Origin of the sequence: Paenibacillus glucanolyticus NBRC 15330, assembly GCF_004000885.1 — a bacterium.
In the GTDB taxonomy this organism is placed as follows: domain Bacteria; phylum Bacillota; class Bacilli; order Paenibacillales; family Paenibacillaceae; genus Paenibacillus_AQ; species Paenibacillus_AQ glucanolyticus.
Map to the genome: position 1 here is coordinate 173,015 of NZ_BIMC01000007.1, position 57,671 is coordinate 230,685.

Consider the following 57,671-nt stretch of genomic DNA (forward strand, 5'->3'; position numbering starts at 1 on the left):
GCGGGCACATCCGCGCTATTGCGCAGGTAAAGGTCCAATTCCTCCATGAACCGGTCAATCTTCGCCTCCATGAGCGTAAAGCAAATTTTACTCTTGCTTGGATAGCGGCGGTACAAGGTGCCTTGACCGATTCCGGCGGTTTTAGCCACCTGATGCATCGACACGTCCTCGACGCCGTATTGGTCAAACAAGGCCTGAGCCGTATCCAAAATTCTCTGACCTAATTCGTCATTCTCTTTTGCCATTCATATATCCCTTTCTCTTTGAACAAACGGGAATCTTATGCGGCAGACTGTTCTTCTTCTACGGGTGAAGTTGTTCGTTTGACGAAGAAGCCCAGCACCAAGGCCACTATTGCAAGAACAAATCCGATTATAAAGGCGCTTTGAAGGCCTGCAATCATACTTTCCACCGGATTCATATCCCCGGTCGTCTCGACATAATTTTTAGCTCCTGATGACATGATACTGATAAAGAGCGCCATGCCAATAGCTCCGGCAACCTGCTGCAGTGTGCTCATAATCGCTGTTCCATGCGGGTACAGCAAGCGCGGCAGCTGGTTTAGTGCTGTTGTCTGGGCCGGCATCATGACCATAGATATGCCAACCATCATCATAACATGAAGGAAGATAACATAACCACCGGTCCAGGAAGAATCCACTCTCGAGAACAGGAAAATCGAGAGGGACAACAGCACCAGTCCAGGAATAATGAGAACTCTCGGACCGAATTTGTCAAACAGCTTGCCTGATATCGGGGCCATCAGACCGTTGACGATACCCCCCGGCATCATGACAAGTCCTGCCGCCAGTGCGGTCAAACCAAGTGCATTCTGCAGGAACAACGGCAGCATGATCATGGTGGAGAACATACTCATCATCAGCACCAGCATCAGCACCGTGACGAGCGAGAACATCGGAAACTTAAACGTGCGCATATCCAGCATCGGCTGGTCCATCTTCAGCTGACGCCATACAAATAGCAGCAAGCTGACCGCACCGGCGGCAATGAACCATGTGACCTTCGGATCAGACCAGCCGCCTTCACCGGCACTGCTGAAGCCGTACACAATTCCCCCGAATCCGACGGATGACAGAATAATGGAGATAAAATCCACCTTTGGCTTGGTGAGCTCTGTAACGTTTTTTAGATATATAAATGCAAAAACAATCGAAAATGCCGCCAGCGGAATGATGAGGAAAAACAACCAGCGCCAGCTAAGAGCATCCACAATCAAACCGGACAGCGAAGGTCCGATCGCCGGAGCCGTCATCATGACCAAACCGATCATTCCCATCGCTCCGCCGCGATTCTCAGGCGGATAAATGCTGAGGATCGTATTCATCAGAATCGGGATCAGCAGACCCGTTCCTATTGCCTGCAAAATCCGTCCGGACAGCAGCACGCCAAAGGTCGGCGATATACCGCTGATCACGGTACCGATTAAGAACAGCGTCATAGCACCGATAAACATCTGCCTGGTGGTAAACCACATTTGAAGCAGCGCGGTTACCGGCACCAGAATACCGACAACCAGCATATACGAAGTGGACAGCCACTGAACCGTGGACTCCCCAATACTAAACTGCTCCATCAAGCTTGGGAAAGCGATGTTGAGCAGCGTCTCATTCAAGATGGAAACGAACGCGCCAATAATCAGTGCGGCTACAATCGGCCCTCTCTTTAACTTGCTTAAATCAATCTTGGCCGTACTTGGCCCCACTCCCATATCCAAGACCTTATCCTCCTTATAATGATGTCTGCGGACAATTGTCCGATTATGCTTTTTAAATTCTAACGGACAATTGTCCGTAGGTCAACTGAAAATTTTCATTGAATTTTCAGGAATTGCAGCCATGCTGGAATTCCTGGGATTATGCGAATACACATCAGTAATTAGGACGCTCAAGAGTTAGGATTTTCAAGACCCTTATGGGTTATCGAAATAACTAGAAAAAGGATCTGCCCCATTATGAAATGCCGGGACAGATCCTTTTCATTCTATGTTCATGCCGATCTCCATCAACCCGCAAGCCGGACATCATTGGAAGGATAGCGGTACACAGATGTACTGAACCCGTGATGCGAGTGCCTGTTATCCGTCACTCCAACCGCCGTCAGCCTCTGGAGTTTCACGCGTTCTGGGCAATCTTCTCTTGGTATACCTTGGCCCAGCCCTCCAAATTGTTCGTCACGATCAACAATTCCGGATATTGGGCAAGCGTCTCCAGAGCTGCTTCATCATCCGGTGTCCAGACAATGAGCTGGATGTTCCGCTTGCGTGCTTCCTCCATGAACTTCGGGGTCACATAAACGTATTTTACGGATACATACCGGGCCCCGATCGCTTCCAGATACGGAAAAACGGAAGGGGTCGCCCCGTATATAACCAGGCCCAGCTCAATGTCCGGATCAAGCGCACGTGCCCGTTCAACGGAATAATGATCGAAGGAGGTCAGGAAGACCTGCTTCTCCATACCCGTTTCCTTAATCACGTTGATGACCTTCTCCTCCAGCCCCGGATAGGTATCGCCCATCTGCTTCAGCTCAATGTCCACGATCATCCGATCCTTGGCAAAACGCAGAGCCTCCTCCAGCGTTGGAATGACCTCTCCCTGGCCTGCGTCCAGCTTGCGTATTTCCTCTAGCGTGAAGGCGTTGATCGCTCCTGTACCGTTGGTTGTCCGGTTTACCGTCGGGTCGTGTATCACAACGGGCACGCCGTCCTTCGTCAGCTGGACATCCAGCTCCAGATGCGAGAAGCCAAGCTCCAGCGCTTTTTGAAAACCGAGCATCGTATTCTCCGGATATTTTAGCGGATATCCTCTATGGGCCAGTCCCCGTACTTCCATATTCCCTTCCCTCCATGTACAAATCGATTGATGGCTTCGATCACGCCTTCACCATAAGATGCCTGACTTACGTAATCGGATGCCATTTGAAGCTCTATAGGACTGTTCGCCACCGATACTCCAATCCCTGCCAGCTGCAGCATGGACAGATCATTCATCTGATTGCCAATCGCCATGATCCGCCCCGCTTCGATCCCAAGCGTGCTGGATAGACGCTGCAGCATAAATCCTTTGCTGACTTGTCCCGAGACAAGCTCCACGTAGTCAGCCTCGGACTGAAACGGAGAAACGGCATGGCGGTGGACGCTTTCCCACCGGTCCCACACCGTGTTGAATGCGAGCAGATTCCCGATTAATATCACTTTCTCCAGCTCCCCCGCCGTCCAGCGGGAAGATCGAGCAGATATCACGGAGCAGGATACGCGCTCCTTATGCTCATAGGCTTCGATCTCTTCGGTGCGTGCAAAGGTCTGGATTTCGTGCTCGCGGAATAACAACACGCTCAGTCCCATCAGGTGGAAGTCCAGCAGCATATCAGCGATGTCCTTTACGTACAAACAGTATCGTTCCAGGACGCGCCCGCCTTCTGCGAGCACGGCTCCATTGCTCAGAATGACGGGGATATCGATTCCCAGTTCCTGAATCACAGGCATCGCAGTCCGATACGGTCGTCCCGTTGCTACCGTGAACAGGCCGCCTTCCTTCACATATTGCCGGATAGTCCCTGCTACATGTTCACTTAACGAATGATCCGGTGACAATAACGTGCCGTCTAAATCGCTTACGATCAGGCGAATGTCTCTCAAGAATATGTCCTCCTCGGTAACGGTGCCAAGGGATGCAGGCTTTCTCCGTCAACTCCGCCTAATCTCTTAACGAATAAAATGAGGTTATTTAAATGTCGAATTCGCCATGGCGGCTACAATATGCTTCTGCATGACCGTAAACACCAGCACGATCGGGATAATGGCCATGACGCTGGACGCCATAATAACATTGAAGAACATCGCTTCATTGCCGGCAATGGAATCCCGCAGCATGGCAATACCTACCGTAAGCACGCGCATATCGTTGTCGTTGGTCATGATGAGCGGCCAGAAATACGAGTTCCAGGACGAGATGAAGATTAAGACGCCCATGGTGACAATCGTTGGCATTGCCATCCGAAACAACAGCTTATACAGAATCGAGAACCTTCCGGCTCCATCCACGCGCGCTGCTTCCAGAACGTCATTGTTGATGGATTTGAAGGCCTGCCTAAGCAGGAATATCGCGTAAGCAGAAGCTCCATGAGGCACGATGAGCGCCCAGAAGGTGTCCAGCCAATCCAGCTTGGACATCATGACGTACACCGGAACGAAAATGACCTGCTCCGGTACGATCAGTGCAGCCAAAACCAGTAAGAACAGAGCGTCCCGTCCCCAAAACTGCCCCTTCGCAAAAGCATATGCCGCCATCAGCGCCACATTCAGCTGCAAAATAATCGTTCCTACCGCCATCAGCAGCGTATTACTGAAGAACCGCGCATAAGGGATCACCCGGAAGGCCTCGGCAAAGTTCTGCCAGGCAAAGGTTTCCGGCCAGAATGTAGGAACGGCCATCCGCATCTCAGACTGCGTCTTGAGCGCACTGATCAGCAGCCAATACACCGGAAAGAACATGACAAGCGTTACCATGACGGCTCCGATGATGCGGAGCGTCATCATGGTCTTGCGGTTCTTGGCTGACCCGGCCATATAATTATCCTTCATAGTGCACCTTCTTCCTGCTGACCACCCATTGAACCAATGTTAACAGCAGTATGATAACGAACAGAATCATGACAAGCGCAGAGGCTCTTCCTGTCTTGAATTCATCGAAAGCCATCGTATAGATCCAGTACACAATGGCGTTTGTGGCCTTGAGCGGACCGCCGTCTGTCATTACGTCAATTGACTGGAACACCTGCATGGAGGAAATAAAACTGGTAATGACAAGAAACAGGGTCATCGGCGACAAGAGTGGCAGTGTAATATTGCGGAACTGCCGAAGCTTGCTGGCCCCATCAATCGAAGCCGCCTCATAATACTCCGCCGGAATCCCCCGCATGCCTGCAATAAAGAGGATCATCGCGAAGCCCACGCCCTTCCATACCGAAACGGCAACCAATGCCGGTAATGCCGTGGAGGGATTGGTCAGCCATTGGACAGGGTCCATGCCAAACCAGGATACAACGGAATTCAGAAGCCCGTATTGTCCGTTGTATATCCAGGTGAATACCATGGCTGCAACCACCATCGACACGTAATATGGCATGAAGATGACACCGCGCATGAAGCCGAACAGACGTGACGAGGACACATTGAGGAGCAGCGCCAGCAGCAGCCCGATCACAAGCGTGAATACAACGTCCATCAAGGTGTACAGGAACGTGACCTTCAGGGACTGATAGAAATCGGCGCTGCCCAGAAGACGCGTATAGTTATCAACGCCTACGAACTTTTTCACGGGACGAGTCATATTCCAATTCGTGAAGCTGATATAGACGGAATAGCCCAGCGGATAATACAGGAACACCCCCATGAACAGCAGCGCCGGGACCGCGAATGAAAAGTCCTTCCACTTCTCCATTAACGTATGAGACATCCGTTTAGAGACCGAAGCGGTCGCCCGATTGGACGCCGCCTTAGTCACTTGTTTATTGATCTCCATAGGCATCACTCATAGTCAGCCAGAATATCGTTGATCTTCTTGGCCGCATCCTGCATAAGTGGTGTCGGATCTTTTTTGTTCAGCACCATTTCCCCTACAACTTCTTTGTACACTTCACTGAATTCAGGATAAGCCGGGTGCTGCATACGCGGTGTCACTTCATCAAAGTGCTCATATACCGATCGGTATTGCGGCCATCTTTCGAAATATTGATCGCCTTCCTCCGACTCGATCGCGGATTTTCTTGTAGGCAGGTATCCAACGGATTCGGCCCATTTAATGTTCTGCTCGGCTGAAGTCATGAACTCGATGAATTTCCATGCTGCTTCTTTCTCCAGATCCTTGGCACCGTCCATCATGACGATACCTGCGCCGCCAATGTTGGAGGTACGGACCTTATCGCCAGGAATGAAGGATACGCCGACTTCGAAGTCTGCATTCTCGCGGTACATCTTCAACATAGCGGAAGTGTGCTGTACCATGGCGATTTCACCGTTCAGGAACATTTGCCGCATATTGTCGGAAGCTCCTTTACCGAAGCCCATATGCATGCTGCCGTCATTTTGCCATTTGTAGAAATTCTGAAGGTAGCGGAGGGAATCCTCGTTCTCGACAGCGGAAGCACTCAGGTCCTCCGTCAGGATTTGTCCGCCGCCGTTAATGTTCCAAGGGTCATAGTACCACGTATCCCAGCCTGGAACCGAAAAGGCATAGCGAGTCGTTTTGTCGCCTTCCTTTTTCGTTACTTTTGCATTGAAATCCTCAATCTCATCCCATTTCGCAGGAGGCTCTACGCCCAGCTCGTCCAGCATCGTTTTGTTGTAGACGAACACGCTGGTGCTGACAATCAGCGGGAATCCGAATTGCTTGCCGTTGTAGGCATAGGCGTTCAGCATCCCTTGAGCAAAATCGTCCATCTTCACTTCATCGCGCTTGATCCATGGACCCAGGTCGGCAAATACACCGCTGTCCGCAAAGTTCGCGAGGGACGATACCTCAACATTGGTCACGGCCGGTACATTATTCGCAGCTACGGCAGCCGACAGTTTCTTGTGAAGGTCAGGATAACCGCCTTGGAACACCGGTTCTACCGTAATATGAGGATACTTCTTCTGAAACTCTGCAATCATGTAATTCAAGCCTTCAAGCTGGGCATCCGCGTGGGCATGCCAGTATTGGATTTTGACAGGTGTTGTATCGTTCTTCATATCCATTGAAGCGGCTTCCACATCATCCAGCGAAACCTCGCCTCCAGCACTTTCACTTCCACCGCCGCCTCCGCATGCCGTAGTGATGACCATAAATATGGTCAGTAACGTCAACAACCATGATTTCTTTTTCATTGATGATCTCTAGCCCCTTTCGAATCAACTTCTTCTGAATAATGGCTTGTCTATCCACACTTCATCCATCCCAATGCCAGCCCTGGCGGCACATGGACCCTCAGGAATGAGGAAAGCTCCTCATCCAATCAACCCTTCTATCCCTTAAAAAGCGCACAAAAATAGAGACGTCAAAAGAGCGCAACCTAAGAGCCACCACCTCCTATAAAAGCTAAAGTAGCTGCTACTCGGGTTATCTCATCGTCTCCACCCCTAGCAAATATGTAATTGTAGTAAATCCATTAACCCTACAGGACGCTTTATTTCCAAAAGCGCGCATCACCCGTAGATACGAGATCTGCACCGTTAGCCAGTGCCTCATCGATTTCTTCTTCGCTTCGTAAAAATCCTCCCACAATTAGCGGACAGTGAATTTCCTTCTTCAGGTCGCGGATCACGCGGGGCATAAGTCCCGGCATCAGCTCCACCTCGTCCGGACGCGCTTGTCCGATCATCTTCACGGCGGTTCTTAAAGCTGTCGTATCAATGGCAAACACACGCTGTATCGAGCTGATGCCTGCTTGCCGCGCTGCTGCTACCGTATTGGTCTTCGTGGTAATGATCCCATCGATCCGATACGAATCCGCCAAATACTGCACAGCCGAATTGTCACGACCAATCCCGCTTACCATTTCCAAATGAACAAACACTTTTTTGCCTGAGGAGTGCAGCCGACTTACGATATCCCTTAGTTTCATAATGTCACCTGTCATCAGGTTCACCCGTTCCACCGCGCTGCTCACAGCCGCATCGATCTGTTCAAGCTTGGTAATCGAAGCGATCACGGGAAGACGGCTTCTCTTCTGATCTGTCATAAGTGCGTGTCCCCCTTTACCGAACACTCACTATGATAAAGCGATAGGATCATGTGAGTATTAACGATGTGTAAAATATGTGTTAACGACGCTCCCTGCACACATACCACACGTCATGAATGCGCTTTCCATTTAGCTGATAACAGATTTTACTATATGCCTGGTTTGGTAGGTTCCCTCCTAGACTTAGGATCATTTTCGGTTCAGCGAACATGGGGAGAACGCTTTCAGAATAGCTCGATCAGCTATTTAATATCTATCATAGTGGAATGATTTAGCTAGAGTCTATAGCGAATATTGTATTAATTTGTCGAATTTAAAAGAATGTGAGTTGAATGTAATAAATATCATGGCGCTTTGTAAAAAGAACGTCAACTCCGTTTGCAATCGTCCCTGGTTATGGGGCATATAGAAGGGCAGATCGTGCCACGGAGATCGCACAGGATGGAAACAGGCCGCCCGAGGGTATCGGACGACCTGCCAATCCATGCTTCCATGCGCCTGTTTCAGGCGCTTAACCGTTTGGTCTGCAAAATGCGCTGACTGCTCTACACCTTGGGGATTACGGATTTACCTGAATCGTAAACGTCGAGGTGTTATTCTTGATCGGCGTTACGGTATCGGTGATCTTCAGGTTATTAAAGATCACACTGCCCACGGCCGGACCTTGGTTCGGCTCCGGCATTTCGTTAGCCCAGATTCCTACGCCGGATTTCGCGTCAAATGCGTCGCCACTCTTTTTCGCACCGGAGATCGTAATGTTCGTAAAGATCGTATCCTTGACCGGATTCTGCGGCTGCCCGCCAACATAATTGGTCTGGAACATGATGCCGTGGTAAGTCGGGTCGATAATATCCACGTCCGTTACGCGAATGCCCTGGAACACCTTCGAGGCTGAGAACAGCCACATTGCCGGGAAGGTCTGCTGGCCCCAGAAATGCCCGCCTGCCCGGACAATCGAGATATTCTCGAATTGGGTCGGCGGCGATGCGCCGAAGCCGTTCATCGGGTATCCGAAATCCAGCGAGCTGATCGTGACGCCGGAATAACAGAGCGTATCCGCAATGTAGATATTACGGAATGTATTGCCGTATCCTCCATATACCGCAAGGCCCGCCGCACGCCAGGTCAGCAGCGAAGTCAGATTCTCGTAGACGTTATCCTTCTCGTCTGCCCCTCCCGCATCAATCGCGGAGAACAGAGCAAAGCTGTCATCCCCTGTTGCCCGTGCTTCAATGTTGCTCACGAGATTGTTCGTGCTGCCGTTAGTCATGTTGATCCCATCAGCAAACACGTTGCGGATCCGGGAGTTGGTAATTTTCATGTAATCCGTATTGGCGCCCCAATACATGCACACTTGGTGCTCCACCCAGATGTTATCGATCGTAATGTTCGCAACATTCGAGAAATCGAACACTTTGCCCGGTCCGTCGATCCGGGAGGTGTAATTCCCAAAGTATGCAAAGTTCGCGAAGGTGGAGCCGTTCGCCGTTGCATTGATGGAGAATCCGATATCGGTATTGTTCTGTGACGATGGACCGGTAAAGCGGGTAAACCATGGGCCAGCGCCGACGATTTTCACCGGTTTGCCGTAAACCTGGAACTTATTCGATGTCTGATAGGTTCCAGCCGGGAGATAGACGCCGACCAGATTGCCCGTTGTATCCATGCGGAATTTATCCAAAGCGTTCTGCACATCCTGATGCGTAAAACCTGCCGGAACGACATATTTAGCAGGGTCCGGATTCGCAATTAAGGTCACCTGCTCCAGATTGATAAAATCAATGGCGTACTGGCTTGTGTTGGCTGCATCCTTCTGCAGGCGGATTTTGCTTCCCTTCGGGATGGTGGTATCAAACATGATGTTGGCCTCGTCATATATGTGACGCGGTGCTCCTGCAGATGGGCTGTTGCTTGGATTGGCCTCATCGCCATAGAGCCATGCATATTTGGAAGTGAGATTGATTGTCTTGGTAAAGACACCATCCACATAGACGTTCAGCGTAGCATCGATCCCTCCACCGCCAGGCGCATCCGGAATCGAGAAGCGCGTAACCAGACTATTCGTGCTGGCTTTCGTCGTGAACTCTACGAAGCTGCCTGTTGAATGGAGTGTGACCGCCTTCCGGCCGGATGCTTCACCGGCAATATCCCCGATGTTGCGGTTCGGCCCGACCACAGCCGCTCCGCCGCCAACGACGGCATCCTCGGCCTCATACATGTCATAAGGCATATTCGCCCCCCGTCCGATAAAGAGCGAGCTTGTTGCGATGTTGTTAGCTTGCTTCACCGGCAGCTCATTGGCATCCACGGCCACCTCGGTCTTCACGTTGTACTTGCCGTTGGCCGCCGTCCAGCTGCCTACGTTCACCGGCTGAGCCGAAGCCCCGCTGGCGATGACGCCATTCACCGTGCCTGTAAAGGTCTGAATGACGTTGTTTGTATTCGCATCGCTCAGGGTCACCTTAATGCCGTGAGCACCTCCAGCGGACGCGGCCGTACCCTGGTTCTTCACCGTAACGGTGAAATTCACACTGTTTCCGGCAGCCGGATTGCCCGGTGACCAACTGGTCGCTGCCACCAGGTCGGAGCTTTGAACAGGGCTGATGACCATGGATGTCGGATGCGTGTAGCTGTTATTGGCTTCGTTCTGCTCCATGACGGCATTGTTCTCATCCACCTTGGCCGTGAGTTGATATGTTCCCGCCTCCTTGGCACCGAGATTCAAGGTCACGTTAGCCGAAGCACCGGCTGCGAGTCCCGCCACATTCGAAGTACCGAGCTTGGTATTGCCATGGTAGAAATTGACGGTTGTTGCCCCGGAAGAGAGGGTCCCGATGTTCTTCACTACGGCCGTTAATACAATGCTGTCGGTTTCCACCGGGTTCACCGGTGTCCAGGACATTCCCGTAATGGTCAAGTCCGGATTGGAAGCAGGCGTGCCGATAACTTGAAACTCGGCAATCTGTCCTCCCGATGAACCCGTATTGGCCGTGATCCTCAACTGCACGGCATTCACTTTGGCAGTAACCGGAATGGTCACCGTATTGCCCGTGGCCGGGTTAAAGGTATACTGCGCAGCGGATACCAGATTTGTGAAGGCGTTACTGTTCTGATCATGGCCCAGCACCTGAATTGTCTGCGTACGCGTTCCCCACTGGCTATCCGGATTCAGCTTCAGCACAACCGACGAAATGTCCGCGTTGGAGCCTAAATCGACGGTCAGCGTATGCGGATAACGGTTGGCACCGCCTTCCCAATACGTGCTCAAGCTGCCATCATTGGCATTGGAAGCGGCATAAATGTATTCGTTCGAGGAAGCCGTGATCGGCTTGTTCAGCGCCAGATTGGTTCCGGTGCCTCCGCCGCCGCTGCCCGTGCGGGTCACCATGTTGCTGGCGGCAGATACATTACCGGCAGCGTCTTTGGCCTTCACATAGTAACTGACCGTGGCGGCAGCAGGCTGATTATCCGTATACGTCAGCACATTGCCGGCTACGCTTGCCCGCACTGCCTGATTGGCGTATATATCGTACCCCGTTACGCCGACATTGTCCGCTGATGCCGACCAGGTCAGCTTAATCTGGCCTGAAGCTGGCTCAGTATAAGCGAGGTTGCCCGGGGCAGTCGGTGCCTCTGTATCCCCGGCCGGTGCCTGGCCGTACACTTCGAACTCGGAAATCTGACCGGCTGGCCATGCGGTATTGGCGGTGAAGAGCAGCCGTACATATCGCGCCGATTGCGCGGTCAGATTGATCGTAACCTTATTGCCGTCTGCCGGATTAAATGTATAGGCAGCGGAAGAAGACAGGTTGTTGAACGCTGAGCCGTTGCTGCTGCCTTGTACGGTCAACGTCTGAGATCTCGTCTCCCACCCGCTCGCAGGCAGCTTCAATATCACTTTGTTGACATTGTAGGAGCTGCCCAGATCCACCTGAAGCCACTGAGGAAAAACGTTGTTGCTGCTCTCCCAGTAGGTAGCCTGGTTAGAATCATTGGCATTCCCGGCAGCATAGGTCTGGTTATAGGAGCTGGCCGTCATATTCTTGCCAGCCGCCAGATTGCCTGGCTCCACTGCGATTACGGCATCCTCGGCTGCTGGCGCTTTGGCGTCTTCGCCGGATGCAGGTGCCTTACCTCCTTCGGACCCGCCGCCCGGAGTGCCTTCATCGCCTGAGCCATCTCCTGGCACCTCCTCATGACCGGAGCCGGGCCGGCCTCCGCCCGGTTGATCCATAGCGGGTTCCCCCGCCGCCGGATCGCCATCCCATTGCTGCCCATCTCCAATCTGAACGGCTGGATGCGAATCGGTATGGGATCCCTCAGCAAAGCCCGGGTCAGGCACCATGATCAGCTGTGTCCATATCAGCATCAATACGAGTAAACTCATGACAGCAGGTTTGATTCTATTCATCAACCTTCTGGATTTCATGATCCAACCTCCTGATATCAAATGTTTTCCTTGTGTACGTTGCATACGTTAGTCTCGTCTTCCCGGCCGCATGCCGGAAGAAATAAGTATGCGCTTACAACTATGTTCCGTTCGTGCCGATCACCTCCCTTGAACTCCTATGTACCCTGTGTTGGTCAACCGCCGCCGCTATCCTCCCCATCACGCCCCCAGCACGAATAACCCTGTTAGGATCACCCGAACATAGGCAAAATCTCGCGCACTGGCAGTTTATAAGGAAGAATGCAATAAACATAATGAGAGGGTATGCTGGTTCAGGTGCTGCTGCAAAAACAGAAACATCATGACGCCGTGCGTAAATCTGCGGGGAGCTTAACGATGGGTGGCAAACATATTCCATGCTGTGTCATTACTATAAAGGATTTCCAGATCGATTGACGATGCGCGATCGTATGTTTTTTAGGTGAATTTCTATGCGAGAAAGGAAAGGAGTTTTAATATGGTCAGGTCAGAAAAAAGGCCGGACAAGAACGCCCCCTTGCCCAGCCCGGATGGATCTCCTCCATCCCATGGCTATTCGAATAACGGGACCTTCGGGTCCTTTCCGTTACAGTGAACCAGCATCGCATGCAGCTGTCCCCGGTGGTGGTACACATGACCCAGTATTTCAAGCAGCCATTCGTACCTCGAATAGGTGACGCCCCAGTAGGACGTCATCTCCTGATGAAGCTCTTCTTCCGTCATCTCTCTGAACGCCTGTTCCAGATACGAATAGTTGCTTAACAATTCAGCCTGTATATCCTTCAGGTTATGAATCGATACACCTGCATAATAGGCGCTCATCTCCTCCTGCGCAGCTCCTTGTGATATGTGGAAATCGGCCCGGCAGATGACGGCGATATGCTTGAGCAATTCCCCGACAGAATGTTTGTCCTCGGTCGGCTTAACGAGCAAATCCGCTTCATCGAGCTTGTCGATTATCGCCACGATGGATACAACGGCAACTTCAATCTGATGTAATGCATATGTACAATAGGAATTCATAGTTTCTCTCCCATCCGGTATGTATACAACAATCCATTCAAACTCACTCCACTATTATAGAACATACGTTCCTCTAATTTCAACCAAAAACAACCTGACCCTTAAGTATTAAGAGTCAGGTTGTTCGTGCACACAGAATCTGATAAAAGATCAATCCACAAGATTGAATCCGGTTGTATTCTCAAGTACTTGGACTTTAAACGTGCTGCTGCCGGCTTCCCGTACGACGAATACGGACAGATGCCCGTTTCCGATGGCAATCCGCTCGGCCTTCAGCTCATTCATCCCTTCCGGAAGGAACGGAGACAACGCAATTTCCTTCCTCGCTGCATTCGGATACAATCCGAGCATCGCCTGCAGGAAGGCAATCGAGGTTCCCGCTGCCCATGCCTGCGGCGAACAGGTTGTCGGGTATGGAACCGGATAACCGAGCTTCGCATCATGTCCGCAGAACAGCTCCGGCAGACGCTGGTACTCAAAATGCGCCGAAGCCTGCAGCAGGCCGGAGATGACCTTACCCGCCTCATCCTTGAATCCCTGCTTGCCAAGTCCCAGCAGGATCATGGCATTATCATGCGGCCATACACTGCCGTTGTGATAACTCATCGGATAGTATCCCGTGGAGTCTGTGCTCATCGTGCGGATTCCATATCCGTTAAACATGTCACTTCTGAGCATCCGCTTGGATTGGGCTTTCGCCCGGCTCTCTTCCGGCAGCCCGCTCATAAGCAGATGCCCGGGATTCGAGGATACGCTGCGCACCTGACGGAGATCCTTATCCAGTGCGATGGCATAACACATCTCATCCTCCATCCAGAAGGCCGATTCGAATCGAGCCCGAAGCTCCGCGGCTTCCGTCTCCAGCCTGCGGGCCCGTTCCGGCTCGCCTAACTCTGCAAAAACGGGCACCAGCGATGCCTTGGCTTGATACACATAGCCCTGGACCTCCGACAGTGCGATCGGAGATTCCGCATACTCTCCATTCTCATGGATGATCGAGTTGGCGGAATCCTTCCAGCCCTGGTTCGGGAAGCCTTTCTCGGCTTCCTGCTTGTAAGCCATGAAGCCGGAGCCCGCTTCAAGCGAGGCGTCGATGTAATCCAATGCCCGCAGCATGTTTGGCTTCAATTCCTCCGCCAAGGAAAGATCGCCTGTCCAGCGGTAATACTCGCCGATCAGCGCCAGAAACAGCGGTGTGGAATCGATGGTACCGTAATACGGCGAGAAGGGCGATTGATTCGTCGTGACAAGCTCTCCATAGCGAATCTCATGCATGATTTTGCCCGGCTGCTCATCCCGCCAAGGGTCCGTCTTCTCGCCTTGATAAGCTGCCAGCGTTCTCAAGGTCCCCTTGGCATGCTGCGGGTTCACCGGAAGCATGAACAGGGCCGTGATCAAGCTGTCCCTGCCGAATGGAACCGCGAACCACGGCAGCCCCGCGACTGTTGTATCGCCGAAGCCCACATCGGTCGTCAGCATGCGCAGATCCTGCAGCCCTCTCTGGTACAAGCCGCTGAACAGCGCGGAATCCGACTGGACCCGTGAGCTGTTCCGGTACCATTCTTCATACGAGGCTTCGAGCTTCTTCAGCCCTTCTTCGTAGGTGAGCGGCTCCGTTACGGAATGCTGCTCCGTCATCGGCGTGACAAAGAAAGTAATGACCTTCCGCTCTTTGGCTTTCAGGGACAACGGGAACGAGACGTTCCCGGCCTCATCCGCTTGGCCGCCGTCCGCATCCCAAGCAATGCGTGTCTGTCTTTTCAGGTTATCAGCCCCGACGTAGGCCAGCGTCATATCCTGATCGCCGGTCAGAATCCCCTCCATCTTGCCAACTTCCCCGGTACGGTATTTACGGACCAGGAACATATCCTGAAAGTCCGCGTCGAAGGAAACCGCGAACTCGATATTCGAGTCCGTCACGAAATAATTGGTCAGTGTGCAGCGCTCGTACAAAATGCCATTGTAGATGAAGCGCTCCCGAAGCACTTCAATCGCCCCTTCATCCTTGGCATCCTTCATCAGACGGAATGAAGCAACATAACTCTTGTCCCCCGTGGAGGACAGAAGCGAAGGCTTCTCGCCATCGATGAACAGCTCCATGCGGCTCAAAAAACGCGTATCCTTCGTATATAAACCATGGCCTTGTTCATCCCCCAGGACGATATCTCCATTAAGCCCGGTCAGAAAGAATAAATCTCCTTCTTTAATTACACGGTAGTCCATGTTTAAATCCCCCTTTGATTCCGGTTATTCAACAACTACAAGCTCAGCCTGCAGTCCTTCTTCCGAATGTGGTCCGACCCAGACATGGAACTTCCCGGGCTCTACCGTAAACGCAAGTCTCTCATCCAATAGCCCAAGTTCTTCACGTCCCAGCGTAAAATGTACCGTCCGGCTCTCGCCCGGCTGCAGCTGTACCTTGCGGAATCCCTTCAACTCTCTGACCGGCCGGGTCGAGCTTGCAACCAAGTCGCGAATGTACAGCTGAACGGTTTCCTCGCCGGCTCTTTGTCCGGTATTCGTTATGCTCACCGATACATCTACGGACTCATCCCGGCCGATTTGATGCCGGTCCAGCATCATGTCCGTATACTCAAACGTTGTATAACTCAGGCCATATCCGAACGGATACAGCGGAGAATCGTCGCAATCGATATAATCCTCGTACAGATGAGGACGTCCGGTATTCTTCCGGTTGTAATACATCGGAATTTGGCCCGTGGCGCGCGGAACGGTAACCGGGAGGCGGCCGCTCGGGTTATGCGCTCCAGTCAGCACATCCACGAGTGCGTACCCTGTCGTTGTTCCAAGGTGCCATGCTTCCACCACAGCATCGGCAAACTCGTGCAGCCACGGAGCAGCAAGAGGGCGTCCATTCATCAGCACCACCACAACCGGCGTGTCGGTCTGACGCTTCAGTTCCTGAATCAGAGACTCCTGGCAGGATGGAAGCGTAATGGAGGTGACGTTGTAATGCTCGCCCGTCATGGCTTCGGATTCGCCCACAACGACAACCGCAACATCGCACTGCTTGGCAAGCTCGACAGCCCGCTTCACTCCGCCATCCAGCTCCTCCAGAATGCCGCTGCCCGGCTCATAGAACACCTCGGCCTTCGGCGCGATTTCCGATTGGAACGCATCCCATACCGTGATCACGTCTTCATCGCGGCCTTTCCAGGCCCAGCAGCCCATCGAATTGTGGCGGTCATCCGCCAGCGGCCCGATCAGAGCCAGCTTCTTGTGCGTGCTGGTGTCCAGCGGCAAAATCCCGCTGTCATTCTGCAGCAGCACAATCGATTTCCGGGCGCTGTCCCTGGCCTGCTCCAGATGAGCAGCAGGGATGGCTTGCCCTTTCGGCGCATCTCCGTTCGCTTCAGCTTCTTCGCTCACATACGGATGCTCGAACAATCCGAGCCGGAATTTCACCTGTAATATGCGGAGCACCGCATCATCCAGTTGCTTGAGCAGCTCGGGATTGTCCTGGATCAATGCTTCCAGATGATCAAGATAGACACCGGCGTGCATGTCCATATCCACCCCCGCGTCCAGCCCCTTCAACGCGGAATCCTTCCGATCCTCGGCATAGCCATGGTAGATCAGCTCTTCGATCGACTCCCAATCGCTGACCACCATACCGTCAAAGCCCCATTCCCCCTTCAATATATCCCGCAGGAGATAACGGCTTCCGGAAGCAGGAACGCCGTTCAGTTCACTGAAGGCACTCATCACGGATAGCGCTCCGGCCTGAATCCCGTGATAGAAAGGGGGCAACACGGTTTCGCGCAGCGTCCGCTCCGACATGTCGGTTGTATCATAGTCCCTGCCGCCTTCAATCCAGCCATACCCGGCAAAATGCTTCACGCATGCCGCTACCGTCGGATAGCCGTCCTCATTCGGGCTTTGAAATCCCCTGACCTTCGCGGCAGCGGCCAGAGAGGACAGATAAACATCCTCCCCCGTGCTCTCCGCGATGCGGCCCCACCGGGGGTCGCGCGTGATGTCAACCATCGGCGCGAAGGTCCAGCGAATCCCTTGCGCTGCGGCCTCTACGGCCGCAATGCGGGCGTTCTTCTCCATCCCTTCGGGATCCCAGCTGGCGGCCTCGCCCAGCGGAATCGGAAAGATGGTGCGGAAGCCATGAATGACGTCATCCCCAATCAGAAGCGGAATTCCGAGGCGGGTTTCCTCAACGGCCAGCCGCTGTAGCTCGTTGATCTTTTTCGGACCATGCACATTCAGCAAGGACCCGATCTTGCCTTCGGCAACCAGCTTCAGCTCCTGCTCCTCGCACCGGCCGTATTGCACCGTCTGACCGACCTTCTCGGTCAAGGTCATCTGCGTGAGAAGATCCTTCGCACGCTGTTCCACGTTATCCATGTCTAATCCCTCCCAAGGCTTTATATCAACCTTTCACGCCGGCGTTCGAAATCCCCTCAATATATTGGCGCTGGAACAGGAAGAAGAACAGGATGATCGGCAGCGTGGACAGCACAACCCCCGCCATAATCATCGGCGTATTCTCAAAGAACATATCCTTCACGCTGTTCAGACCAACAACCAGCACATACATTTCCGGTGTATTCGCAAGCGTACTCGGAACAAGATAACTGTTCCAGGTGCCGGCAAAAGCAAGAATCGACATCGTAATCAGCGATGAACGGGCCAGCGGGTACACGATCCGCCAGAAAGCACCCATCTTCGTCAGGCCATCCATCCGTGCAGCCTCCAAAAACTCATTTGGAACCGAGATGAAGAACTGTCGGAGCATGAAGATGTACAAGCCCTGATACAGGAAGGGCACCGTTAACCCCCAGAATGTGTTCAACCATCCAAGCTGCGCCACATTCACGTACACCGGGATCAGGATCATATGGTACGGCACCATCATGGTGGCAACGACGATCCAGTAAATCAGACCTTTTCCCTTGAAATTCAGCTTGGCCAGGGCAAAGCCGGCCATCGGGTTAATGATCAGGTTCCCGATGACAACGACGCCGGTCATGATCACGGTGTTCAGAAACCATCTCGGCACATTGTACGCATCGTTCGTGAAGAAGATTTTGAAGTTCTCGAACGTCCAGTTGGCCGGCGACGTCAGGGTATTAACATGGCGCATCGGGATGATGGACGTATAAAGGGTATAGAGAAAAGGAAGGGCGAATAAGAGCCCCAGTATGATCGTGCCGATATACAGAAACAGCCGACCGTTGTTCGTACGGGTCAACATTACTCTCACTCCTTCTCATCCAAGAATTTTTTTTGCAGGTACGTAATCAGCATGATGATCATGAAGAACAACACCACCGCCGCGCTTCCGTATCCAATGTTCATGTAACGGATCCCGTGCTGGTAGAAATACGTAACCACCGTACTGGTAGCACCTGCTGGCGAACCGAGCGCGCCATACCGGGAAATCGCCGCAATCTGGTCGTAGATCTGGAAGCCGGCGATCGTCGATACCGACACGATGAAGAACGTGATCGGCTTCAGGAACGGAACCGTGATGTAGCGGAATTTGTTCCATTTGGATGCTCCGTCAATCTCGCCAGCTTCGTACAGATCCTTCGGAATTTCCTGCAGGCCCGACAAGTACACAATCATGGTGAAGCCGGCTTGCTGGAAGATAAACAGAATACATACGAATAAGAGCGCATAGTTGGTATCTGCAAACCATGTTACATTCCCGAAGCCTAAAGCTCCGAAAAATTCCGTTAGGAAGGTGCCCTGCTTAAACAGCATCATGAACACGGTGGTGATCGCGATTTGCGAGGTGATATACGGAATGAAGAATACCGTCCGGAATATCCCCTTGCCTTTCAGTTTCTGATTGACCAGGATGGCCAAGAGCAAACCGAGGACAGTCTGAATCGGAATCGAGATGACCACGATTTCCAGGGAATGAAGCAGCGCCCGGAAGAATTCTTTATCTTGAAGAATGGTGACATAGTTTTCGAGGCCGATGAATTTCGCCTGGTCCAAGGCAGCGAAGTTCGCATCTTGAAAACTTCTTACGAAAGACTGGATAAATGGATATAGAAACCACCACGCCCACAATATCAAAAAGGGCAGTGAAAACAACCAGCCCAGTGTCTTGTCGGAGTCTGCCAACGAACGGAACCAGGATTGCCTGATCTTGTTTCCTTTCAAATCAGCGTGCTTGCTGCTGTAATCGGACATAAGTTATCCCCCACTCCCTTACTCAAATTCTAATAGGTGAACAAAGGCTCCCGCTCCCCTGAGAACAAGGAGCGGGAGCGGGTGTTGCCTTTTTCTTATTTAAACTGGCCTTGAATGTCATCGAGAATTTGCTGAGCTGTTTTACCGGAGCCGCCCAGAATCAAACCTTCCAATTCTTTAACGAGTTCATCCGTGAAACGCTTGGTATCCGTCGGATAACCATAGTCTGTGCTGTACTCCAGCGCAGGCTGCAGCGCCTTGAATTCAGGGTTTTTCTCGAAATACTGCTCGGACAACGAGGATACCGCCGGATTAAAGCCGAGCTCCATGAATGCGGTTTGCGTATCGTCATTGGTCATATAATAAGCAGCTTTCAGCGCAGCTTCTTTGTTCTTCGCGTCTTTCAGTACCATGTAAGCATCCGAGCTCATAGTGCTTCCGTTAGTTGTTCCTTTAGGAACCGGAATGGCTACCATTTTCAGATCCGGATTCGCATCCTTCAGGTAACCCTTGTACCAGTAGCCACCCGTACTCATTGCGCCCTGCTCATTGCTGAACACTTCGCCATCCCAGCCGAAGCCGAGTGATTTCGGTGTTACAGCAAGTCCTTCGTCATACATATCGATGATCATTTCCAGCGCCTTCACGTTCTCTGGCGAGTTGATGGTCTCACCGTTGCCCCAGCCGCCGCCGAAGCTCTTCACGTAGTTCGTGATATGGAAGGCATCCAGGTTCACGATAATGCCCTTCACATTGCCTTTGTTCAGCACTTTTGCCGCTTCGATCACTTCATCCCAAGTCGTCGGGTACTCGCCGAGACCGGCATCTTTCCACATCTGCTCGTTGATGAAGAACATCGCCGGCATATCGCTGTTCGGCACGCCGTATTGTTTGCCGTCCACGTTCCAAATTTTCTTCGACGCATCCGGGAAACGGCTCATGTCTACGCCAGCCGCTTGAACCAGTTCATCGATTGGCGAGAACAACCCTTTGTTGATGTATTCGTAAGCACCTTCATTGGACATCTTAATGAAATCAGGCGCAACGCCGGCAGCGATTTCGCCCGGCAGCGTGTTCCAGAATTGCTCACTGCTCGGATATTGTTTGATTTTGAGTTCAAGCTCCGGATATTGCTCGGAGATGGTGTCTGCTGCTTTCTGGTAAATCTCCAAATCCTGTGCCGTACCCCAGAATCCGAAATTCACCGTCACTTTTTCTCCTGCATCTCCAGATCCGTTATCTGTATTGTCAGCGCTTTTATTGCCGCCGCAAGCGGTCAACCCAACAACAAGAGCCAGGCACAACACCAGCATGGCAGAAAACTTCCTGTTCACTTTACCCATGATGCTACCCCCTACATTTCTTTTCGTTTTAACTTGCACCTTAATCATAAAGAGCGAGGGCAATAAAAAAAATTAATCAAATGATGATTAATTTTTTAAAATTGACTATTTTTTTATAAATAGATTGTGCGGTAAGATCATTTTTATTAAAAATCATACTTTCTTTTCGATTATCACACTTCTTCTTTCCTATACTGTTTAGGAGAAAAGCCTGTGTATTTCTGAAATACAATCGCAAAATGGGCCTGATTATTAAACCCTACCATCTCGGCAACGTCATAAATTTTGTAGCGGTAGTTCTTAAGCAGCACCTTCGCTTTCTCGATCCGAAGCTCGTTGATATAATCGAACAGTCCTTGACCGACCTCCTGTTTAAACAGCCGGCTGACGTAATTCGGACTGACATGAAACAGCTCCCCGAACAGCTTCAGCGAGAGGCTCTCCGCATAATGTTCCTCCGTGTACTCCATAATATTGCGCGTGAGCTGGCTGTATCCCTTAAACCCCAGATCGTGGCGATGCTTAAACCGTGCTTCGAACAGGGTCCGGTATGCAGCGGACAGCTGTTGAAAATCATGGATTCCCTGCAAGCCTGCAACTTCTTCCTGCACGGCTCCGCTTGGCTTGCCGCCGCTTTCCCCGATCATAAACTTCAAGCCTTCATACACTTTGCGGACATCCTTCTCTTCCATGCACTCTTCTTGCTCCAGAAACTTCTCCCACGTGGATAGCAGCTCGAGAAACCGGTCATTCGCTTCTTCCCTGAGCGCAGACTTCATCTGGCTCAAATAGACATCCGCCTGCTGATAAACGCTCTCGCTCTTCTGTCTCAGATGCTGATAATAAAATATCGAAGTCTCCGGGTGGTAAAATTGCTGGGACAAGGCTCTGCCTGCTTGCTCATAACCCATGGAAATGCCGTCAAAATCAGCAAACCAATCGCTAATGCCCAGCACGATGTCAATATTCACAAAGCGCTTTAGCGCCGAGCTGATCATCTGAACCATTTTATTGACGCGGGTCAACGATGCCAGCAGACTTTTCAATTCGCTGTTGCTTATAAATACGGCATATAGCTGCTCATTCAGCCGAAGAAACTCCACTTCCTTCTCCGTCGATAGAATCTCGCCTACTACGTTCTGAACCGTATTGGGCAGGATCGATTCCGTTTCTTTGGTGTACCTCTTGATGACCGCTTGATAATCCTTGATTTTGAAGAGAACGACATACATATTGCCCTCTTTCAACCCAGTCTCTGCTGACAGGTCATGGACGTTCCCTTGAAGCGCGTCATATAGAATCTGTTCCTTCCGGCTGCCGGGTACATTCGCTCCGGTTCGGGCCGGAGCCTGCTGACTTCCAAACTGCTCCCGAATGCTCTTCAGCATCGCCGTCAGCTCGCGCTCATTCATGTCCGGCTTATGGAAGTAATCGAAGGCCCCTAACTTCAGAGCTTCCTTCACATACGTTATGTCGTCGAAGCTGCTCAGCACGACGGCTTGAACCGGCAGCTGCCGCTCCTTCATTGCCCGCAGCACTTCGATTCCGTCCATCTTCGGCATCTTGATATCCAGCAGCACCACGTCCGGTACCGTTTCCGTTATCATGCGCAGCGCTTCTTCACCGTCGCCCGCTTCACCGACAATGTCCACACCCTGGGCCTCCCAGTCGATGGCCGATTTGATACCGATGCGCACAAGCGGTTCGTCATCTACGATTAGTATTCGCACTTGCTATCACCCTGCTTCTTCTGTGATGATCGGAACCCGAATCCAGGCCACCGTTCCGCCATGCTCTCCGCTCTTGATCCACAGGCCGTACTCCGGTCCAAAATGAAGAGATATCCGGTTCCTTATATTGTTTAGTCCGATCGAGTTGAAGGTATCACGAGGACCTTCCTGCTCCTGCTTGGCTTGTCCGCCCTCCGGAAAACCGCGACCGTTATCACTTACTTTCATAATCAATGTTTCTTCTTCCTCATATATGGATATCACCAGCATCCCTTTATAATCAATACCTTCGAAACCGTGGAAGACTGCATTCTCCACCAGGGGCTGAAGCAAAAATTTCAACGTCCTATGATTCATTACGGCTGGTTCAACCTCATACGTAACATCGAATTTATTAAAATAGCGGAAATCGAGAATTTTCGTGTAATTCTCCATAAACTCGACTTCCTCTGCAATGGTCACATAGTTGCCCTCCTTCTTCACCGTAAACTTGATGACCGAAGAGAAGGCCTGCAGCGCTTCCTCAATGCCGGTGGCCCCCTGGATCTTGGCCATCCACTTGATCACGTTCAGCGTGTTATATATAAAATGCGGACGGATCTGGGATTGCAGCGCATTCATCTCCAGCGTCCGCTTCTCTTCTTCCTCCACATAGATCCGCTCAATCAAATCGCGGATTTCCTGCAGCATCTGGTCCACGGTATGGCTGATCACGCCGATCTCCCCATGCTGCCTCGTATCAAAGCTTACGTCAAGCTGACCTTGGGAGACAAGCTTCATCTTGCTGTTCAGTACCGACAGCGGCTTCATGATCGTGGTCGCGATGCGCGCCGAGATCAGAATGGACAGCACGAGCAGCAGAATCAAGGCGCCCATCAGGATGGCTACCATCAGGTACACAATGGAGAAGAGGTCTTTTTTCGGAATTACCGTAACCGCCTTCCAGTCGGCCATAGAAGAGGACGAAGATATCATGTACGTATCCCGATTAATCTGCGTATTGACTTCACCGTCAGCGTTATATTGAAAATCACTCCCCAGCACCTCGGCTGCCGGCAGCCCGATCTCCTCCGGATAAATGCTGTGCACGATATGATCCGCTTCATCAATCAGATAGAAATTCGTGTTCTCCGAAAATGCCGAATCGCTCCAGAGCGTCTTCAGTTTGTCCACCGAAATGTTAAACAGAATAAAGCCCAGATCTTCCTTTGTATAGGGGTCCATGATCGCTCGGCCGGCAGATACGACCGGAGTAGCCTTGGTGGACAGCAGTTTCTCCTGGTGGATGCCTACCGGAACGAAGCGCCCGTGGGCACCTCTGATCTTCTGGACAAAAGGCTCGCGCGTGAACTGCTCCTTGAAATAAGCGAAATTCATGTACTCCTTGTTGCTTCTGCCGATGATAGACTGGCTGTTCTCGTGGTAGATGACAACCGAGTCAATCAAATCGGAATACAGCATGACTCCGCTCTGGATCAAGCCGTTCACTTTATCGAAATCCCGCCCCCGCTCAAGCAATGGGTAGGTCACCTTGCCATAATCCTTGCGCATGATGGGATACACCGTGGAATCCTGGATCGGAAACATCGACAGCCGCAGCAGCGGCTGCAAGGAGGTATCGATATTCTTGATGATTTGTTTGTTGTTCTCCACGGCAGCATCAATCATCGTACCCCGATTATTCTCTACGTAGACCCACGATACAATCCCGCCGATCAGAATGAGCGGCACAATGATAAATGCGGAGAAAGCAACGATCAGTTTCTTCTCCAGACTGAGATGAAGCATTTTCTGCTTGAGTTTGTTCATGACATTCTCTCTCTTCTCGTTTCTCTCACTTCTCGTTGTTCGTTGTCATCGTTCGTTATCGCGCCGTACCGCTGATTCGGAATTTTCTCGGGGTCATCCCCGTGAAATTCTTGAATAATTGCGTATAATAACTCTGGCTGCAGAACTTGAACGTAAACGCGATTTCGGAGATTGATTGGTTTGTATGGGTCAGCAAATGCTTGGATTCTTCAATCTTCCGCCGATTCATAAAGGTTGTAATGGATACACCCGTCTCCCGCTTAAAGCGATCGGATAGGTAGCTCGGGTGAACGTTTAAATATTTTGCAACCCGCTGTAAGGTCAGCTCCTCAAAAATATGCTCCCTGATGTAATATATCGCCAGATTCACAATATGCGAATAGGATACTTCTTCCTTCTCGGAGCGAATCATCGAAACAAACTGAACCAGCATTTCATATTCAAAATGAACCAGCCGCTCCACATCACTCATTTTCTCAATCTCAAGGATTAGCGTATCACTTAAATGAAAGGCTATCTCAGGGTCGACGCCGCCCTTGATGATCGCCCGGGTAAACAGGGTACAAGACGCAATTAAGGCATTCTTCTTGGATCGAAGCGGATATGTCGCAAGCACGGCGGCCTCCAGCTCGTTAATCTTGCGCAGCATATCCATGGCCCTGTTCTCGTCCCCGAAGCGTATGGCCTCCATTAACTCGTGCTCGTAATCAAACGGAGGATGTATAAAATTCTCGCGCAGATAATGCATGCGGGAAGACAAATAAAAGGGATGATTTCCTGTGCGGGAAGGTTCCTTCATTATTTCTGCACCACCTAAAAATATTGATAAAAACCTTGATATTTTAGTATAACATAACCCCGTTTGGCTCTAAAATTCAAGCATAACCATGCTAGGAAGGAAGTGTAGACCATGACCTGGACAATTTCAAATCCTGAGTTGTCACAGCAAGCCTTGCTGAATATGGAAAGTATTTTTGCACTCGGAAACGGTTACTTGGGTGTACGTGGCAACTTCGAAGAAGGCTACGGAGAGGACATGTCCACCATTCGCGGAACTTACCTGAATGCTTTCCACGACGTTATTGAAATCCCTTACGGCGAGAAACTGTTCGCCTTTCCCGATACACAGCAAAAACTCGTTAACCATATTGATGCCCAATCGGTCCTGATCTATTTAGGCGATGAGAAAGAACCCTTCCGTCTGGATCACGGCACGATTATTTCGTTTGAACGCCGCTTGTTTATGGACAAGGGATATTCCGAACGAATCGTGCATTGGAGATCGCCCGAAGACAAAGAGATTAAGCTGACCTTCCGCCGCCTGGTGTCCTTTACGCACCGTGAGCTGTTCGCCATCCATGTACGGATAGAGCCGGTCAATTACAACGGCCAGGTCCGCATCGTCTCTACGGTGAACGGCAAAGTGAAAAACTACACCAATCCCAATGATCCCCGGGTCGGCGCAGGACATGCGGAACGGATGACCGTCACCGAAACTGGCGTTAAGGGCAGCGATGCCTATGTCGTTGATGAAACGATGGCATCCAAGCTGCGTGCGGCTTGCGTTACCCGCCACCGCCTGGATGCCGATGCTGACGTTCAACTTGAAAATGGAGCCGGTGAAGTCACCTACACGGCTACCCTTTCATTGACCGGACCGATCGGCTTTACGAAATACAATCTGTATACCGACAGCCTTCGTCACGGGGAGGATATGATCGAGCGCGGGATTCAGCTGCAAGAGAGTTTGAAGGAGCTTTCCTTCGAGGATCTGCTTGCAGAGCAAATCGAATATTTAAATGACTATTGGAAGTCTGCGGATGTGGTGATTCAGAACGATGACCAGCTGCAGGAAGGCATCCGCTTCAACTTGTTCCAGCTGCTGCAGTCCGCAGGGCGGGACAAACACAGCAACATTTCCGCCAAAGGGCTCAGCGGCGAAGGATATGAAGGCCATTATTTCTGGGACACCGAAATTTACATGTTCCCGGTATTCCTGATGACGCAGCCGGACATCGCGCGCCAGCTGCTGCTGTACCGCTATTCCACACTGGAACAGGCGAGAGCGAGAGCTCGGGAAATGGGACACCGGCAAGGCGCTTTGTTCCCGTGGCGCACCATTTCCGGAACGGAGTGCTCCTCCTTTTTCCCTTCGGGCACGGCGCAGTATCATATCAGTGCAGATATCGCATACAGCTATATCCAGTACCATCTGGCCGAACAGGATCAGGATTTCCTCTTGTCTTACGGTGCCGAGGTACTGATCGAAACCGCACGTCTCTGGGCCGATATCGGCCACTATTATAACGGGGCGTTCCATATTGATGAAGTTACCGGCCCGGATGAATATACCTGCTGCGTGAACAACAACTATTACACCAACGTCATGGCAAAACATAACTTGAAATGGGCTGCCAAGAGCTGCTCCATTCTGAAGTCCTATGATGCACAAGGCTTCCAATCCCTGTGCGACCGGCTTGGCGTCACCGAGGATGAAATCTCGGCATGGGCGAAAGCCGCGGAAGCTATGCTGCTCCCGTATGATGAAGCTCTTGGCATTAACCCGCAGGATGACACGTTCCTCCGCAAAGCGGTATGGGATTTCGAGAACACGCCGGAGGACAAATATCCTCTGCTGCTGAATTACCATCCGCTAACGATTTACCGTTATCAGGTGTGTAAGCAAGCCGACACGGTTTTAGCGCACTTCCTGCTGGAAGACGAGCAAAGCTATGAAACGATTCAGCGTTCGTACGACTACTATGAAGGCATTACGACACATGACTCGTCCCTGTCCTCCTGCATCTTCAGCATCATGGCTTCGAAGATTGGCAGCATGGACAAGGCTTACGAATACTTCATCGAGACGGCGCGCCTGGACCTGGACAATACGCACGGCAACACAAAGGACGGTCTGCATATGGCCAACATGGGCGGTACCTGGATGTCCATCGTATACGGCTTTGCCGGCATGCGTCTGAAGGAGAGCGGGCTCTCCCTCTCCCCCGCCATTCCGAAGGATTGGGAGAAGTACGCATTCCGCCTGAACTTCCGCGGCCGCCTCATCGGCGTATCGATCGAGAAGGACGGCGTGACCTTGGAGATCGTCGAAGGCGATGCCATCGAGATCAAGCTGTACAACGAGGCCGTTACACTTGAAGCCGGACAACCGGTGCAAAAATCACTCGCCAAGTAGCTCCGGGCAGGTACAGATCCACCAGATCCATCAGGTTAGGCTTACCGTGAGGAACCAGCTTCAGATAAGTGCATCATTGATCGTGCTCTCATTAGGAAATTAGCGATGATACTAGTACGATTGAATATATTTCAGTTGGTAAAAGGAGTTATTTGGACATGAGCATAGCGAAATCGCTGAAGGCTGTCATTTTTGACTTGGACGGCGTCATTACCGATACAGCCGAGTATCATTATCAGGCCTGGAAGGCTACGGCAACCGAGCTGGGCATTCCCTTCACCCGAGAATTCAATGAGAATCTCAAAGGGGTATCCCGCATGGATTCCTTGAAGCTGCTGTTAAGCCAGGCGGAGACGCCGGTCAACTATTCCGAAGAAGAGCTGGTGCAGCTGGCTGACCGCAAAAACAAGCTGTATGTCGAGCTGATCGAAACGATCACGCCAGCCGATCTGCTGCCGGGCGTCACCGAGTTCGTGGCAGACATTCGGGCGGCGGGTCTTAAGACCGCCATTGCGTCCGCCAGCAAGAACGCCATCGCTGTACTGACCCGGCTTGGCGTCATGGATCAGTTCGACGTCATCGTCGATGTAACCAAGCTTACGAACAACAAGCCCGACCCGGAAATCTTCCTGACCGCTGCCGCGCAGCTGGGCGTAGAGCCCGCCGACTGCATCGGGGTGGAAGATGCCGCGTCCGGCGTCGATGCCATCAAGGGTGCCGGCATGTTCGCCGTGGCAATCGGCAACGCTGCCCACTTCCCGCACGCGGATATCGTGCTGGACAGCACGTCACAGCTGAATTTCCGGGAACTGGCGCAGAAGTTCGAAGGTAAGTAGATCGATGTAGTGAAGGGGTGTTCCTTAGGTGGGACACCCCTTTTTGATGTGGCGGAGGTTGTGCAGGGACGGGATGCTCCCCATGGTCGCTGCAATGGGCTGGCGGGGAGCCGCACTTTGGCGACTCTAAGTCCCTTTTGGGGACTTGTTGGCGCGTAAGCCGCTCTTTGGAAAGTCCCTTTTGGGGACTTATTTGGCGCGTGCGAGCACCCATGCTGAGTAAGATTATCTCACAACGTCAGGATGCGCTATCCCGTTTTTTTGCAACGATGCACCATCTTCGGTAGACTTGAGTTGATACTGATGCTGCTGAGTACCATCCGGTATGTGGACCAGACCTACATATCGAGAACACCATAAAGGGGATTTTCCATGGAACAGGCTGTTTTGAATCAGGGTGCCGAGCGTTTCGGCAGAGGTTCTTATTCACTGCAATTGCTTGGAGGATTTGACCAAAATGTATTTGAATATATCGGTGAAGACGGGCTTCGCTTCATCATTAAATTCTTAGACGCGGCCAAGTACCGTAAAGCCTCGATCATCCGCGAGCTGACGTGGATGGCTTATCTCGCCGAGCATGGGCTAAACATAGCGTCGTCGATTCGTTCCGCCCAGGATCTCCTGATTGAAGAAGTCATTCACGGCTCCAAACGATATTATGTCATTGCCTTTACGAAGGCTCCGGGCAGCCCTTTATCCGATTTGACATCGGATTTTGCTATGATCGAGCGCTGGGGACGCGGGATGGGAAGCATGCACAAACTCGGCAAGAAGGACTCCACATCCGCTTCGCTCGTTCACCGCATGGCTTTTCCCCAATGGAATGATCATCTCATCTTTACGGATGCGTTCCCGGAGGCTGCCGGTGAAAGGGTACATACTCAGTGGAGGCGATATCTTAAGGAGCTGGAGTCCCTCCCGCAAGATCAGGACAGCTACGGGATCGTTCATAATGACCTGCACCATAACAATTTTCATGTACATAACGGGGAGATTGTCTTTTTTGATTTCGGGGATGTTTCTTACCATTGGTTCGCATACGATATCGCCATTGCCATCTATCATGCGGTTCAGACAGTCCCTGAACACAGGAAGGCCGAATTTGTCGCCAGATTCTTCGATTCGTTCTTATCGGGCTATCTGAAAGAGAACACATTGAGTGCGGATTGGATTGAACGGATTCCGTTTTTCATCGACTTCCGAAACCTGTATTCCTATGTCTACTTCTCCAAATTCGTGGACTGGAACGAGATGGATGAGTCTACCCGGAATTATCTTCTAGCCATGAAAGCCGATATAGAATCAGGCCAATCGGTAGTCAATCTGTCTATTTAATATAAAGAAGGAAGATTGCTCGCCATGAAACCAAAATCCAAACATCTCCGCCGGCTCGCATATGCAGGCCTGGGTTTGCTCCTCTCAGCCAGCCTTCTATACCTGCTGTTTCTTCGTCCCATACCCATCAAGGCGGGTGGATTCACATCCCTTACGGGCGAGAATACGATCATCTTCGAAGTCATCAACGAAGGATTTACCAAGGTGGAGCTGCTGGATGTGCGGGTGAACGATGGCCAGAAACCAGCCAAGGCGGAGCTCGGCGTCAGTTACTCCCTTCATCTGGTCGGCGGAGACGACCTTGATGAAGACACCCATATCGAATTCGTGGGTATTCAAGAGATGCCGCTCCAACCTGAACTCACAGCAGATGAGAAGTTAGCCGCACTTGATCAGGGAGCACGCATCCCGCTCAATTATGGTGTCCGTCTTTTTAATGATACGCCTATCACCCAGATTGAAGTGACGTATAAGTATTGGGGGATCACCTTTAAGCGGGAGGTGCCGATGGGGCGGTTTTTCAATAACGGTTCAAGCACCTAGGTAAGAACAGATTTTAGTATACGGGAGTTTCATATTGAGCGTAATATCGCTCTAGCCGCTTTTGTTATCACAGTTGTATCGCTTCCGTTATATCTTTAACCAAGCTCTTTGATATCGACAAGTATACTATGTTCACAGGACTCTCTTATACAAACAAATAAGCAAACCAAAGCCCCTATCCGTGTTGGATAGAGGCTGATGCAATTAAAGACCCCGTCTTGCAGTTCTATGTAGTTAATCATTATCTACGATACAATCTCCGCCCACCGGGCCAGCGTCTCCTGTACCTCGGCCTCTCCTTTCATCATTGCCTCAATATCCAGATTGATCTGCTGCCTGGACAGGTTCCAGACCTGATTGGAGAGATAGGCATTCTTCTCAATGCGCTCCATGGCATACAGGGCGGGACCCCACCACGGATTATCGGTACGCCCAAGCTCCTTGGCCAGTGTTCTTGTGATCGGCAGGCCCCAATAAGCACGCTTGGCTTCCTCAGAAGAGGGGATCGCCAATGCCTTCAGCAATTCCCATGCCAGCTCAGGCTGCCTGGACATGGCAGGAATACCGTATCCTGTCGAATACATCGTATAGATATCCACGCCGTTTCGTGCATGAGGCAATCCCACAATGCCATACGTCTCACTTAGCTCAGGATCGTGGGCCACCCCTCCAATATGCCAGCTAAAGTCATATATCATCGCACAGCGATTCGAACGAAATACGTTCTCAAACCGGACCCCCCGGCAGAGGAGCGACACGGTGCTTCTGATACAAATCAACAATCCATCGATACGTAGAATGCGTAATTTCACTGTCCGTATAGCCCTTACTGACAGATCCGTCCTCCGATAAATGCCGTCCGCCCCTGCGCATAAGGAACGGCTCCAAAAATTCCACATCCGGATAAATATAGAGGCCATACCGGGAGTCCTCCGGATGTTCTTCGAGCCGCGTTAAGCGAATCGCAGCATCCAGAAACTGTGCATCCGTCCACCCATTCTCAGGGAACGGCACACCCGCTTCGGCAAACCTTTTTTTGTTATAAAAAATAAGGGGAACCGCGGCATCCACAACCGGAAAGGCTGCCAGCTGGCCCTCCCACATCGGATGTGACAAAGCCCCCTGGTAAAAATCATCGATGACCATCGCGGGATCATTCTTCAGATAAGGCAGCAAATCCCGGACAACGCCTTTACGCATCTGAGTAGAATATGCCCCCTCCCGGATGTGCAGCAGATCCGCTCCATCCTGATGAAACTGCTCCAGCACGCCGTAGCTGTCCTCTGCCCGGACAAGCACCACCTTTACATCTGGCCTGGCGGCTTCAAACGTTTGAATAACCGTCTGCACATATTTCAGATCATGTCCGTGCGATTCCGTGATGACACGAAGCTCGGTTGGCGTTGTCATTTCATAATCCCTCCTGTATGATCGATCACGATCACGATTCCCTGTACTTGCTCAGGCTGTTCCCATACGCAATTAAAATCCGTTCTTCTTCTCAACTAATCGTACATCGCTAGGAGTTACCGCATACGTATAGGTTGTTCGCATCTGCGGACCTTCCCCGTGTTTTGGTTCGCAGTCTTGTCTGATGATGACCGTGAAACCCTGTTCATGTTCCTTAACCTCCACGACATCGTTAATCGTCTCTAAGTCCCCTGTACACTTCGGCACTTGGGCCAAAACCTTGGTAAGTACAGCAGCACGGTCCATATTCCCCTCTAAGGGATACCCTGATATTGAAACGATAATCATGAGCACCATGTATATCATACGCATAACATCAACTCCTCTCTAATGTCATAGACGTAACATTCCTCATAATGTTCTATAGATCAACCTGGATCTCTATACTGCTGCCTGTATGTTCGCGGAGACATTTGTACCGTCCGCTTGAACACCTTCCCAAAATGGGAGAAGTTGCTAAATCCTGCACGCATGGCGATATCCGTAATGGAATCATCGCTTTCGCGCAGCAAGCGCTGCGCCTCCTTAACCCGAAGCAGATTCAGATAATCGCTGAAGGTAAAGCCCGTCGTTTGCTTAAACAGCCGGCTGAGATAGTGCGGGCTGATTCGGAACGCCTCCGCTACCCCGGGCAACGTAAAACCTTTCTGATAGTTGTCGTTCAGATAACGGACCACCGCTTGGGTCTTGGGATGAAGAATGGGCTCGGTATCGGCGGAACGCACCGTGCCCAGCTGCTGATTACGGTACGCGTACAGCAGCAATTCAACCGATCGGTGCCGCAGCAGCAAGCAGCTTCCGGCTTGGGGATGAACCATCTCGTCCACCATTTCGCTGACCATTCGCGCCATGGCTTCGCTTGCCGGTGAAGGAAGCCTCAGAATCGGAATATCCCAACCGAACGGCTCCTTCAATCCTGCGGCCAATTCAGGCGAAATGGCCAGCTCCGTGAACAGCTCCGGCCTGATATAGAGGACAACCCGATCATGATCCGGCCTGCCGCTGTCCAGCGTCTTGTGAACGGCATTCCGGTCAACGAATACGAGATCCCCGGCTCTGACCCGATAGGAGCGGTCCTTAATGAAGTATATGCGCTCGCCCGACAACAGGTAGTACAGCTCGTAATGATCATGAAGATGGTCAACCGTCATCGAGAAGTACCCGATGCGGCGGTCATATTCGATATCCAGATATCCGGCAGGATCATGGTAATCCGCTCGAAATGGCTTCGTCACATGGCTGTCCCCCTTTCCTTGGATTATAGCAAAATATGCGGCATTTGAAAGCGATTACGCATAAAATGCGGCGAAAGAAGTGTTCCCTTGTTATAGGCTAGAGCTATATTCAAGGAGGCGATAGAGATGAGTGACAAGAAACGCTATGTATTGGTCGGAACCGGCGGCCGCGCCGAGTTCTTTTACGGAGCCCTGGCCCAGAACTTCCGCGACAAATCCGAGCTTGCTGCCTTTTGCGATATAAACCAGACCCGCATGAATTACGCGAATCAGCTGCTGAGAGACAAATATGGATATGCCGAGGTTCCTACCTATCCTGCGGATCAGTTCGATCAGATGATTGAGAACGAGAAGCCGGATTTCGTCATTGTGACCAGCATCGACCGCACCCATCACAAGTACATCATTCGCGCGATGGAGCTTGGCTGCGACGTCGTGACCGAGAAGCCGATGACCGTCGATGAGGAGAAATGCCAAGCGATCCTGGATGCCGCCAAGCGGACCGGACAAAATATACGGGTAACCTTCAACTACCGTTATGCTCCGCACCATACCAAGGTACGGGAGCTGATTATGAATGACGCCATCGGACAGGTGACTTCCGTCCACTTCGAATGGCTGCTGAACACCCGTCACGGGGCGGATTACTTCCGCCGCTGGCACCGGGACAAGCGAAACAGCGGGGGGTTGCTCGTTCATAAATCGACCCATCACTTTGATTTAGTCAATTTCTGGATCGGCTCCCATCCTGAAACCGTTTTCGCATTCGGGGATCTCATGTATTATGGTAGAGAGAACGCGGAAGAACGGGGCGTAACCCAATTTTACAATCGGGCAACCGGCAATCCGATCGCCAAGGAAGACCCTTTTGCGCTCCATCTGGATTCCGATGACCACCTCAAAGCGATGTATTTGGATGCCGAGCCGGAGGATGGCTATCAGCGGGATCAAAGCGTATTCGGGGACGGCATCAACATCGAGGATACGATGGGCGTTCTTGTACGGTACCAGAACAAGGCCATTTTGACCTATTCCCTTGTCGCCTACCAGCCATGGGAAGGTTATCGCATCGCCATCAACGGCACCAAAGGCCGGATCGAGATGACTATTGTGGAGCAATCCTACGTCAATTCGCTGGGTGACAAGAATCTGGAAGGCGCGTTAATCGGTAAAACGCTGCGGGTGCTCCCGACGTTTGATGCCCCGTACGAGGTTCATGTAGAAGAGCAAGAAGGCGGGCATGGGGGAGGCGACCCGGTTCTCCTGAACGATCTGTTCGGGGAGCCCGTGGAGGATCCATACGCCCGCGCTGCGAACCATATTGATGGAGCAAGATCCATACTGACAGGAATTGCAGCCAACCGCGCCATCGCTACCGGCATGCCTGTACGAATCAGCAACCTGGTTCGTTTCTAAGCAGTACAAGGCTGCTTCAAGCAAATTCTCTTAAGCAAAGGCTGCGTCTTTCACGCAGTCTTTTTTTTTCTATTTCCAAGGGCAGCCTTGAAGTCCATTCGGTAAGGAGGGAAATGATGTTCTTCTCATTAAAAAGCCGTCTGATCGCCTTTATCGTTGTCCTGTTCGTCCTCTCTTTCGGCACGCTCTCCTTCCTGCTCTTTACAGAATCGCGAACCGTAATCCGCTCCTACATTGAATCCTCGGCCCTGGAGAAGATGGAGGAATACGGCTCGTACGTGGACATGGTCCAAATGCAGATTTACGATGTCGCCTCCCTGGTCTTCAACAGCGACATGGCCAAGAACTGGGATAACGCCATACGCGACCCGAGCCTTCCCGAAGGGGAGAAAATGCTTGCTAATCTCGCGATGAGCCGATTCCTGACCCAGGCCACCAACAGCTATACCAGCATCTCCGACGTTTCCGTCTACCGGCGGAACGGGCTTCGCATCGGCAGCGAGAACCAAGTCGCGAATGACCCCGCCTTTATGCAAGAATCGTGATACAGAAACTTCTTCACGTCCGGGGACCACTGGCTGGCTGCCCATACGGATCAGCATGAACGCGTAAGGGATCACGGCAATCCGGTTGTCAGCCTGCTGATGCCTCTCGGTACCTTCCATCATGCGACGGCACAGAACGTGATGAAGGTGAACGTCAGCGAATCCTATTTTCTGGAGCCGCTCAGCCGCATCCATTTGGCCAAGAATAGCACGATTTTTCTGCTTAATGAACAGGGAAGCCCTATTCTCTCCCAGCAGGCGCATGAGCTTGGTGCTCGGGCTATAGCGGAAATCGACCGTATTCGAAACGGCCCGATCAAATCAGGAGTTGTCTATCTGACCAACGATGAGGGGCAGCGAGACATTCTGGTACACAAAAAACTGGGGCGTACCGGCTGGATGCTGGCAGGTCTGGCACCGGAAAAGGAGTTATATTCCTCTCTTCACAAGCTTCAGAGCACGATCTTGGTAGTTACGGTTGTCCTGATTCTGGTCTCCCTGTTTGCCGCAGCATGGCTCTCCTATGGCGTCACCAAGCCTTTAACGCGACTGGTTCTGGCCATGAGGCAGGTGCAGCGGGGCGCTTTCGATCAGGCGGATTCCCTTCTGCCTCCCGACAAAAACGTAAAAAGCGAGGTCAGTTACGTCATCTCGACCTTCCGCTACATGGTCAGCCGCCTGCGGCAGCATATCCAGAATGAATTCGAGCTGAAGCTGCTCCGCCAGCAAGCGGAATACAAAGCCCTGCTCATGCAGATTAATCCCCACTTCATGTTCAATACCTTGGAGCTGGTAAGCAGTCTGGCCATGCAGCGCCGGACGGAGGATACCGTCCAGGTCATCGAGGACCTTGGCAAAATGATGCGATTCTCCATGAATACGAGCGACGATCGGGTCCCGCTTGAGGAAGAGCTGGCTTATGTCCGGCACTATATCTCCATTCTGCAAACCCGCTTCGGTCATAAACTCGGCATCTCCATCACGGAGGAGGGCAAGCTGGATTCACTGGTCATGATCAAGTTCATTCTTCAACCGCTGATCGAGAATGCCGTCAAATACAGCTTCCAGCATCAGACCACGGCACTGGTGGATATCCGGATCAGCAGAGTGGATAACCGCCTGCATTTCAGCATTGCGGACAATGGCCCCGGCATGCCGTCCGAGATCATCCGCAAGCTGCAGGACCCCATGGCAGCTTCTCAGCTAGAGCCGATCCTGCGGAGCGAGAGCTGGCACATCGGACTCGGCAACGTGATTGCACGCTGCCGCCTGCATTACGGTGCCTTGTTTGCCGTCCATATCCGGAATGGAGTTCAAGCGGGCACATGCATCGAACTGATTCTACCGGTACAGGAGGAATATCATGTACAACGTATTGATCGCTGACGATGAGATCGAAGTCCGCGAAGGGCTGAAGCTGAAGGTGGATTGGGAGGGCATGGGCTTTGCCATTTCGGGGGAGGCCGCAAACGGCGTAGAAGCCGAAGCGCTCTTGCGAGCAGAACGCTTTGACCTGCTCATAACCGACATGAATATGCCCGTTATGGACGGAGTCCGTCTGCTGGATACTTGCCGAAGCCACAATCCTTCCATCCAGATCATCATCATAACCGGATACGAGGATTTCCAATACGCCAGAGCCGGCGTCCGCAGCCAAGCCATGGATTATTTGCTGAAGCCCGTAACCCGGGAGGATCTGAGAACAGCACTGACCAAAATCAAAGCGGAATTGGATAAGAACCGCAAGGTACGGGACGATTCGGAAATGATGCAGTGGCGTCTCTCCCAGTATTACAAGGAAATGAAGGAACGCTTCCTGCTGGATCTCGTGCGAGGCAACCGGCTTCCGGCTTCCTCGCTGCCGGAACGGATTCGGCTGTTCCACCTGGAATCATGGCAGGATCACAGGGTCTGCTTCGTAGCCGCAGGCATGAGGGAGTCCAGCATACAGCATACTCCCAAAGGGCGCGCGCCAGAGCAGCTTCACCTGCCGTTCGAGATGGTCTGCCATGAAATCGCCCAGTCTTATCCCGGCAGCATCCAGGTATTTCATGACGCAGCCCATCCCGGAATCATGTTCTTCATTACGCTTGACGGCGTTCAGCACGAATTCACACGCAAGCTCGCGGAAGATGCGGCTTCCTATTTAACCATGGATGTGCAGGTCGGGCTGGGACTTCCCGTATCGGGACTTGAACGCTGGAAAGAAGGGTATATTCATTCGCTCTTGGCGTGGAATCTGGCAGAGCGTCAAAAGGAACAGGACCGCACGCCCGTAACAGACCACAGTCCATTACTCCCGGAGGAAACCAATCGAACACTGCACCGCTGTCTGATTCGGGGCGAGCTGGATTCCTTTCGCAGCGTCATCCGGAAGGAGCTTGCCGAGGCATACCAGCTCTCTCCTTCCCGCTTGGTCCGGAGCCTTTTTCAAATTTCGCTGCTGATGGAGTCCGCCGCCGCTGACTTCATGGGGTATTCTCAGGGAAGGGAGCCTCACTGGATTTCGCCGGAATGGGTGCTGTGGATGGAGACTCCCGAGCAGGCAGAGCGTTTGCTGATGCAGTGGGCGCAGGATTTTGTGGATCAGCAGCAGGTCTCTGAGGACGGGGAAGCTACTCTGATCGAGTCAGCCAAACGGTATATCGAGGAGAATTATATGCAGGAATTAACGCTGACCTCGTTAGCTGAACAATACAACTACCACCCTACCTACTTCTCGGAAATGTTCAAGGAAGGTGCAGGCATATCCTTTATTCACTATGTTACGGAAGTCCGTATGAAACACGCCGTACGCCTGTTGAAGGAAACCACCTTAACCGTATGGGATATTGCAGAGCTCGCCGGCTTCTCATCTCCCGGCTATTTCAGCTCCAAGTTCAAAAAAATGTTCAACATAAGCCCATCCGAGTTCCGATTATCGCAATCCGAAAAAATCGAACATGATGATCCGAAGAAATGAGATTCCGGCCCCTCCCCTTCCCCGGTATGATGAGTTTACCAGAAGTAACGCCGCCTCAATTGTAAGCGGCTTCACATCTCAGGGTAACCGCCCATTCTCATCCATCTGAAGGGAGGCATAACATGAGAAAGCTGTCCAAGCCCTTATACGGCCAGCAGAATAAGACAGCCTACTTGTTTCTTCTGCCTTGGCTCATCGGCTTCTTCTGTCTGACGCTGGGGCCGATGATTGCATCACTGTACTTATCCATGACGAAATTCAACCTGTTGTCATCGCCGACTTGGACGGGACTCAGCAACTATGTCCAGATCTTTACCGAAGACGATACCTTCCTAAGATCCTTGTGGCTAACGTTCTACTATGTGTTCTTGTCCGTGCCGCTGAGGCTTGCATTCGCGCTGCTGGTGGCGATGGCGCTGAACAAGGGCATTCGCGGACTCGGCATTTACCGAACCGTGTATTACATCCCTTCCCTATTGGGGGGAAGCGTGGCCATTGCCATTGTCTGGCGTCAAATCTTCGATGGCAGCGGACTGGTCAATCAGTTCCTGAGCTGGTTCGGCATCACGGGGCCATCCTGGATTGCCCATCCCGACTATGTAGTCTATACGATCATCACCCTGTCCGTCTGGCAGTTCGGGTCGGCCATGGTCATCTTCCTTGCCGGTCTGAAACAGATTCCTGCCGATTTATACGAAGCCTCGGGCGTAGATGGTGCAGGAAAGCTCCGTCAGTTCTTCGGCATCACACTCCCGATGCTGTCACCGGTCATCTTTTTCAACCTGATCATGAGCATGATCAATTCCTTCCAAGCCTTCACGCCAGCTTATGTTATCGGGGACGGCCGGGGAGGACCGCTCGACGCCACGATGTTCTACACCTTGTATCTGTATCTGAAGGGCTTCTCGTTCTTTGATATGGGATACGCCTCAGCCTTGGCATGGATCATGCTGGTCATCATCGGGGTGTTCACCGCAATTGTCTTTCTCACATCGAAGTTCTGGGTGTTCTACGGGGACAACCAGGAAGGGAGGTAATGGATATGCCACTCAAGAGACAACTGGTTCAAGCCGGCAGGCATGCTGCCATTATCCTCCTCGGACTGGCGATGCTCTATCCGGTGTTATGGCTAATTCTGAGCTCGTTCAAACCAAATCAACTCATCTTTACCGACAGCAGCCTTATCCCGACAGCCTTTACGCTGGATCATTATGTGAACGGCTGGAAAGGGCTGCAGGGCATCTCCTTCGGCAGGTTCTTCAGCAACTCCCTGCTGATCTCGGCACTGAGCGTCATCGGAAATGTCATCTCCTGCTCACTCGCGGCCTACGCGTTCTCCAGGCTGAAATTCAAGTTTAAGAGCCTGTGGTTCAGCATCATGCTGGTGACGATTATGCTACCTTACCATGTGACACTGGTGCCCCAGTACATTCTGTATAACGAGCTGCAGTGGATTAATACGTATTTCCCGCTCATTCTGCCCAAGTGGCTGGCGCAGGACTCCTTCTTCATTCTGCTGATGGTTCAGTTTATCCGGGGAATTCCGCGGGAATTGGACGAGAGTGCCACCATCGACGGCTGCGGACAGCCGCAGATCTTTTTTAGAATCGTAGTGCCGCTGCTTGTTCCCGCGCTCATTACAACAGCCATCTTCACGTTTATCTGGAGCTGGGATGATTTCTTCAGCCAGATGATTTATCTGAGCAAAATTGATCTGTTCACCGTACAGCTGGGAATTCGGTCCCTGTTCGATCCATCGGGACAATCGGATTGGGGGGCGCTGCTCGCCATGTCCACGCTGTCGCTGCTGCCTGTGACCATCATCTTTCTTGTGTTTCAGCGGTATTTTCTCGAGGGCATTGCCACAACGGGCCTGAAGTAGTCACGCGCTGTCTGTTCTGTTCGTGAGCATGAAGCACATTTCAAATTATATTTAAACCGGGGGGATTAACTATGTTAAAACGATCTATGGTGGGTATGCTGGCAGGACTCATGTTGTTCGTAACAGCCTGTTCCGGAACGGATCATACCGGTGCTGGCGGAGATACGGATAACGGAGCCGCGGAGAGCGGCCAGGTTGAACTGCGCATGATGTGGTGGGGCGACCAGAAACGGGCAGATATTACGAACGAAGCGCTTAAGGTGTTTCAGGAGAAACATCCGAATATTAAAATTATGGGTGAATTCTCACCCTCCTCAGGATATTTTGACAAGCTGAATACGCAGCTGGCATCCGGCACGGCACCGGATATCTTCTTCTTAGGCGGGAATGTGGTCGACTATGCCAAAAAGAATGTCCTTCTGGATCTGGATCCGTATGTTGGCAGTGAATTGAATCTGGACGGAATGGATCCCACCATGGTTGAGTATGGCCGTCTCGACGGGAAGCTGCAGCATATTTCAGCCGGTGCGAATGCCCGGGGCATTGTCATCAATCAGGCACTGTTCGAGAAGGCCGGAATCCCTTTGCCGGAGCCGAATTGGAACTGGGAGGATTACGCAGCTGTCAGCAAGGAACTGTCTGACAAGCTGGGTGATGGCATTTTTGGAACGTACAACTTCACCGTCGATGGCATGGACATCTATCTGAAGCAGCGCGGCAAACAGCTGTATAATATGGAAAATGGAACTCTGGGCTTTGCCAAAGAAGACATCCAGGAATGGTTCCAATATTGGGAGGAGACGTCTTCAGCAGGTGGTGTGGTCACACCTGAAATGCAGGTATCCAATCCGCATGACGACACTAGTAAATCGCTGCTGATTACAGGCAAGGCCGCCATGAGCCTCCTTCCTTCCAACCAGCTGGCTGCTTTCCAGAGCCTGACGGAGGACCCGCTGATCCTCCATCCGGTACCGCGGGGTCCCAAGGGTACGGGTGTTGTATTCGAATCCAGCCAGGGATTGTCCGGTTATGCGAATACCAAGCATCCCAAGGAAGTCGCTATCCTGATGGATTTCTGGATCAATGATCCACAAGCCGCCAAAATTCTCGGCAGCGACCGGGGCGTTCCAGTAACGGAAGCCAACCGCAATCTACTGCAGGAGGAAGCCGGTCCGGTGGAGGAAATTGTATACCAATACACAAGTCTCGTATCTGAGGCTACAAAATCAGAACCTTTTGACGTGAGTTACAATCCTCCGGGATTTGCTGAATTCTCCAAGCTGGCGCAAACGACAAGCCAGGAAATCGGCTTCGGCCGGAAGAGCGTCGAGCAAGCCGTTGCGGACTTCTACAATGGCACCGTTCGAATCTTTGAATCGAATCAATAAACAAGGCTCTACAAGGAGGCGGACATGACCGAAGTTATGCTGGACCGTCTGCGCGGGATCTCGATACAGGATCAGGTGCAGACGGTTAAACCGGAAGATCAGAATTTGTTGCGAGAATGGCAGGAGTCAGGCGTACGATTTGCCGCATCGGGCGGACGGCTGGAGGCTTCATATTATACGGCGCTGGAGAAGCTGCTTCCCTGCATCGTGCCGATGGCTGGCAGCGAGCCTATTCTGCAGGAAGGCGGGATTTATCTTGGCTGCTGGCTGGAGAGCACCGGCACCATCAATGCGGAGCTGCTCTCGCGCTTGATTCCTTCTGTCTCGAAATCGACCTATCTCGCCTTTGCGGCTCACCAAAGAGAGGACGGTTTGCTGCCTTACAAATTAACGGAGAACGGTCCCTCCTTCCGGCAGATTCAGCTGGTTACACCGCTGGCACGCAGTGTATGGAACCATTACCAGCTCCACGGCAAGGACCGCGACTTTCTGAAGACCATGTACAAAGCCATGGCGCATTATGACGAATGGATTGCAAGCTTCCGCAATACCCGGGAGACCGGCTGCGTAGAGGCCTTCAGCACCTTCGACACCGGACATGATTTATCACCCAGGTTCTGGCATGTTCCGGATACACCCTATATGAATGATGCCGCAGCCTATCACCCGGATTCTCCGGTCCTGCCTTTCCTGGCACCGGATTTGACCGCCAACATCTACTGCCAGCGCATATATTTGGCCCGCATGGCCGAAGAGCTTGGTGGATCCGGAGCTGATTGGAGAGCGAAAGCCGAGTCCAGCCTCGAGAGTCTCTTCCGTTACTGTTACGACGAAGAAGATATGTTCTTCTACGACCGGGACCGGAATGACGAGCTGGTCAGAGTCCAGTCCGATGTGCTGCTGCGCGTGATGGCCTGCGAGGTTGGGGACCGTGAATGGTTCGACAAGCTGCTGCGCCGGTATTTGCTGAATACGAGCAAATTTTTCGCCAAATATCCGTTTACATCTATGGCGATGGACGATCCCAGATTCGATCCGTTCTCCTCCTACAACAGCTGGGGCGGGTCGTCCAACTTCCTGAGCCTGATTCGCGCTCCGCATGCGTTTGAATATCACCACCGCTATGTCGAATTGACGTGGGTACTGCATCCGATCCTGTCTGCGCTGTCCAAGGCAAAGCGCTTTGCACAAGCGTTAAGTCCCTGGACCGGAGAGGAAGGTTTTACCGAGACGTATTCCCCTTCCATCCTGTGTCTGCTTGATTATGTGGAACGGTTGTGCGGGATTATGCCGGTCGGGTCGGACCAATTATGGTTTACCGGTCTTCTCCCCGTCGACATGGATCATGGCGAGGAAGTTGCAGGCAACACGGCCTACAGCCGCACGGTGAATGGGCTGCATTACGAATTGGTAAATACAGCAGATCGTATAACGATATACCGGGAAGGCAGCGTTCATATTGAAGGACCGGCCGGAATTCGGCTGGTTACCGATCGAAGCGGACACCTGGAAGGCGTCATTGGAATGAGTGTGCGCACCATCGAGGGCGAGCTCATCTATCAAGGCAATTCCCTTCCGATCCGGATCAAAGGAAATGAAATGCAGCGATATCGAGGCGGAGGCTTGAAAACAGAGAGGGATATCGGCATTATCTGTCCCTCCTATCGTTAATGATTTCAGGAGGTGCCTGAACAGCATGAACACTCAGGATATTCAGCTGCGGGATCCTTATATCCTGCCTGATTCCAAGCACAAGAAATACTACATGTACGGCACGACAAAAATACATGGAGGGAAGGAAACGGCTTCGATGCCTATATAAGCGAAGATCTTCGGCATTGGGAAGGCCCTTGTACGCTCTTCCACAAGCCCGATAATTTCTTCGCGGAGGTGAACTTCTGGGCACCCGAGGTGTACGAATATCATGGCCGTTATATCATGTTTGCCACCTTTCGCAGGAAGGATAATGATCTGCTGGGCACTGCGGTGCTGTCAGCGGAGCAGCCGACAGGGCCCTTTGCTCTCCATAGCAGCGGTCCTGTGACACCGGCGGATTGGAGTTCTTTGGACGGCACGCTGTATATCGATGAGGAGAACCAGCCGTGGATGGTGTTCTGCCATGAATGGCAGCAGGTTGGCGACGGCGAGGTCTGTGCCATGCGCCTAAGCCCGGATTTATCCGAATCCGTATCGGAACCGGTGATCTTATTCCGTGCCTCTGAGGCGGCGTGGACCACACCGTTTCATTCGCAGCGCTTTCCCGGGACCGGAAACTATGTGACGGACGGTCCCTTTCTATTCCGGACAGCACCCGGCAGCCTGCTGATGCTGTGGGCCAGCTTTGTCGACGGCCGCTACGCGCTCGGCATTGCCAAATCCCCATCCGGCAGCTTGACGGGTCCCTGGCTTCAAGAGCCGGAACCCTTATATTCCAGCGACGGCGGGCACGGGATGGTGTTTCGCACGTGGGAGGGGCAGCTGATGCTGGCGGTACATACCCCGAATCGGACGCCGGAGGAACGTCCGATCTTTATCCCTGTAGTTGAAGACGGAGACAGCCTTAAGGTAAGTCCGATGGATCGGCAAACCGGTTAAAGCACTGGAGTGAATAAAAAAACAAGAGCCGCTCTCCATAGTAATGGCAGAGCCGCTCTTATTTTTATGAAAAAGTTGTTGCTGCCCTGCTTATCATGATCATCGCTTTACTATCGGATATGACAAAAAGAGAAGCCGCACTTCCACGGCTTCCCTCTGTTCATCCTATTACAGCTTCACAATCTTACCCGTCTCTTGCGATTCGAATGCGCCCAGGATGACGTTCAAGGAACGCAGCCCTTCCTCACCGGAAATGCTAGGAGGCGTGTTTGTTAGAATGGATTCCACGAACGCGTCGATGACGCCGCTCGGCACCTGCTTCTCATTCGTTGCCATGGCACCAACCTTGTAAGTCTCGATCGTACCATCTGTCAGCTCGACGTTAACCTCGTCACCATGAACGGCACCGATCTTCATCACGCCTTTCTCGCACCAGAGGACCGTTCCGTTATCACCGGATCTGTAATGCGTCCAGCTTGCCATCAGCGTGCCGACCGCGCCACTCTTCATGCGAACGATGCAGGTTGCATTGTCGTCCACGTCCGTTCCCTCTTTGTGGACCGTTCCGATAAAGCCGGCAACTTCTGCGATTTCATCGTTCAGCAAGTAACGGATAAAGTCGGATTTGTGAACGCCAAGGTCACCCATAGCCCCCATAATGGCTTCTTCCTTACGGAAGAACCAGCTGTCGCGACCGTCCAGACTCCAGCTCTCTGGACCCCCATGGCCAAAGGAAGTACGGAACGTAAGCACCTTACCGAGCTTGCCGGAATCCAGGATTTCCTTAGCTTTTACGTGTGGAGGCATTAAACGTTGATTGTGGCCTACCATCAGGTAAACCCCATTCTTGCGTGCTGCCTCGATCATTTGCTCTCCTTCTTCCGTTGTTGTAGCCATCGGCTTCTCAACCAGTACATGAAGGCCAGCATTCGCTGCTGCAATACTCATTGGAGCATGCAGATAGTTCGGCGTACATACGCTAACGGCATCAAGCTTCTCATTCTTAAGCAGTTCTTGGTAGTCGGTATAAGCTTTGCCGCCATACTGGGCAGCCATCTCTTCGGCACGTTCCTTTACCGGATCGGCAAAAGCAACCAGCTCCACATTAGCATTGTTCGCGTATTCAGGAATATGTCTGCGCTGGGCGATGGCGCCGCAGCCAAACACAGCCACTTTAATTTTGCTCATTGAAAGTCTCCTTTTTGCACATAGATTAAAATTGGTTCAGGTAGTTCTGCTTCAACCAGTTCATACTGTTCTCCACGCTTTGCAGCGGTGGATTCTGACACACGTCCTGCTCCACGATCAGCCATTCCGTGCCTGCATCCGATGCAGCTTGAATGACACCCGGCAGGTTCACAGAGCCTTGGCTCAGCTCCAGCGTCTTCATGTTGCCCTCAGCGTCTTTGCTGAAATCCTTCAGGTGAAGCAGTGGCAGGCGTCCCGCATATTTCGGAATGTAAGCCAGCGGATCTTGTCCGGCAAACTGTACCCAGCATACGTCCATCTCCACTTGTACGGCTTCCGGTGTTGTCGCGGAATACATCGCATCAAATACGAATTCGCCGTCAACCTCCGCTTCGAATTCAAACGCATGGTTATGGTAACCAAAGATCAGTCCTTGCTTGCGTGCTTCAGCTCCTACTTCTTCCAGGAAGGAGAAGAGGTTCTTCCAATCCTCAGCATCTTTACGATCTTCTTCAGCTACATAAGGGCACATCATATATTTAGCGCCAATGGTTTTCAGGTAATCTATCTCCTTCTGCAGGTCTGCACGAATAAGATGCAGGCCCACGTGGCTCCCAATCGCCTTAAGGCCGAGCTCTTGAAGAAGCGTTTTCATTTCCTCGGCCGGAATGTCTCCGTATCCTGCGAACTCCACGCCTTCATAACCCAATTCAGCCACTTTGCGAAGCGTACCGCGGAAATCCTGAGCCGTTTCATCGCGCAGCGTATACAATTGCAAACCAATGTTCATTCTTCTCATTATAGCGCACCTCGATTCCAAAAATGAGTTACTGCTCTATCTGCTACTATCATACATGCAAATAGGCTAAAATGAACATAAACAATATTGCTGCAACATGAACTATCTGCTTGCATTTTTACTGGGGGTTTTAACCATGATGGAGGCAAGACTGCTAATCTGCGACTATTCCTACCACTTCCAGCAGTTCAGCAACAGCCACCGGGGCGGCTTGACGACCTATCTGTTTCGTCTCCAAACCGAGGGGTCCTGTGAAATATACTGCAACGGCATCGAGCACCACGTGCAAGGGGGCGATCTGCTGTTGCTGAAACCCGGCGATGAATACGAGCTGCGGATCAACGATGACGGCGAGGATGGCCGCGTATCCAGCGGAGATTATTATATATTTTGCGATGGGTCATGGATCGATGATTGGTGGAACCGGATCCATCGGCCAGTTGTCAGCCATGTCGGGCTCGACGATCAGCTGCTGGGTCTGTGGAGACAGATGCTGCTGGAGAAGCGGCGCGGACTTGAGGGGGAGACCGGGGAGCTGACGGATTATTTGCTGCGCAGCCTCTGCCTGTGTCTGGACCGTGCCATTACCGAGATCAAGCCAACGGATCGGCTTGCCTTCACCGCTCTTCGGCTGAAGCGATTCGTGGAGGAACATGCCACGATCACCTTCAAGCTGGAGGAAGCCGCTTCTCATGTCGGGCTCAGCTTATCCCGGGCCGTTAAACTGTTCAAGGAGTATTACGGAAAAACCATGATTCAGTACGCCTTGGAGATCAGGCTGAACGCAGCCGTTGAGCGCATGAAATACAGCACCATGACGCTGGAGGAGATCGCGGAAACCTGCGGCTTCGCAAGCTATTCCTATTTTCACAGAGTATTCCGTGCCACATACGGCATGTCCCCGGTCAAATACCGGGAAACGGCAACCGTACCGGCAAGGCCGGGGCAAGAGAAAGCCCCGCGGTAATTTTTTCTCTACATTATAAGAAGCAGCCTGCGCGTACTCGGAAAGGTGGAGCAGGCTGCTCCAGACTACAGATGCTATTAATAACTCGATATACTCTCCAGTACCCCATTAGTAAGTAGAGATAAGGGATATTATACCATGCTTCGACAGGTTGAATAGGTAATTTGAACTAATTGGTGCTGCCGTTCTACTCGGGGAAATCCGGTATAGCGCTGGCTTAAAAAATATCAACACCGAGACTCTGTAGAACCGTTACGGCATCTTCGACAGGCAGCTTCGGAAGCTTAAACTCATGATCGATCACCTCTCGAAGCTCGCTGAGGTCCGATAAAACGCGCTTTTCAACCCTTCCGTCTTCATGCCGGATACTCAGTATATTATTGATTAGGGACAGCGACCGTTCTTGCTCCAATTGCCAGAGCTGACAGCGTAATATAGAGGTGAAGAGATCGTTAGGCTTAAAGTACTCCCTAATAGCAGGCTGAAAATCATCGAATTGATAGGTTTTTCGGGTATCGAAGGACCATACCAGATCTGTAAGCAGCTGGCCGTCCACATACCTGTAGTACGTGTACGTTCCCGGCTCGTCTCCCGGACGCAATCTCACTTCAATTCCAGCATATTGGGAAACCTGATCAGGATAAGTCTCCAACCGAACGGGTTCGAAAAACGGAGCAGCGTTCCCGCAGTCCACATACACTTCTTCTTGCCCATCAGGGTTCCGAACAAGCAGTCCGACATGCCCCTCGCCCAGCAGCGTATAACGAGTTGGAAATCCGAGCTGGTTCAGCAGCTGATGGAGACTGCTGTTGATCATATAACAAGTGCCTCCCGCATTCAGCTGCATCAGCTGATCGACAAACCTCTTCTCGTCTTGCTCCAGTCTGCCTTGCTGGTGATACTCATGATACCGCAGCAGCGTGCTAATATTCTCGAAAGGAATCCTATTATGATGCGCAGTGCAAATCTCGATTAAATACGCCAGCGAAGCCTCCTTGAATGGAACCCGAATATACTGCAAATAATTGGCGGCCCATTCAGGTAAGTGTACTTGTTCCGTCACTATCGTTCACTCTCCCTTATCGAATGCTGTTGGTATACTCTTTATTTTAAACGATTCGGCATATGAATACTTCGTACGAACGATAGTGGAACTATGCAAAAATAGTCTTACCCCAAGGTAAGACCATTCTCTATGACCCAGGTCTAATATTCCTCTTTTCTTGCGGCACTCATGGATTTCTCATGATTCAACAGCCATTGCTTGCGCGACAGCCCTCCCCCGTATCCGCCCAATTCACCGCTCGTATTGATGACGCGATGGCATGGAATGACAATCGCAAGCTGGTTGGCCCCATTCGCCTGGGCGACGGCGCGGTAAGCGGTAGGTCTTCCCATCGCCGCTGCGATCTCGCCATAGGAAGAGGTTCGACCGGGTGGAATCCGCAATAATTGGTCCCACACCTCCTGTTGGAATGGTGATCCTAACAGGAACAAGGGGGTTTTAAATTCCGTTAACTTCCCGTCAAAATACGCACCCAACTCTCTCTCAATCGAACGGATGGGGGCAGTGTAACCCGGAATAATCGCTGACTTGGTTCTCAGTCTGAGACGTTCTACCTCCCGCTCCAAGCCCCGGCGATCCACGAATTCGAGCAAATACAGCGCTTCGTCATCTGCAATAGCCATCATCGGTCCCAGACGCGTGTCGAGCCACGATGCTTTTAGAATATGATGATGCCCGGACCTTGTAGGGGCTGCGCCCATAATCCGCGAAAAAGCATCCCGAAATCCGCTGCTGGACTCGTAGCCGGTTGACAGCTGCGCATCGATGACAGCATCTCCTTCCCGGATCTGCTTCAGGGCAAGGCCCATCCGCCTAGCTCGTGCATATTCAACAAAGGTCATCCCGAACCGCTTCTTGAATTGGCGTCTTGCCGTTGAGGCATCCACGGACAGCTTCTGGAAGTCCTGGTTGGTCCATCTCTTCTCCGGGTTATCCTCCACAGCGTCTACAAGCAGCCGCACAAGATCCGAAACTTGATTGGGATGCGAGAGCGGCCGGCATCGTTTACAGGGTCGGAAGGATGCCAGCAGTGCTTCTTCGGCCGTCTCATAAAACTCGCAGTTCTCGATCTTCGGTTTCCTCGCCGGGCATGTCGGGCGACAGAATACACCGGTTGTCTTAACGCCCACGTAAAAGACGCCTTCATATTCCGATTTCTTATCCAGCAGCGCCTGATAATATTCCTGTTGATTTGCGGCCGATATCATGTAACGTTCCTCCCTGTGACTATGTTCATTCTATATGGTACATCTGGTATAAGCTGTGTTTCTCCAGGAAAATCATGTACCCTGTCTTGGTGTACCTATTATATTTCTTTTGCACACATGGCGCAGCCGAAAATCGTGCATGAATGTTTCCCGGTTGGAAACAGAGAATGATCATTACTGGCACGAACCAAAACAGCCCCTTCCGAATGAATCGGAAAGGGCTGTTCATGGTAAATATGTGCGGAGCCTCGGAACAGGCTATCTGCCTCCGTTGTAAACTAAATGGACCTTGCTGGCAGCCTTAACCCTTGATCGAGCCTGCCACCATGCCCTTCATGATCTGCTCCTGCAGAATCAGGTAGGCTACAATGGTAGGAATGACCGCGATTGCCATCGCACCCATGGTCAGGGCGTAGTCCGTGCCGAAGCCGTCCGAGAACAGGGACAGGCTGAGCGGCAGCGTCTTCAGCGCTTGCGTATTGATAAATACGAGTGCGAAGGAGAAGTCATTCCAGAATCGGAGGAATGCCAGAATGGATATCGTTGCAACGATAGGCGTGCAGAGCGGCAGAATCATTCTACTGAATATCCCCCACCAACCGCTGCCGTCAATCATGGCCGCTTCTTCAATTTCCCTTGGAATGGATGACATGTAAGCCATCGCCAGGAAAATCGCAATCGGCAGCTCAAACGCCGTATAAGGCAGAATGAGCGCTCCGTACGTATCGAGCAGGCCGATGTTTTTCATCATGATAAACAGGGGCACCAGCGTACTGTGGATCGGAATGAGCAGCCCGGTCGTAAATAACACAACCACCAGCTTTTTGAACCGAAACTCGAATCTGGACAGCACATATGCCGCAAGTACGCTGAGCAGAATGGTCAATACAACGGCTGTAATGGTCACAACCGTTGAATTGATCATCGCCCTGCCCATATTTCCAAGCTCCCATGCCCGAAATATATTCTCGGTCATCCACTCCTTCGGCAAGCCGTAGGGGTTCGTGAAGAAATCCTGATTCGATTTAAACGCGCTTGTAAAAAGCCAGTACAAGGGATAGAGCGTAAGAATCGCATACACCATCAGCAGCAATTTTACGAACCCGGATAAACCCTTCATGATGACTCGTTTCCCTGAAGCATTTTCGGTCCCGGTCGTCTGTAAATTCACATCGCTCCCTCCTTCATGTTAACTTGACTTTCTGCGCGTTGCGAAGTAATTAAGCGCGATTAGGATGGCGCTGACAATCATAATCATCGTGGAGACGGCAGAACCGTAACCATAACGATACACACTGAAGGTGCTGTTATACATGTATGTGGCAAGCAGCTCGGTCGATTGCGCCGGTCCGCCGCCCGTCATGACAATGACGTGGTCAAAGGCCTTCAGACTTCCGGAGATACAGAGCACGATAGTCACGACAACCGTACTCCAGATCATCGGCAGCGTGATTTGCATCAGCTTGTTCCAGCCCGTGGATCCATCAATTTTGGCAGCATCATGGATCTCGGGAGAAATATTTTGCAGTGCTGCAATAAAGATAACCAGATACGGACCGACGTTCGCCCAGTTAATCGGAATCGATATCGCGAGCATGTTGACTTTCGGATCAGACAGCCAAGCGCGGGTCCATGAATCCAGACCGAGCATCTCCAGCACATAATTCGCAATCCCGAACTGCGGATGGTAAATGTAACCCCAGATCAGGCCGACTACAACCGTCGACAGCACCATCGGCATAAATACGGCGGAGCGTATGAATCTGGAGAAAAACGAATTCTTGAACAGTACAATGGCCAGAATCAATGCAATCGGAACCTGACCGACAATGGATGAGACAACCAGAATCAGGTTGTTTCGAAGCGCCCGCCAAAAAATCGGATCCTTGAACATCTCTATATAATTATCAAGACCAATAAAGGTGGCATCCCCGAACCCTTTCCAGCTGAAAAACCCGTAGTAAGCTGACCAGAAAACCGGAATAATGACAAATATCAGAAACAACAGAAGCGCTGGAAGAAGAGCTATGGCTATAAATCCTTTGCTTCTCATCGCTGTAGGCATGGCAGCCTCCTCCCTCCTAATCCTTGTGCAGTGGTGAATGGTTTCTTATGGAGTAGCGGATCTGGCTTGCGCATCCTGAAGCTTCTGGGCCACACCTTCAACGGGACCGCCCATCATGATTTCCTGCAGACCGTTGTTGATGACTTCAGCCGCTTCTGCAGACAGATAAGCATCATATACTGGCGTAATTCCAGTGGTTTTCACCAGATTAAAGGCTTTGTAGTACAGGGAAGTAACTTTGGACTCATCAATCTCGGTATCGTACATTACCATGGAGTTGCTCTCGGCAATCGCTTTTTGCGCTTCCGGTCCGCTCACGGCATAGATCAGTTCAAGGGCCAATTCTTTCGCTTTCCCTTCGGTTCTGCTGCTAAGGGCCAGACCGCCGCCAGCTCCGCCGGAGATCGTGCCTGCCTCACCTTTTCCACCAGGAATCGTTGGCAAAGTAGTAACCTCGATATCCTTCATTTGCTCCTCAGAGGAAGAAGCCGCAAGATTCGTAAGGGTCCATGCGCCGCTGATCATCATCGCTGCATTTCCTTGAATGAAATACTGCTCAGCTTGCGTGTTGTCGATGCTGTTCGCCCCTTCTTGGAACGCTTTGTTGTCAACCAGCTCTTTGAAATAGCCGAGCGCTTCGATAAACTCAGGATCGGTAAACTTCGCGCCTTGCTGTGCTGCTGCATTCTTGAACCATTCGGTGCCTGTCACACGGTCGGCAATAGAACCGATAATGGTGGATTGAGCAACCCACGGAGCTTTGTTTCCGAGGGCGATTGGCGTTATGCCGTTATCGTTGAAGGTCTTAACCGCCGCCATCATTTCTTCCCAAGTCGTTGGGACTTTTACGTTATGTTTGTCAAACAAGGCTTTGTTGTAGTACAGAATTGAGGTTGCCGACATACCCAGTGGAGCAGAGTAGATCTGGCCTTCCTCGAACTCGTATGGATCAAACGCTCCCGGCAGGAATTTATCCTTCCAATCCGAATGCGCATCTAACACTTCCGTAATCGGTTGAAGCAGCTTCGCTTGATGAAGCTCGGAAGACTGACTTCCTGCATAAACGAAGAACACGTCCGGCATCTCATTCGCAGCCGCAACGGTACTCAGACGTTGACGGTAGCCATCCGGTGGAATCGCTTGTGCATCGAGTGTAACTTCAGGATGGTCCTGAGCAAACTGATCGATAAAACTTCGGACTGATTTCGCACGCAGGTCATCACCGGCAAAGTTATGCCAGATGGTCAGCTTGACCTTTTCTTGATCGCCTTCATTCCCTCCGGCCTGCTCTTTGCTTTGCCCGCCGCCGCATGCTGCAAGAACCAGTGTCATCATCAGCAGTACAAGACCTATTTTGCGTTTTGGTCTCATGGTCAATCCCCCTTTAATTTATACGAAAATGATGAAGCATCCTAAGATGATTAGTCCAAGTATAAAAGAGGATGTAACGCTTACATAGGGGATATAATTCAGTCCATAGAGGGACAAAATTCAGGATTTGCCCGATACTCCGACGGCGTCTGTCCCGTCCATTTCTTGAACAGGCGGTTAAAATACTTAATATCCTCATAGCCGATTTCATTTGCGATTTCACTGATTTTGGCCGGCGTTTCCCTCAGCAGAGTCATTGCTTTCCGCAGCTTCGCCTGGGTCACGAATTCAATGTAATTCTGCCCGGTCTCCTTCTTGAACATCTCGCTGAAATAATTGGGATTCATATGAACATGCTTGGCCACTTGCTGAAGCGACAGGCTCTGCCCCAGATGCTCATGAATGAAGGAGATCGCCCTTTGAACAGGACTGGTTGTCGACACCATGTCCCGGTACTGCTTCATGATGAGTCCAAGGGAATCGATCAGCACCTTCTCCGGCTTCTTCGTTAAATCGCGGATATCAAAGTTGTCCTCAATCTTCACCGGACTGGTGTAGCCGATGGACGTTGCAGCGCGTATCAGCCAGCGCTGTCCCGAGACGAGCAGGGAATGCAGATAAGCCTGAACCGAGCCGGGTGTCGCCTGGCTCTGACTTTGGATGCGTTCCAGCACATCCGCAACCCATGCCTCCAAATCGGCGGATTGCCCTGAGCGCAGAAGGGAGGAGAGCTCGGTTTCTTCTTCCATCGAACAGACCGTCTCAATGCCTTTCCGCCCTTCGATGTCCTCATAACGGATATGCCGTTCCGAATGGAGAAGCCACTCGTAGGAGCTGGCCTCCACCGCCGTCTTCAGCGCGCGATCCAGCTCGCGAACACTGGACACCGGTCGGCCGCTGGCTGCCTTAATGCGGCAGGCGTGAGTCGATTCCAGCTTTCGCAGCGCGGAATCCACGCGCCCCCAGCCATCGCCTGGCTCTGTGCGCACCAGCAGAAGCAGGGAACCATTCCACTCCAGCCAGGCACCATGCAGCCCTTCTGCCAGCTCCGTCCCGAGTAAGCTGTGTCGTTCGCCAAGGGTCAAGTGCTCCAACTCATCCTGATGTAATGGATGAACCGACAGCATCCATATCTGCAGAACGGAGCCGGGCGTTGTCAACCTCAATTCAGGATATCTCTCCCATAATTCATTCTCGGCATGCTCATCCAGTGAAACTCCCGATGCAAGCAGCCTCCTCAGGAACCCCCGGTTGACCACCATTTCCTGGGCCTTTCCCTTCGCTTGATGGAGTCTGTGCTGCAGGATTCGCTCTCTCGCTTGAACTGCAGCTTCGATAATTTCCCCGGGTCTGCTCGTCTTCAGCAAGTAGTCACTCACGCCTTCACGCATCGCCTGCTGTGCATACGTAAATTCATCAAAGCCCGATATGACAATGATTTCGATCTCGGGAAACCGCTGCTTAACTTGATGAGCCATGTCCAAACCGCTCAGGCCGGTCATGCGAATATCAGTAAATATAATTTCGGGCATATCGACGGGAATACGCTGAAGGGCTTCCTCTGCCGAAGCCGCGGGCGCCAGCACCGTAAAGCCGTTATCCGCCCAATTGATCACTGTACTCAGCCCATTTCGAATGATTACTTCATCATCAACGATCAGTACCTTCAAGGTCGTCATCCCCTTTGCTGGATATTTCAGTTTGTTGAATATCAGTTAGGTCCGGTATCGTAAACATAACCCGTGTTCCGGCCCCTTCCGTGCTGTCCACACGCAATCCTGCATCCTTGCCGTAATGGAGGAGCAGCCGCTTATGGACATTTCGCAGCCCGTAGCTTCCGCCCGGGGTTTGTCCCTTCTCGTATTGCAATGGATTCTCTACCAGCTGATCCTGAAGCCATTTCAGACGATCGGGCGTCATCCCGATTCCATCATCCTCCACCACGAAGTGAATCCCCTCGCTGCCATGCCGACCTTGTATCGTTATCGTCCCCATTCCGTCACGGCTCAATATGCCGTGCAGCATGGAATTTTCGACGAGCGGCTGCAGCAGCAGCTTCAACATGGTGTGCTGATGAAGTGTCTCCTCGACATGAACCTCAAACGAGAATTTCTCCGGATACCGAATGGTTTGGATGTTCACATAGTGACGGACATGCATAATCTCCTGCTGGATCGTGCAGTATTCCTGGCCATTGTTCAAGCTGAACCGCAGGAAATCACTGAGTGATCCGACCATCTCGGCTATCTTCACATCCTGGTTCATCAGCGCCAGCCAATGAATCGAAGACAGCGTATTGTATAGGAAGTGCGGATTAATCTGCACCTGCAGTGCATGCATATCCGCCTCCTTTTTCAGCGACTCATTGAGTTTCACTTCATCGGTAAGTTTCACGATCCGGGAACTTAACCGGTTGTAACTGATAATAAGCTGTCCAACCTCATCAATTGTCTTCACCGGCAGCGCAGGCAGCGGCTCCTCCGGGCTCGAATTCTTGAGAAACTTCGTTAACACAGACAACGGATTCGTAATCTTCTGAATCAAGAAGAGAACCAGTATAATGGCGAGCAGGATGGCCACGGTTACGGCAACCGCCGTCAATTTGATGAAATACTGGTTCTGGGAACGGTATTCCTCTGAGGGAATGATGCCGACCAGCTTCCAGTTCACACTCGACATTTTCTTATAGAGAATGGTCTTCTTATTGCCGCCCTCTCCATAGTCCATATTCCCGCTAAGCCCCTCGAACCCTTCAATCGAAGGATAATAGTCTGCCAGGGTAAGATTCGTCTCCATATCCGGCGGACCGGCAATAATCCGGTTGTTCTCATCAAGCAAGAGGACAAAGCCGGTTTTCTCCAAGACGGCCTGCCTGAATTGATTGGCAATGACGCCTTGATCCAGGTTGATCTGCAGATTCCCGATCGGCTTGTATTTATCCGTGCTGCGAATCGGCCTGGCCAGCGTGATGACCTTTCTCATGCCTTCAAATGTCCACTGTCGGTGAACAAAAGACCACCATTTGGGATGATGCTCATAATAATCCGGGATCTCCTCGGTAATATTCCGGAACTCGGAACGCACTAATGACTTATGCGAGATCGGATCCTTGCTGCCGAGCGGTTCGACAATGATATTGGCGATATAATCCTTGGAGAAGGCCAGATTCGTCAGGAAGTTAATGACCGTTGTCTGCTGGACATAGTTGCTCTCCTCTGTCTTGAGGTAGGATTGGACCCCGGTGTGCCCGATGAGGAATAGCGAGATATTCTCGACGTCCTTCACCATCGTGTCCAAGTAAGCTTCCAGTTGGCGGAGCGTATTCATCCCCGTAATCTTGGCTTTCTCTTCCGTCAGGCTCTTGGCCATGTTAAAAGAGAAAATACCAAGAAATAACAGCGGCACCAGCGTAGCTATAATAATAAGCAACGATAATTTATGCTTTAGCGATTTCCCAAGCCATTGCTGCATAAATACACCCCGTTCGAGTCCATATGGTATGGGCTTGTTATATTACTTAACATTGAAGGCGTTTACTTCAAAAACATTCTCTTTCCGTTGCAAAAAGGTGTCAGGTTTATTAACTATCTTAGAGGAATCTTAAGACTCAAGTAAATGGTAATAAAGACCTATGAATAGAGATAAAACCATCTTTCATATAGGGTATACTCCCCATGGTCGCCGACCCGCTTCGGTGATGCAAACCGCGTTGACTCTTGATAAGCGCAGCAAAAAAAGGGCGCTGCAGCGCCCTTTTAAATAGAAAATCACATCACCCGATCCAAATTCCAACCTTCCAGTTCATGCTTATATCCTTCTGCTGGTATGCATATATATGTAGTTCTAAAGTTCCGCATCGATAAACGGTAATTTACCTCTGCTCTTCCAAACGATCATATTCCATGCGATCCACCACAAATCGATTCGACTCTTCATCATACCGGTAGGTTATTTGGAGATCACCCGCAAAACCGGCTGGACTTATGCTCCCAGCTGCGAGCGTAACAAGCCGCCCTTCTTCGATGCTGTGTCTGACTACAGCACCAAAACCCAACTTGTCATTCAGATAGCTTTTATCCTCGGAGTCATCCTCAATTCTCTGAACGGTTTCCTTCCCGTCGATCACAATCTTCACGGCGATGTAATCCGCAAACTTCTCGATGCTGGACTCCACATGACCCGCTACCGCCTGATCCAACGATTCAATAGGAATTTCCTTCAGGGTTTCAGCGTCCACCACATGTGTCTTGCCAATATAAATACCCGTCCCGGTCCCATCCACATAGAACACAACCACTTCCGGCTTGCCATCACCCGTCATATCCCGATATTGAATGATCGGTTTACGCGTACCATCACCACCGTACCAATCCGCAAAAACTTGCCTTCTCCCTTCTACCTCTACCACCATTCCTTCATATCTTCCGTATTTCGTAGCGCTTACCGGGTACAACTTCACATCAGGGTTCTCCTCTGCTGTCGAAACGTCCACCTCCGGCGTATAGACGTAAATCATTCTTTCCTTCGAATCCCAGCCTACCTCTGCATTATGCAGCTCCGCTATGAATCGAACCGGAACCATAATTCGGCCATCCTTTAAATACGCGGGAACGGACAGCGAATACGCCTTCCCTTGCCCCTTGGCCTCCCGGCTTCCCATCTTCAGCGTGACTTGATCTGTGCTTGTGCTGACGGTTACCGTCTTGGTCTTGTTGTTCCATTGAAGCTGCGTGGGCTTCAAGTATTCCTTAATCACGCGCAAGGGAACCAGCGCCGTCTGATTCACGATAACAGGATTGACATCGAGCGTAACCATCCAATGATTAATGTTCAATTCCATTTCCTTCTGCGGTGCGGCTTTGGCCTGTACCTGTGCCTGTACCATCGTACTCATCAGCATCGTGGACGCCATAGCGCCGATCACCGCCATTTTCGCCCATTTCCGGGTTGTCATGTTCTCTAATCTCCTTGGCTAATAATATATGAAATAATTCGTATATAACTAAGACGCAAGTTGACCGGTATTGGTTGTCCATGTCACGCAAAAAATAAGCCGCTCAAGCATATCATCACTTGAGCGGCTCACCCGGATTGGTCGGAGGAAATCTATGCGATCATGATCGGATAACTGTCAGGCCTACGGACGCGGCTTCCGATATTTCTCCGTGCGTTCATCCTCGATGACACCCTTCCAGTTTAAACCGAAGGCAAAATCATAGGTGTGATTCTCGGAGTCGGTATGGCATTCCATATCAAACGCCACATCCTCAAGCTGTTCCTCCACGGTCTTCATATTGGCCGGCATCTGCATGGGCAGTAGGCCTGACGGCTCCACTTCACCCGCAAGCAC

At 51.6% G+C, this 57,671-nt stretch carries 44 protein-coding genes and 2 pseudogenes (2 of these 46 running past the window's edge); 13 read left to right on the forward strand and 33 right to left on the reverse strand.

Annotated features, from left to right (window positions below; translation table 11 throughout):
- The 18 genes from PGL02S_RS13360 to PGL02S_RS13445 form a co-directional block, all read right to left on the reverse strand.
- Positions 1–245, reverse strand: partial view of a TetR/AcrR family transcriptional regulator gene (locus tag PGL02S_RS13360; protein ID WP_006207860.1) — the beginning only. 355 nt of this gene lie to the left of the window's left edge; the window shows 245 of its 600 coding nt (coding positions 1–245); it begins with the start codon at positions 243–245; its stop codon lies off the left edge, out of view.
- Between the two features lie 35 nt (positions 246–280).
- Complete coding sequence (locus PGL02S_RS13365) at positions 281–1,729, reverse strand: MDR family MFS transporter (protein WP_228029905.1); 1,449 nt, start codon at positions 1,727–1,729, stop codon at positions 281–283.
- A gap of 403 nt (positions 1,730–2,132) precedes the next feature.
- On the reverse strand, positions 2,133–2,852 hold the full coding sequence (locus tag PGL02S_RS13370) for a glycerophosphodiester phosphodiesterase (RefSeq protein WP_036643981.1): 720 nt from the start codon (positions 2,850–2,852) through the stop codon (positions 2,133–2,135).
- The gene (locus PGL02S_RS13375; RefSeq protein WP_036643983.1) at positions 2,813–3,658 is read right to left on the reverse strand and encodes an HAD-IIB family hydrolase; all 846 of its coding nucleotides are present in this window, start codon (positions 3,656–3,658) and stop codon (positions 2,813–2,815) included. Before PGL02S_RS13375 ends, PGL02S_RS13370 begins: the two co-directional genes overlap by 40 nt.
- Before the next feature lie 84 nt (positions 3,659–3,742).
- Positions 3,743–4,603, reverse strand: coding sequence for a carbohydrate ABC transporter permease (locus PGL02S_RS13380; protein ID WP_036643985.1), 861 nt, complete (start codon positions 4,601–4,603; stop codon positions 3,743–3,745).
- Positions 4,593–5,549: a carbohydrate ABC transporter permease gene (locus PGL02S_RS13385; protein WP_036643988.1), complete on the reverse strand. Its 957-nt coding sequence runs from the start codon at positions 5,547–5,549 to the stop codon at positions 4,593–4,595. The genes PGL02S_RS13380 and PGL02S_RS13385 overlap by 11 nt, the downstream gene beginning before the upstream one ends.
- Positions 5,549–6,886 carry an ABC transporter substrate-binding protein gene (locus PGL02S_RS13390; protein WP_036643990.1) on the reverse strand — a complete coding sequence of 446 codons (1,338 nt, stop codon included), beginning with the start codon at positions 6,884–6,886 and terminating at the stop codon, positions 5,549–5,551. The genes PGL02S_RS13385 and PGL02S_RS13390 overlap by 1 nt, the downstream gene beginning before the upstream one ends.
- Positions 6,887–7,185: 299 nt before the next feature.
- A complete protein-coding gene (locus PGL02S_RS13395) occupies positions 7,186–7,740 on the reverse strand; it encodes a glycerol-3-phosphate responsive antiterminator (protein ID WP_006207853.1) in 555 nt (184 codons plus the stop codon).
- A 562-nt stretch (positions 7,741–8,302) separates the two neighbouring features.
- Complete coding sequence (locus PGL02S_RS13400; protein ID WP_036643992.1) at positions 8,303–12,172, reverse strand: discoidin domain-containing protein; 3,870 nt, start codon at positions 12,170–12,172, stop codon at positions 8,303–8,305.
- Between the two features lie 552 nt (positions 12,173–12,724).
- Positions 12,725–13,195 (reverse strand): DinB family protein, encoded by a 471-nt coding sequence (locus PGL02S_RS13405; protein WP_006207851.1) that lies wholly within the window; start codon positions 13,193–13,195, stop codon positions 12,725–12,727.
- A gap of 150 nt (positions 13,196–13,345) precedes the next feature.
- On the reverse strand, positions 13,346–15,418 hold the full coding sequence (locus PGL02S_RS13410; RefSeq protein ID WP_036643994.1) for an amylo-alpha-1,6-glucosidase: 2,073 nt from the start codon (positions 15,416–15,418) through the stop codon (positions 13,346–13,348).
- Positions 15,419–15,442: 24 nt separating this feature from the next.
- On the reverse strand, positions 15,443–17,572 hold the full coding sequence (bglX, locus tag PGL02S_RS13415; RefSeq protein ID WP_036643997.1) for a beta-glucosidase BglX: 2,130 nt from the start codon (positions 17,570–17,572) through the stop codon (positions 15,443–15,445).
- Between the two features lie 25 nt (positions 17,573–17,597).
- Entirely contained in the window at positions 17,598–18,422 is an 825-nt protein-coding gene (locus tag PGL02S_RS13420) for a carbohydrate ABC transporter permease (RefSeq protein ID WP_006207848.1), read from the reverse strand.
- Between the two features lie 5 nt (positions 18,423–18,427).
- Positions 18,428–19,372, reverse strand: a complete 945-nt coding sequence (locus PGL02S_RS13425; RefSeq protein ID WP_006207847.1) for a carbohydrate ABC transporter permease — start codon at positions 19,370–19,372, stop codon at positions 18,428–18,430.
- A 95-nt stretch (positions 19,373–19,467) separates the two neighbouring features.
- A complete protein-coding gene (locus tag PGL02S_RS13430) occupies positions 19,468–20,715 on the reverse strand; it encodes an ABC transporter substrate-binding protein (RefSeq protein WP_006207846.1) in 1,248 nt (415 codons plus the stop codon).
- A gap of 173 nt (positions 20,716–20,888) precedes the next feature.
- Positions 20,889–22,445: a response regulator transcription factor gene (locus PGL02S_RS13435; protein ID WP_036643999.1), complete on the reverse strand. Its 1,557-nt coding sequence runs from the start codon at positions 22,443–22,445 to the stop codon at positions 20,889–20,891.
- 6 nt (positions 22,446–22,451) lie between these two features.
- Complete coding sequence (locus tag PGL02S_RS13440) at positions 22,452–24,254, reverse strand: sensor histidine kinase (RefSeq protein WP_036644001.1); 1,803 nt, start codon at positions 24,252–24,254, stop codon at positions 22,452–22,454.
- A gap of 55 nt (positions 24,255–24,309) precedes the next feature.
- Positions 24,310–25,053 (reverse strand): helix-turn-helix domain-containing protein, encoded by a 744-nt coding sequence (locus PGL02S_RS13445; RefSeq protein WP_006207843.1) that lies wholly within the window; start codon positions 25,051–25,053, stop codon positions 24,310–24,312.
- Positions 25,054–25,164: 111 nt separating this feature from the next.
- On the opposite strand from PGL02S_RS13445, the gene PGL02S_RS13450 reads away from it, so the two are divergent.
- From PGL02S_RS13450 to PGL02S_RS13465, 4 genes are all read left to right on the forward strand, one after another.
- Complete coding sequence (locus PGL02S_RS13450; RefSeq protein ID WP_036644004.1) at positions 25,165–27,450, forward strand: glycoside hydrolase family 65 protein; 2,286 nt, start codon at positions 25,165–25,167, stop codon at positions 27,448–27,450.
- A 158-nt stretch (positions 27,451–27,608) separates the two neighbouring features.
- On the forward strand, positions 27,609–28,286 hold the full coding sequence (gene pgmB, locus PGL02S_RS13455; RefSeq protein WP_036644007.1) for a beta-phosphoglucomutase: 678 nt from the start codon (positions 27,609–27,611) through the stop codon (positions 28,284–28,286).
- Positions 28,287–28,658: 372 nt separating this feature from the next.
- Complete coding sequence (locus PGL02S_RS13460) at positions 28,659–29,621, forward strand: phosphotransferase enzyme family protein (RefSeq protein ID WP_036644009.1); 963 nt, start codon at positions 28,659–28,661, stop codon at positions 29,619–29,621.
- Between the two features lie 24 nt (positions 29,622–29,645).
- Complete coding sequence (locus tag PGL02S_RS13465) at positions 29,646–30,164, forward strand: hypothetical protein (RefSeq protein ID WP_036644012.1); 519 nt, start codon at positions 29,646–29,648, stop codon at positions 30,162–30,164.
- 245 nt (positions 30,165–30,409) lie between these two features.
- Here PGL02S_RS13465 and PGL02S_RS13470 read toward each other — a convergent pair whose 3' ends face one another.
- From PGL02S_RS13470 to PGL02S_RS13485, 4 genes are all read right to left on the reverse strand, one after another.
- Positions 30,410–30,862, reverse strand: a complete 453-nt coding sequence (locus PGL02S_RS13470) for a type 2 periplasmic-binding domain-containing protein (protein WP_155984657.1) — start codon at positions 30,860–30,862, stop codon at positions 30,410–30,412.
- A gap of 28 nt (positions 30,863–30,890) precedes the next feature.
- Positions 30,891–31,574 (reverse strand): extracellular solute-binding protein, encoded by a 684-nt coding sequence (locus PGL02S_RS13475; RefSeq protein ID WP_036644017.1) that lies wholly within the window; start codon positions 31,572–31,574, stop codon positions 30,891–30,893.
- A 72-nt stretch (positions 31,575–31,646) separates the two neighbouring features.
- Entirely contained in the window at positions 31,647–31,946 is a 300-nt protein-coding gene (locus PGL02S_RS13480) for a hypothetical protein (RefSeq protein WP_006207836.1), read from the reverse strand.
- A 56-nt stretch (positions 31,947–32,002) separates the two neighbouring features.
- Positions 32,003–32,869 carry an AraC family transcriptional regulator gene (locus tag PGL02S_RS13485; RefSeq protein WP_006207835.1) on the reverse strand — a complete coding sequence of 289 codons (867 nt, stop codon included), beginning with the start codon at positions 32,867–32,869 and terminating at the stop codon, positions 32,003–32,005.
- Between the two features lie 126 nt (positions 32,870–32,995).
- On the opposite strand from PGL02S_RS13485, the gene PGL02S_RS13490 reads away from it, so the two are divergent.
- From PGL02S_RS13490 to PGL02S_RS13525, 8 genes and pseudogenes are all read left to right on the forward strand, one after another.
- Positions 32,996–34,285: a Gfo/Idh/MocA family oxidoreductase gene (locus PGL02S_RS13490; protein WP_006207834.1), complete on the forward strand. Its 1,290-nt coding sequence runs from the start codon at positions 32,996–32,998 to the stop codon at positions 34,283–34,285.
- A gap of 116 nt (positions 34,286–34,401) precedes the next feature.
- Positions 34,402–36,216 (forward strand): annotated as a pseudogene (locus tag PGL02S_RS13495) (cache domain-containing sensor histidine kinase).
- Positions 36,194–37,792 carry a response regulator gene (locus tag PGL02S_RS13500; RefSeq protein WP_036644022.1) on the forward strand — a complete coding sequence of 533 codons (1,599 nt, stop codon included), beginning with the start codon at positions 36,194–36,196 and terminating at the stop codon, positions 37,790–37,792. Before PGL02S_RS13495 ends, PGL02S_RS13500 begins: the two are co-directional and overlap by 23 nt.
- Positions 37,793–37,914: 122 nt before the next feature.
- On the forward strand, positions 37,915–38,829 hold the full coding sequence (locus PGL02S_RS13505; RefSeq protein WP_006207831.1) for a carbohydrate ABC transporter permease: 915 nt from the start codon (positions 37,915–37,917) through the stop codon (positions 38,827–38,829).
- 5 nt (positions 38,830–38,834) lie between these two features.
- A complete protein-coding gene (locus PGL02S_RS13510; protein WP_036644138.1) occupies positions 38,835–39,674 on the forward strand; it encodes a carbohydrate ABC transporter permease in 840 nt (279 codons plus the stop codon).
- Positions 39,675–39,745: 71 nt separating this feature from the next.
- On the forward strand, positions 39,746–41,062 hold the full coding sequence (locus tag PGL02S_RS13515; RefSeq protein ID WP_036644025.1) for an ABC transporter substrate-binding protein: 1,317 nt from the start codon (positions 39,746–39,748) through the stop codon (positions 41,060–41,062).
- 24 nt (positions 41,063–41,086) lie between these two features.
- Complete coding sequence (locus PGL02S_RS13520; protein WP_006207828.1) at positions 41,087–42,733, forward strand: MGH1-like glycoside hydrolase domain-containing protein; 1,647 nt, start codon at positions 41,087–41,089, stop codon at positions 42,731–42,733.
- 25 nt (positions 42,734–42,758) lie between these two features.
- A pseudogene (locus PGL02S_RS13525) lies at positions 42,759–43,657 on the forward strand (glycoside hydrolase family 43 protein).
- A 168-nt stretch (positions 43,658–43,825) separates the two neighbouring features.
- On the opposite strand, the gene PGL02S_RS13530 reads toward PGL02S_RS13525, so the two are convergent.
- The gene (locus PGL02S_RS13530; protein WP_036644028.1) at positions 43,826–44,845 is read right to left on the reverse strand and encodes a Gfo/Idh/MocA family protein; all 1,020 of its coding nucleotides are present in this window, start codon (positions 44,843–44,845) and stop codon (positions 43,826–43,828) included.
- Between the two features lie 25 nt (positions 44,846–44,870).
- Entirely contained in the window at positions 44,871–45,644 is a 774-nt protein-coding gene (locus PGL02S_RS13535; protein WP_036644031.1) for a sugar phosphate isomerase/epimerase family protein, read from the reverse strand.
- A 139-nt stretch (positions 45,645–45,783) separates the two neighbouring features.
- Here PGL02S_RS13535 and PGL02S_RS13540 point away from each other — a divergent pair, with 139 nt between their 5' ends.
- The gene (locus PGL02S_RS13540; RefSeq protein WP_036644140.1) at positions 45,784–46,611 is read left to right on the forward strand and encodes a helix-turn-helix domain-containing protein; all 828 of its coding nucleotides are present in this window, start codon (positions 45,784–45,786) and stop codon (positions 46,609–46,611) included.
- Positions 46,612–46,828: 217 nt separating this feature from the next.
- Here PGL02S_RS13540 and PGL02S_RS13545 read toward each other — a convergent pair whose 3' ends face one another.
- From PGL02S_RS13545 to PGL02S_RS13585, 9 genes are all read right to left on the reverse strand, one after another.
- On the reverse strand, positions 46,829–47,674 hold the full coding sequence (locus tag PGL02S_RS13545) for an arylamine N-acetyltransferase (RefSeq protein WP_036644033.1): 846 nt from the start codon (positions 47,672–47,674) through the stop codon (positions 46,829–46,831).
- A gap of 143 nt (positions 47,675–47,817) precedes the next feature.
- The gene (locus tag PGL02S_RS13550; protein ID WP_006207822.1) at positions 47,818–48,885 is read right to left on the reverse strand and encodes a bifunctional transcriptional activator/DNA repair enzyme AdaA; all 1,068 of its coding nucleotides are present in this window, start codon (positions 48,883–48,885) and stop codon (positions 47,818–47,820) included.
- Positions 48,886–49,186: 301 nt separating this feature from the next.
- Positions 49,187–50,056, reverse strand: a complete 870-nt coding sequence (locus PGL02S_RS13555) for a carbohydrate ABC transporter permease (protein ID WP_036644035.1) — start codon at positions 50,054–50,056, stop codon at positions 49,187–49,189.
- 18 nt (positions 50,057–50,074) lie between these two features.
- Positions 50,075–50,950: a carbohydrate ABC transporter permease gene (locus PGL02S_RS13560; protein WP_006207820.1), complete on the reverse strand. Its 876-nt coding sequence runs from the start codon at positions 50,948–50,950 to the stop codon at positions 50,075–50,077.
- A 45-nt stretch (positions 50,951–50,995) separates the two neighbouring features.
- Positions 50,996–52,321: an extracellular solute-binding protein gene (locus tag PGL02S_RS13565; RefSeq protein ID WP_006207819.1), complete on the reverse strand. Its 1,326-nt coding sequence runs from the start codon at positions 52,319–52,321 to the stop codon at positions 50,996–50,998.
- 98 nt (positions 52,322–52,419) lie between these two features.
- Positions 52,420–53,991 carry a response regulator transcription factor gene (locus PGL02S_RS13570; RefSeq protein ID WP_063455976.1) on the reverse strand — a complete coding sequence of 524 codons (1,572 nt, stop codon included), beginning with the start codon at positions 53,989–53,991 and terminating at the stop codon, positions 52,420–52,422.
- Positions 53,972–55,792, reverse strand: coding sequence for a cache domain-containing sensor histidine kinase (locus tag PGL02S_RS13575; RefSeq protein WP_036644037.1), 1,821 nt, complete (start codon positions 55,790–55,792; stop codon positions 53,972–53,974). The genes PGL02S_RS13570 and PGL02S_RS13575 overlap by 20 nt, the downstream gene beginning before the upstream one ends.
- 400 nt (positions 55,793–56,192) lie before the next feature.
- A complete protein-coding gene (locus PGL02S_RS13580; protein ID WP_006207815.1) occupies positions 56,193–57,275 on the reverse strand; it encodes a copper amine oxidase N-terminal domain-containing protein in 1,083 nt (360 codons plus the stop codon).
- A gap of 183 nt (positions 57,276–57,458) precedes the next feature.
- On the reverse strand, positions 57,459–57,671 hold the final stretch of the coding sequence (locus PGL02S_RS13585) for a glycoside hydrolase family 3 protein (RefSeq protein WP_051449346.1). Its footprint extends 2,082 nt past the window's final position; 213 of the gene's 2,295 nt are visible here — the last part of the coding sequence; its start codon lies beyond the right edge, outside the window; its stop codon occupies positions 57,459–57,461.

What these genes read in the sequence shown, in the direction of transcription:
- PGL02S_RS13470 (WP_155984657.1), bottom strand. Translation starts at nt 30,862, where the DNA reads ATGATATATGACTTTAGCTGGCATATTGGAGGGGTGGCCCACGATCCT.
- PGL02S_RS13420 (WP_006207848.1), bottom strand. Translation starts at nt 18,422, where the DNA reads ATGTTGACCCGTACGAACAACGGTCGGCTGTTTCTGTATATCGGCACG.
- PGL02S_RS13450 (WP_036644004.1), top strand. Translation starts at nt 25,165, where the DNA reads ATGACCTGGACAATTTCAAATCCTGAGTTGTCACAGCAAGCCTTGCTG.
- PGL02S_RS13385 (WP_036643988.1), bottom strand. Translation starts at nt 5,549, where the DNA reads ATGCCTATGGAGATCAATAAACAAGTGACTAAGGCGGCGTCCAATCGG.
- PGL02S_RS13505 (WP_006207831.1), top strand. Translation starts at nt 37,915, where the DNA reads ATGAGAAAGCTGTCCAAGCCCTTATACGGCCAGCAGAATAAGACAGCC.
- PGL02S_RS13380 (WP_036643985.1), bottom strand. Translation starts at nt 4,603, where the DNA reads ATGAAGGATAATTATATGGCCGGGTCAGCCAAGAACCGCAAGACCATG.
- PGL02S_RS13445 (WP_006207843.1), bottom strand. Translation starts at nt 25,053, where the DNA reads ATGAAGGAACCTTCCCGCACAGGAAATCATCCCTTTTATTTGTCTTCC.
- PGL02S_RS13550 (WP_006207822.1), bottom strand. Translation starts at nt 48,885, where the DNA reads ATGATATCGGCCGCAAATCAACAGGAATATTATCAGGCGCTGCTGGAT.
- PGL02S_RS13580 (WP_006207815.1), bottom strand. Translation starts at nt 57,275, where the DNA reads ATGACAACCCGGAAATGGGCGAAAATGGCGGTGATCGGCGCTATGGCG.
- PGL02S_RS13405 (WP_006207851.1), bottom strand. Translation starts at nt 13,195, where the DNA reads ATGAATTCCTATTGTACATATGCATTACATCAGATTGAAGTTGCCGTT.
- PGL02S_RS13520 (WP_006207828.1), top strand. Translation starts at nt 41,087, where the DNA reads ATGACCGAAGTTATGCTGGACCGTCTGCGCGGGATCTCGATACAGGAT.
- PGL02S_RS13425 (WP_006207847.1), bottom strand. Translation starts at nt 19,372, where the DNA reads ATGTCCGATTACAGCAGCAAGCACGCTGATTTGAAAGGAAACAAGATC.
- PGL02S_RS13390 (WP_036643990.1), bottom strand. Translation starts at nt 6,886, where the DNA reads ATGAAAAAGAAATCATGGTTGTTGACGTTACTGACCATATTTATGGTC.
- PGL02S_RS13575 (WP_036644037.1), bottom strand. Translation starts at nt 55,792, where the DNA reads ATGCAGCAATGGCTTGGGAAATCGCTAAAGCATAAATTATCGTTGCTT.
- PGL02S_RS13560 (WP_006207820.1), bottom strand. Translation starts at nt 50,950, where the DNA reads ATGCCTACAGCGATGAGAAGCAAAGGATTTATAGCCATAGCTCTTCTT.
- PGL02S_RS13500 (WP_036644022.1), top strand. Translation starts at nt 36,194, where the DNA reads ATGTACAACGTATTGATCGCTGACGATGAGATCGAAGTCCGCGAAGGG.
- PGL02S_RS13490 (WP_006207834.1), top strand. Translation starts at nt 32,996, where the DNA reads ATGAGTGACAAGAAACGCTATGTATTGGTCGGAACCGGCGGCCGCGCC.
- PGL02S_RS13395 (WP_006207853.1), bottom strand. Translation starts at nt 7,740, where the DNA reads ATGACAGATCAGAAGAGAAGCCGTCTTCCCGTGATCGCTTCGATTACC.
- PGL02S_RS13530 (WP_036644028.1), bottom strand. Translation starts at nt 44,845, where the DNA reads ATGAGCAAAATTAAAGTGGCTGTGTTTGGCTGCGGCGCCATCGCCCAG.
- pgmB (WP_036644007.1), top strand. Translation starts at nt 27,609, where the DNA reads ATGAGCATAGCGAAATCGCTGAAGGCTGTCATTTTTGACTTGGACGGC.
- PGL02S_RS13565 (WP_006207819.1), bottom strand. Translation starts at nt 52,321, where the DNA reads ATGAGACCAAAACGCAAAATAGGTCTTGTACTGCTGATGATGACACTG.
- PGL02S_RS13460 (WP_036644009.1), top strand. Translation starts at nt 28,659, where the DNA reads ATGGAACAGGCTGTTTTGAATCAGGGTGCCGAGCGTTTCGGCAGAGGT.
- PGL02S_RS13535 (WP_036644031.1), bottom strand. Translation starts at nt 45,644, where the DNA reads ATGAGAAGAATGAACATTGGTTTGCAATTGTATACGCTGCGCGATGAA.
- PGL02S_RS13410 (WP_036643994.1), bottom strand. Translation starts at nt 15,418, where the DNA reads ATGGACTACCGTGTAATTAAAGAAGGAGATTTATTCTTTCTGACCGGG.
- PGL02S_RS13440 (WP_036644001.1), bottom strand. Translation starts at nt 24,254, where the DNA reads ATGAACAAACTCAAGCAGAAAATGCTTCATCTCAGTCTGGAGAAGAAA.
- PGL02S_RS13370 (WP_036643981.1), bottom strand. Translation starts at nt 2,852, where the DNA reads ATGGAAGTACGGGGACTGGCCCATAGAGGATATCCGCTAAAATATCCG.
- PGL02S_RS13400 (WP_036643992.1), bottom strand. Translation starts at nt 12,172, where the DNA reads ATGAAATCCAGAAGGTTGATGAATAGAATCAAACCTGCTGTCATGAGT.
- PGL02S_RS13480 (WP_006207836.1), bottom strand. Translation starts at nt 31,946, where the DNA reads ATGCGTATGATATACATGGTGCTCATGATTATCGTTTCAATATCAGGG.
- PGL02S_RS13365 (WP_228029905.1), bottom strand. Translation starts at nt 1,729, where the DNA reads ATGGGAGTGGGGCCAAGTACGGCCAAGATTGATTTAAGCAAGTTAAAG.
- PGL02S_RS13465 (WP_036644012.1), top strand. Translation starts at nt 29,646, where the DNA reads ATGAAACCAAAATCCAAACATCTCCGCCGGCTCGCATATGCAGGCCTG.
- PGL02S_RS13540 (WP_036644140.1), top strand. Translation starts at nt 45,784, where the DNA reads ATGGAGGCAAGACTGCTAATCTGCGACTATTCCTACCACTTCCAGCAG.
- PGL02S_RS13475 (WP_036644017.1), bottom strand. Translation starts at nt 31,574, where the DNA reads ATGACAACGCCAACCGAGCTTCGTGTCATCACGGAATCGCACGGACAT.
- PGL02S_RS13430 (WP_006207846.1), bottom strand. Translation starts at nt 20,715, where the DNA reads ATGGGTAAAGTGAACAGGAAGTTTTCTGCCATGCTGGTGTTGTGCCTG.
- PGL02S_RS13515 (WP_036644025.1), top strand. Translation starts at nt 39,746, where the DNA reads ATGTTAAAACGATCTATGGTGGGTATGCTGGCAGGACTCATGTTGTTC.
- bglX (WP_036643997.1), bottom strand. Translation starts at nt 17,572, where the DNA reads ATGGATAACGTGGAACAGCGTGCGAAGGATCTTCTCACGCAGATGACC.
- PGL02S_RS13510 (WP_036644138.1), top strand. Translation starts at nt 38,835, where the DNA reads ATGCCACTCAAGAGACAACTGGTTCAAGCCGGCAGGCATGCTGCCATT.